Raw genomic sequence first — 57,671 nt, 5'->3', positions numbered from 1 at the left:
TGGATGGCTGCTTTTTCTGTTTGTTTGCTTCACTACCGTTATTTCCATTGGCGGATAACTGCTTATCCTGTTTGTCTGTCTTATTACCGTCATTCCCATCATTGGACTTTTTCTGTTTGTCTGTCTCATTCCCGTCATTGGGCTTTTGTTCATTCTGCTTCTGCTTATCTGCTTTATCATTGCCTTCGTCGCCGGATGGTTGCTTTTTCTGTTTGTCTGCTTCATCGTCTTTCTTATCATCTGACGGTTCCTCATTCTGTTCCTGCTCCGACTGTTCTTCTTCCTTTTGTTTCGTCTCGTGCTCTGGCTCAATCTCCTTAGGGTCAGGCTGTGTTCCCCGCACATACAGCTCTGAATTCATGGAAACAACACTGCTCGGTTTTTCAAAGTCAGCCACATTGGGATCCGATACATCCGTCATGAGCTTTCGGAAAACCTGTTTGGCAATAGCCTCTTCGCTGTCACCTTGAATATATTGTATACCGTCATCATCTTTTTTGAATGATGGATAGCCGGTCCAGACACCAAGGGAGTACTGGGGCGTATAGCCGACAAACCACGAATCATTAATACCATCTGCTATGCCATATTTCTGTCGTTTAGCCTTGGGAATGTTGGTTGAGCCCGTTTTTCCGGCGAGCGGCAATCCCGCAATATTTGCTTTTGTGCCGGTTCCGCTCGAGACAACCGTTTTAAGCATATCTGTTACCATATAAGCCGTATAATCCTTCATCGCTTTATGAGACTCTGATTCCGGCTTCCATTCCTTTCCGTTCGGGAATTCGACGCGTCTGACGGCAGTTGGCTGGTTATAGGTACCGCCATTGCCAAACGCGGCATAAGCTTCTGCCATTTGCAGCGGCGTGGCACCCTCGTCAAAACTGCCAATCGACGCCGACTCATAAATTGGATCAATCTTAATGCCCAGCCCTTTAGCAAACGTCTGGGCTTTATCTTTGCCCGCAGCTTGAAATGCCTTCAGGGCAGGAATATTCCGTGACCATGCTAAAGCACGCCGCATGGGAATATTGCCCCAGTATCTGTTATCCCACTCCCCGATTGGTTTGCCATTACTGTACTCGTATTTCTCGTCTTTCAGTGTATGTGACGTAGACCACTGCAAATCATCAATAACAGGACCGTAATCCAAAATAGGCTTAATCGTAGAGCCTGGCGAGTTGCCAATAGCTGATCCATAATTATGATAGCCGACCGCTTTAAAGTGACGTCCACCGCCAACGGCTTTGACCTCTCCTGTTTGTGTATCAACCAAGGAGATTCCCGTTTCAAAATTGTCATCCGGATAAGGAATCTTATCCGAGCGGAGAATGTTATAAACAGAACGCTGAGCCTTTGAATCAAGGGTTGTATAGATCTTCAGACCGCCCTGATAGAATTCTTTTTCAGAGACTTCCTTCTTCTGATTGACCAGTTGATCATACACCGTATCGACAAAAGCTTTATAAGGCTGATCATTCGGCTCTTCTTGCTCGTCATCCCGCAGGATATCTGAGATGGATTGGTCCTTCGCCTTTTGAGCCTGTTTCTGGGAGATGGCCTGATTACTGACCATGGCTGACAGGACCTGATCACGGCGTTCTTTAGCCTGTTCCGGATGTTTAAGAGGATTATACGCACTTGGCGCATTCGGCATTCCCGCCAATAAAGCGACTTGCGATACATTCAATTTGGACAAATCATCTTCACCAAAATAGGATTTTGCGGCTGTCTTGATACCATAGGCTCCATCACCAAAATAGGCATTATTCAAGTACATTTCGAGAATGCTATCTTTGGAGTACTTTCGTTCCAATTTCAATGCAAGCCATGCTTCCTGTACTTTTCGCCTTAAGGTTTTTTTCGAGCTTAAAACAGTCCGCTTAACGAGCTGCTGGGTAATGGTCGAACCGCCCTCTGCTCCCCAGCCCTCTTGGATATTAGCCTTCACGGCACCAAGTATGCGCCGAAAATCAAGCCCATTATGGTCATAAAACCGTCTATCTTCTATTGAGACCACAGCATCCTTTGCCATATCCGGAACGTTGTCAATGTCCACTTTAATGCGATTATGCTCATCAAACAATGTGCTGACAAGCTTGTCATTCTGGTCATAGATCCGGGTTGATTGCGGCGTCTGCAAATCACTCGCCTTCAGTGTCGGTGCATTATGAACCATGATAATGACCATAATGCTAAAGGCAAGAGCCATTAGCAAAACCACAGTCCCTATGCCAAGCAGACCTTTTTTCCATAACCCTCCTCGCTTATGTGACTTTGCCTTTTTGTTCTGATGCCGCCGTTCCATTCGTGATGTATTTTCTTTTGACATGTTTTATCCTACCTCATCTCATCATCTATGTGGATTCCTATACCCGTTATCCAGTGTATTTAAAATTCTACCGCTATGTCTTTTTTGTATAAAGCATTTAACACATTAATATATGAAATTTTTTTGACCGTCGTTCCTGTACGGGCAAGTTCTGTGCCATCATGCAGATCGCACACCCCCTGTTCCAAATATGACCTATTGTAACGCAATCGTTTCTTATAGTACGATAGTTTTATATAATTGGTTAGATATCGGGATCAGATGCCTGCTGCCGTCTGGCATACTGGCTACAAGGAGAGGATCGTGTGTCATTTCAATATGGATCGGATGCACCAGAGATCAGAAATCCGTTTAGACAGGAGGGGCTTCTCTACTTAATCAGCGGCGTTATCATTGCCATCATCGGAGTGATTTCCCTGCTGACCCTAAAGGGACAGATTGAAGATAATGGGCTGGCCACAGGCTGGTTCGGGCTTGCAGTGACCCTGATTTTACTGGCGGGCGGAGTTCACTTCGTCACAAAAGGGATCTTTAAAATGTCCCGGTTCTATGTCGGACGGGATGTGCCCGCGAGCCTGGCGGAAAACAGGACAGAAGGTGCGGAGGCAACGACCAAAGCGAGCGTTTATTACAATGCCCAGGAAATCGCGCAGATGATCAAAGGGCGCAAGAATCTGACATTCCGCGAACCTGTGACGCTGTTTGATCGTGTACTGCACAATATTTTTCCCAATTTCATCTTTCTCCCGATTGCCATGCGGAATTATTTGCATATCCTGGTTCGCAATACAGCCTATTCGCTGATCACACTGGGCGTCTACTTATTAGCCCTTCTTTCCGGTTCACTTGGCCTGACGCTTCTCACAACGTCATCTATGTCGAAATGGCTGGGGATCCTGCTTGCGGTGTTCCTGTTTGTCTTATGGGTCGTCACACCAATATCGGCTAAGAAAATTAATGCAAATATCTTATATGATGGCCAGAGATCACAGCTTATCTGGGTAGTTGTGCTGACGATTCTTATCCCGGCTGCAGCGGAACTCCTGTTAAGACAGGGCATCACCATCCCGGAAGCGCCGTTCAATCCCGCTTTTGCGCTTGTCGTCAGTTACGCGCTCATTCTGCTTGTCGCAACAGCCGGCATGACGCTTGCCAAGTTACGCTCAGAGCTGACAAAGCCCTTAACAGAAGTGTCGGAGTCGATTGATCACTGGCAGGAAAATGTTCATCCGAAAGATTTCTTCCGGGCGCTCGATCTGAAAATGACGGATTTACGGTACAAAGAAATGCCTAACCGCGTTTACCGCGAGCTGAATCCGAATCTGCATATGGAAGGCAACATGGATAAAGGCAGTTTTGACGGGGACACGATTCAGGAAACGCAGCCTGTCTACCAGGACATCAGCTACCCGGAACCTTTGAAAAAAATTCGCTTCGGTGTGGCTGTCGGCGGCCATATTTTGCTGATTATCGCTGCTTTTCTGCTGTTTATTCTGAATCAGAGCCGAGGCGGATCTTTTCCTATCAGCAGCCTGTTTACAGGAATCTTCTTCCCAGGCATCTGTTTCGCAACCGGGCTTGCCCTGCTGACCATGGCTCATGTCTATTGGGGCGAAATGCAGTTTAAAAGCTATCTTGTCCAGTTTCAGGGAGAAGGCACGTATTCGGAGTCGAAGCTGTCCGTCGGCATGTCGGTAAACGACTCAACCCAAAGTGAAAATACCGTTATCAGATCATCCTTCAGCACGTGGTTTTTAGCATCAGAACTCGTCACGAGCACCCAGGCGCGTTCAGGAAGGCATGCGCTCGATGGCCCCCGCTACATCCTGGGCATGCATAAATCGGATGAACTGCTGAATCAGCTGGTCAGCCACGTTAATGATTACCTGGAAGAAAAAGAATTGATCGCCGTTTCCTCCTCGGAAAAAGACGGCGAAGCGATGCAGGCTCTCTACAGTGCTAATAAAGCTGCACCGGGCCTTAACGACAGGCAAAAGCCTACCCAGGCGGAACTGGCCAAAGGGGCTAAACAGCAAACAGCAGACGATGAGCCGGATGAGAACAGCTAAACCTTGCACATAAGCTGGTCCCGTGGCTGAAAGACGTTCAGAACATCCAGCCACGGGACCTCTTCAATCTCATGTCTGACGTTTTTTTAGTTCAATTCTTCCTGTTCCATATCATTAAGGTTTTTGCCGTTATGCTTCCATCGTCTTCTCCCATTTTCTGCCCCTCCAGCTATAGCTGGCCGCATAACTCGGACTATTAAATATATAATCATCCGTAAATTCATAGAGATTTTTGCTGCTATGTTCTTTCAGTACGTCTCCTGTAATCAATTAGAAATAGCCGTATTAAACTTCCTGACAAACGAATTCCTCCAACTGGATGTATATCCTTCTGTATGTCGACACCCTTTATCAGGCATTATCCTTAGCGCTGACTTCATGAAACGCAGCTATATCAAAGTTTGCGTGTATAGCGTTCCTTGATTGAATTTGTTCGATTAATTGGTCGCATATGCTAAATAACTTATCAATTTGATTGACAATTCTTTTTTGTTCACTTACAGGAGGTAAAGGGAATTTATATTTTTTCACATCATTAGCAGATAAATTGGGTTGAGCAGACCCATTATCGTGAAAAGATATCATATTCTTTCCAAGATTACTTATTAAATAATAATACAAATAACTGCTGTATAAACCCACATATGGTCTTATAATAACTAGCGAGGAAGCTATAGCTCCTTTCTCAAGGTCATTTACTATGCTTGTTTTTCCAAGAGTACCTCTCAAACAATATAATAAATCACCGTTGTTTACCTTTCCGCTTCCTAATAATTCAAATCTTTCTTCAGTTATAAAACTTAATCTTGATTTATCAATACTTCCCTTGTATAAACTACCTGCATTAATAAATGGTATTCCTGATGAAACTAGTTTGTCTTTGGAAGGATAGTTTTTACCTCTGTCTCCATTAATAAAATGTGCAACAGCATTTAATCTCACCCATTCCCATCCTTCAGGCAGCTCATAAGGTTTCTCGTCTTCCTTAATATCTGGCAGCTTTTTCGGTTTCCGGATTTTCTTTTCCTTCACTAACTGCTCTTTCTCTTCTTCAATTTGCTTAAGCAGCACTGAAGCTGGTTCATCATTCGGATCCTGTTTTACTAATTTTCCTTGAACAGTCAGATTCAACAGACTTTGCTTCAACAATTGAACATCATCTTCTGTTTCGCAAAGACTATCCATATGCTCAACAGCAAAATTCAAATCCTCGTATTGAGACGGATTATTGGCATCCTGAATCCTGTTGAACACACCCTTATTCAAACTTGAATTAGAAGTATTCTTTTTTTGAATTTGTTCTTCTAACTGATCACATATACTAAATAGCTTATCAATTTGAATTACAATTCTTTTTTGTTCTTCAATTGGGGGAAATGGAATAAGTATAGGGTATATTTTTCTTCCGGATATAACTGGTTGAGCAGTTGCACTAGCATTTATTTTCAAATTGACTGTTTTAAGTATATTATACAGCCAATGAATATCAATATTGTCTTTTGAAAAGCTAACAATAAATGCATTATCAGTGACCCATGATTTTTGCGGTAAGATATGTACACTTCCACAGTAATATCCAACTCTGCCAATAGCTAATGTTGAATAATTACAATTGTAATTGCTATGATAGCCATTAATACCATTTCCACCATATACAGGGATGTTTCCACCATGATCCATTTCTTTTTTAGTTAAATTTGTACCTGAAGAAACAGAAATTAACTGTCCTAGTCTCACCCATTCCCATCCTTCAGGCAGCTCATAAGGTTTCTCGTAATCCGTAATCTCCGGCAGTTTTTTCGGTTTCCGGATTTTTTTCTCTTTCACTAATCGCTCTTTCTCTTCTTCGATTTTCTCAAGCAATACGGAAGCTGGTTCATCATTGGGATCCTGCTCGACCAATTCTCCTCGCATAGCCTTCTGTAAAATGAAATCTTTTAATTTCTTCACATCATCTTCTGTTTTTACAATATCCTGAAAGTGCTGTAATACGTTCATTCAGACACCTCATTCAAAATCGCGGACAGTTCGTCTGCTAGTTTTTTCTTCGTTTGTTCAGCATTAGCTGCTGCTTCTTCATATTGTTTCAAAGCTTCTTCAGGATCAAGCTGGTCTTCTTCGGCTACATAGGGATTTTTAATATCTAGATTGTAATTACGCTTTTTGATTTCCTCGGCTGAAACTTTCCAGGCATACCGATTTTCTTCACGATTATGCCACCAGGCCTTTTCAGGCTCAAATTCTTCAATACGGATCGGTTTCGTCTTACTGTAGCTTTTCTGACCTTCTGGATAAGGATGTTCATAATACCAAATCTCTTCCGTTGGCTGACCTTTTTGAAAGAATAATATGTTAGTACGAATGCCTGTATACGGTGAAAAAACATTATGCGGCAGTCGAACAATCGTATGCAGGTTGAACTCATTCAGCAACTTTTCCTTAATGCGTGCTTTGATGCCCTCATCTCCGAATAGAAAACCGTCTGGCAGGACAATGGCACCTCGTCCATTGTTTTTCAGCAATTCCATAATCAGCACCATGAAAAGATCTGCCGTTTCCTTCGTCTGAAAACCGGAGGGAAAGTTGGTTTCAATCCCGTCTTCCTCCGTGCCCCCGAATGGCGGATTCGTCACAATGACATCAACCCGGTCCTTATTCGTATAGTTGCGAAGGGGCTGTGCCAGGGAGTTATCATGCCGGATCCGGGGAATCTCAATACGATGCAAAATCAGGTTGGTCATTGCCAGCGTATGAGGCAATGGCTTTTTCTCCACGCCCAGGATTTTTTCCTGAAGCTCTTGATTTTCTTCAACGCTTGTCGCTTGTTTGCGCAGCCGCTCAATAGCACTGGTTAAAAAGCCGCCCGTGCCACATGCCGGATCCAGGATCTCCTCGCCCAGCTGCGGATCAATCATATCAACAGCAAATTGCGTCACCGCTCTAGGAGTGTAATATTCACCACTATTACCAGCAGATTGCAGGTCTTTCAAAAATGATTCATAGAAGTCATTAAACAGATGACGATCTTCGGAGCTGTTAAAATCAATTTCATTTATTTTGTTAATTACTTGCCGGATAAGCGTACCTGATTTCATATAATTAAAATTGTCCGCAAACACGGCTTGTACCATATTGGCGCGAGAATAAAAGTCAGTGGCTTCAAGTTCTTTCAACCCGGGGAAAAGTTCGTCATTGATAAAATGAAGCAGCTTGTCTCCTGTCATGCCTTCATCGTCCGCTGCCCAATTCCGCCAGCGCAGGTTTTCAGGAATGGGCGATTGATAATCGTCTTCCATAACCTCCAGTTCCTCTTCTTTATCATCGAAAATTTTCAAGAAAATCATCCATACCAACTGCGCAATCCGCTGAGCGTCACCATCGACACCCGTATCCTGCCTCATAATATCCTGAACATTTTTAATTAAAGTCGTTATGCTCATGTTGCTCCATCTCCTGCTCTATTGATCTTAATTTATTATACTTCGGCATAGATAGCCTGTTCCAATTCCTGCACAGCTACCTGGTACTGTGATTTACCGCCGAATTGTTTAATAATCTCCATGACAGAACCATGCTCGCTGAAATCATCTAACTTTAGCACATCCATACTTTCGATATTTTCTATACCTTCATCAGCATATTTATCCAGAAGCTTTTCCAAAACAGCTCTGGCCTGTTCTCCATACTGAGTAAAATAATCCTGTTTTTTGACGTTTCGGACCCTTTCTTGACGGGTTAAAGGTTTCTGGTCGAAAGCCACATGCATAATCAGATCAAAGGGATCATAGTCACGTCCAACAGTCCGCTCCAGTTCATCCAGCAGCACACCCTGATCCAGAAGCTCTTCGATAATCGCTTCTTTTTGTTCGGATGCCTGCCATTGGTTAAGAAATTCATCCATTGTACGATAGTTGTCCTGAACAGTATTTTTAGTATAATCTTTCAGTGATTCAGTTACCAGTTTTCCTTCTTCATTGTAATACTGGACTTTTTCGGAAAGAACGTTCACTTGTACATTATCAACGTAATAGGTTTTCACGTCGTAGTCATCGTTGCCATTAATACTTATATCAGGGGGAGTGTCATCAGGTATATCATAATCTCCCAGGCTTTCACCTATTTGTTCAGAAGGTATATCAGTGTCATCAGGCGGAACGGGCGACTCCCCATCATTTGGCTGATAAACCTGCACAGGTTCTCCATCGAAATCCGGATCCGCAAACAAATCGGTTACCCCGCGAAAGTCCATAATAGTAAACGAATGCTTGCCATATTCTTCGTTGATACGTGTGCCACGCCCTATAATTTGCTTAAATTCCGTTATGCTATTGATGTTCGAATCCAGTACAATCAATTTACAGGTTTGGGCATCCACACCGGTTGTCATCAGTTTCGATGTTGTCGCGATAACCGGATAAGTCTCTTCTGGGTGTATGAAATTATCAAGCTCCATTTTGCCTTCGTCTTTGTCACCTGTAATGCACATCACATATTTTGAATTCTCGTTAACCAGATCCTGATTTTCATTCATCAGAGCCTGCTGCATCCGTTCAGCATGATCAATATTCACACAAAAGATAATGGCCTTCTGATAACGATCAGTATGTTTCATATAATCTGAGACTTGTTTAGCAACCTGTTTAGTCCTTTCAGTCAGCACTAAGCCTTTATCAAAATCTTTTCGGTTGTACATCCGGTCCTCAATCACTTCGCCGTTCCTGTCTTTTTCGCCTTTATGAGGCCGCCATCCTTCCACATCCCGATCAAATAGATAGCGCACGACACGATAAGGAGCCAAAAAACCGTCATCGATCCCTTGTTTCAAACTATACGTATAAATAGGCTTGCCAAAGTAATCCATATTGGAGACATCTTCCGTCTCTTTTGGTGTTGCGGTCATTCCAATATGGGTTGCTTGATCAAAATAATTCAGAATCTCCCGCCATGCTGAATCATCACGAGCAGATCCCCGGTGGCATTCGTCAATCACAATCAAATCAAAAAACGTCGGCGAAAATTCCTTATAAATGTTTTTCCAGTCTTCGGCACCGGATACACCTTGGTACAGAGCCAGGTAAATCTCATAGGACTTATTAACTTCGTGGTTTTGGATCTTTGTCATTTTGTCCCCAAAATCTCTGAAATCATTATTCTTTGCCTGGTCAACCAGAATATTGCGGTCCGCTAAAAACAAAATACGCTTTTTTGCACCTGATTTCCATAATCGGTGAATAATGTGGAACGCAATCATGGTTTTGCCCGTTCCTGTTGCCGAAACCAGCAAAATACGGTCTTGCCCTTTTGCAACAGCCTCAACAGTACGATTTATTGCGATACGCTGATAATAACGGGGCGGCTTTTTATCCGGTCCGGTAAGATAGCCTTGTGTCACGATTTGTTCTTCCTCATCCGTAAATCCCTGACCAGTTCGATAGCGCTGCCATAATGTTTCAGGCGAGGGAAACTGATCAAGCGTGAGTTCGCGCGTTACCAGCTCGCCCGTTCCTGTACGATCGTGTTCCAAAAAACCTCTGCCATTCGAACTATAAACGAAGGGAATATCAAGAATTTCCGCATAGTCCAATGCCTGCTGCATGCCTGATCCAACAGAATGTGCAGCATCTTTTGCTTCAATAAGGGCTAACGGAATATTCGGCTTGTAATAGAGAATATAATCAGCACGCTTGCCTTTTTTCCGTGTGTATGATTTTCCCTTGGGAATGATCCTGCCATCAGTGAAACTGACTTCTTCGCGCATCTGTCTATGCCGATTCCACCCTGCTTGCTCAACAGCCGGTGTTATGTATTTCGTACAAATATCACGTTCCGATAGTGATATATCCATTTGATCCTCTCCTTCAGCCCAGCCGAAAGTCAATAAAACGTATTGATTTCATCTGCCGAATAGCAGTTTATATCAGTCAACACGATGAATGTTCACTTATGAATTTTGATTTTCTCTTATCCGTTTTTAAACAAGTGTCGTCATAGACTAAATTTTATCATATAGTCATATACTACATTAATACGGATTTTTCTCTAGAACTCTCTTTAAATCTTCCATAATCTGCTATAATATGAAATTATAGAGGATTAAGCCTATTTTTTGAAGTCATATCATTTTTGCGAAAGGAGCTCACAGATGAATTTCTGTACAGAATGCGGTCATCCATTAGGAGATCAGCATCAGTTCTGCACAAATTGCGGTGCGAAGCAGGAATCGGCTGACAGCAGCACCTCTGGGCAGGCCTCTGATCAGCCGCTCCACGATCAGACAGAGCACAGGCCACCGCCCCAGCAGCCATCCCGTTCAGCATCTAAATCAACCATAAACAAGCCACCAAACAAGCCCATGAAAAAGCGTACAAAAATTCTCTTGATTTCCGCCGCAGCCGTCGTGGTGGTTCTTTTTGGAACGCACATGGGATTGCAGGCATATTTTGACCCGATGGACGATCTGCAGGCAATGGATCAGGCGGCAGCCGAGGATGATGCTGCGACATTCACCAGTTACATAGACTTTACTGATGATCGTTTACTGGATAAGCAGGCTTATTTGGCATACATTCAGACCAACGAATGGGATTCAGCAAAAAAGCAGTATCGGCAGCTCATTGAAGAAGGGAATGACCTGACGCGCGATATTACCGATCGTAACGGCAGCACTCTGTTCACGGTCCAGCCGGACGATCATTTATTGGGCCTGTACACGACTTATTCGCTCAAGGCACAGCCGACTGAGCTGACCATGACAACGCCTCTGGAAGATACGGAGATGACGATTGATGAGGAAACCACAACAGGCAGCCCGGATGATCCGGGACGATTTAAGGCTTACCCGGGAACTTATGACCTCAATGCAAAAGCCAGCAATGCATATGGTGATTTCGCCATCGACCATTCGCTGGAGATTGAGTCACAGCAGGCTTATGAGTTAAACCTGGATTTCACTGGCGACACCTATGACTTCAGAACTAATCACAAAGATGCGATTTTATTCATTAATGGTGAGGAAACCGGCCAGAAACTGGGTGAGCTAGACGAACTCGGACCCATCCCAGACGACAGTGATATCAAGATGCATGCGGAATGGACGACGCCTGATGGAGACGTTATCAAGTCCAATACCGTCACACCTGATGACAACAAGATGTTTGGCGTCATTCCTTTTTCCTTTGCTGAGAACGAAGACACGAACAAGCATGCACGAAACACTATCCTCGACTTCCGATCGGACTATGAAAAAGCGCTGAACAGCAAGGATTACAGCCAGATTGCGTCGTATATTCAAAGCGGCAGTGAAGCCGAATCTGAACTCAAGGAATACATCGGAGACCTGGAAGATAAGGGATACAATTACAACTTCACAGCAAATAGCGTGCAAGACGTTGAGACGATTGATGAAGAGACACTGGAAGTTACGTCACGCGAACAATTTATCTTTACCAATCACCGCGGTAAAACAACCGATTACGACCGTATTAAAACATATACCGTAACAACGACTAACGATGCATATGAAATCAGTTCAATCGATTACGATGAAACCAATCGTGACGAAAATTAATCTTAGGAGGTCTATTGCGTTATGTTAATTTGTCCAAATTGCCAGCACCAGCAGACATCGGGAAACTTTTGTGGTGTATGCGGAAGTACTCTGGAAGCTGAGGCCGGTACAAATACAGCCAATCAGGATAATCATGAACAGACAGCCGCTGCGGCAGAGCCGGTTATGAACGAGCAGCCAGCCGATAATACCGGGGAAAAAATTAAAGATGGACTGAGCCATTACGGGCATTATTTTCTGAACCTGCTGAAAAACCCGTCGTTTGCTTTACAAACGCATGAAAACGAATGGCTTCAGGCACTGATCACCCTTGTTATAACCGCCCTGGCATCATCGCTGAGCATTTACTTCCTAATGGACTCTATGATCAATTCAGTGATGGGAACAATGATGGGAACGAATCTTCCTTTCTTTTCCACGATGCTGTCCGTGCTCACCGTATCTCTAATTATAATAGCCCTGGCTTTTGTCAGCACGCTCATCATGGCCAAAGCTGGCAGAACACCGGATTCTGCCAAAACGATTTTTACACAATTCGGAAGCATGACCGTTCCTTTTGCCACAGTTAACGCAGTCGCAATTTTGACCGCTCTGGCCGGCTCGTTTGTTTTTACTCTGTTGCTATTGGCAGCCTCGAACGGCTTATTGCTGTATGTGATTCCAGCGCTGATGGTGTACGACAAAACCAATTCAGTCAGCCGCACAGGTCCCAAAGTCTATCTCAGTCTCGCAGCTGTCTTAATTATGCTGCTGTTCATGTATGTCATCTCGCAACTATTTTTCTCGGAAATGATCAGCCAAATCACCAGTATGCTGAATACGCCAATGGGCTTTTAACGTGACATCGACATCATAATAAAGGGGCTGCTGAATGATCAGCGCCCCTCTTGTCATAGCTTATGCATTTAATCCAGCTTGATGTCTTCAACGTTACGCTCAACGATCCGTGCTTGTTTGATAGCAACGACATCACCACCCGATGATGTGAAAGCATTCTGTGCGATGATTTCCTCCATGGCAGCCTTAATGGCTTGCGGATCAGCCGGTTCGACCGGTTTTTCCAAGGAATAGGTTACAGTTCGGTCATCTTCGTTATAAAATTTCAATTCCAGCTTTTTCATTATGTCACCTCCCTCTCGTTACGTTAATGCTGTTTGCCACGTGACAGCAGGTGCTTAGACCCCTTCGTTCTCCATGATTTCAGAACTGTCCGTGCGTTCCACATCCAGCAGTGAACGCTCCTGCAATGGTGTTACAGCAGTGGCGATCGTATACAGCTGATCAGCTGTAGCGCCGGTCTTCACATTATTGAAGCCTTTCGTTTTGTAATGCTGCTTCCCGGTTTCCTCATCAACGCCATCATCCAAAACAAGGCGCATGCGGGAATCAACAAGCTGTTGCTTGGCCATATCCTCACCTCCTTTCACCCTTACAATCGGTAAGGGCAGCCAAACAGGGGCATGACGCTGCAATCATTTAGGCATGCAGCTTATACGTGCATGGTGCATAAATCAGATTCTGGTGCATATACTCACCTTTTAAGAGAAGATCATCCCACGGCGATTTCAGACTCATACCGAATCGGCGTATGAAGACAATAATCGACATGTTATCCCACATTTACACAATTGTAATCAAATACACATTTACTTCTAAAGCATTTCATAGTAAAATATGATTGATGATAGTTTATAAGGTTATAACTATATTATGAGATTGTAAAAACGCGAACCATAAAAATAATTGATCTAATGATCGTAGTGAAGACAAACGTTGAAGGCACTGCCCGATCATTTCCATGCACTCTCAAATGATTTTGCATGAGATAAGGCTTGATCTCTTTTTGTATCTCCTGATCGCCTTCGCTTGTGCCAGTGCTTTCGATAAATCCAGAGAGGAATTTTTTATGTCTGACGAAACGCGTAGAGGACTGTATAAACGGCGAAAACGAAAACTTCGAAAACGAGTCATTTTTATATTAATCCCAGTCATCCTATTACTTGCAGTTGCTGTTTACGCAACCTATATATATGTTAAAGCTGACTCGACCTTTTCCGAATCACATGTAGATGACGGCAAGGAAAAATCTGATCTGCGTGAACAGGCCGTGGATCCGACCGAAGATAATGTCTCGATTCTGATCGCAGGTGTCGACAATAACGACCTCCGCTACCACAATAGCAACCCACTAACGGATACGCTGATGCTGGCGACACTGAATAAAGATAAACAGAGTGTTAAGATGCTGAGTATTCCGCGCGATTCGCTTGTCTATATACCGGAGGCCGGCCAGAAAAGAAAAATCAACAGCGCCCACGCTATTGGCGGTATGGAAGCTACGCGAGATACGGTCGAGAATCTTTTGGACATTCCGGTTGATTATTATGTCAAACTCAATTTCAAAGCCTTTATTGACGTCGTTAATGCTGTTAATGGTATAACCGTTGATGTGCCTTATGAATTCAAGGAACAGGACTCTGAGGGTAATGCGAACGCTGTCCATCTCTATCCCGGTGAACAGAAGCTGAACGGGGAAGAGGCTCTTGCCTTCGCCCGGACACGTAAAAAAGATAATGATATTGAACGCGGCAAGCGTCAGCAGGAAGTTATTAAGGCTGTTGTTGATAAATCCGTATCGATCAAATCCATACTGAAGATCGACAATATTATTGACGCAGTCGGCAGCAATATGACAACAAACATGAAATTCGGTGAAATGAAAAGCTTTATTTCTTATGGCATGGCCGGCAAGGACCTTGACTTTGACACGTATACATTGCAGGGCAGCGATTATTGGCCAGGGGATGCGTATTACTGGAAAGTTGATCAGACCGAACTTGAGAAAACCAAACGTATGCTGAAACAGCATCTTGAACTGGAAACAGACATGTCATCACCAGGTAACAACAGCTCAACATCTTCCTCCAGCAATGGCGAACAGGCACCCAATTCCACCGGGAACTCGAATGGTGGGGAACAGTCGCCTGCCTCTGGGGGCGCAGCCAATTCATCCGGCTCTGCCTATTAGATACTAAACCAGCCTTAACCGGGCTGGTTTTTTAGATGCCTGTCTCCTTCTAAAACGGTGCAGGCGCCTTTTTCCTTTTAAATCTCCCTCAACGCGCCAGCCACACAAAAAAAGCCAGTGCATTGGCGCACTAGCTTTTAGTATTGTGATAAGCATGTCACAGTCGGGCCACTTCACGTTTTTCGAAAGACAACCCGCAGCAGAAATTCAAACACTTTTAAGATTCGTTTAAAACGAAGCGGCTGCTTCAGCAAGCGGTACAGCCATTCCAAATTCAGCTTAATCCATATATCAGGGGCACGTTTGGCTGTACCGGCCAGCACGTCAAAACTGCCGCCGACACCCATGAAGACACCCTTAGTGAATTTATCCCTGTGTTCTGCGATCCATAACTCCTGCCGCGGCAGACCCAGCGCAACAAAGATGAGATCAGCCTGAGCCGCAGCGGCGTTCTCGGCGACTTCTGGATCATCAAGCTGGAAAAAGCCGTGCTGCCGGCCGGCAATGGCGACATTTGGAAAACGCCGTTTCACTTCGGCGACAGCTCGTTCATTGACCGCTTCTTCCGCTCCCAAAAAATAGCAACTTAAGCCATGCTGGTCCGCAAAGGCAAGCAAGTCCAGCATCACATCAAAACCTGCCACCCGCTCCTCTAGTGGCTGCTTCATGATTTTGGCCGCCAGCAGGATGCCCGCACCATCCGGCACAATCACATCCGCCTGCTGGACACTCTGCTTATAGCGGGAATCCGAGCGCGTCTTCATCACTATTTCCGGATTGGCTGTGACTATATAGTAAGGCTGCTCCGCCAGCAGGCGCGGCTCAACATAGTCATTCACGAATGCTTGCTGGGTTGTGTTTCGAAACGTTATATCCATGATCGTAACACTATCATGCATGGCCTGACACCTTTCCATATGATCTAGGGGCGCTGCCGCAGCCCTTTCAAAAAATTAGTAAGCGGTTTGTAATCACTGTTAATCAGTTCCAGATTTTCAATTAGGACTTGCATTGTGAGTAACGTCACCGAAAAAATTAAGATCGACCCCCATACGGTGGTCATCGAAAAGAAAATCGCAGAGGTGCAAAACAGCGCATTAAGCGCATAGATGAACAGCACGGTTTGCCTGTGGGTGAACCCCGCTCGGATCAGCCGATGATGCAGATGGGCACTGTCCGGACTGCCAATTGGCTGCCGGTTGATAAACCGCCGTACGATCGCAATGAGCGTGTCCGAAATCGGAACGCCGACAATAAAAATCGGAATGATAAACGAAATAACAGTGACATTTTTAAAGCCAAGCAAAGCGAGTACGGCAATCATATAGCCTAAAAACAAGGCACCGGTGTCACCCATAAAAATTTTGGCCGGGTAAAAGTTGTAGGGTAAAAAGCCCGCGGTGCTGAAAAAGAGAATAAAGGCTATCGCTGCGACGTAGACATGTCCCATAATCACCGCCATCACGCCCAGTGTTAAAAGGGCAATAGCCGAGACACCGGCAGCCAGACCGTCCAGACCGTCAATCAGATTAATCGCATTGGTAATCCCGACAATCCATAAGACGGTCACGATGGAACTGAAAAAGCCAAATTCAATCTCACCGCCAAATGGCAGATTAATAAATTCCATCTGCAGCCCGCCCCAAAACACGACAAAAGATGCAACCGCAAGCTGGACAGCCAATTTAACTTTCGGCGGCAATTCGAAGACGTCATCAAAAAAGCCAAGCGCAATGATCACAAATGCGCCGGTCAAAATCGCCGTATGATAGTCCCCTACCGGCTGCAGCAGCAAAAGACCAATCAGAAAACTGACGAAAATGGCTATTCCGCCCAAAGTCGGTATTGGATTCGAGTGGACTTTCCGCTCGTTCGGTTTATCGGTTGCATTCAGCCGTTTGGCGAATGTCACTAAAAAAGGTGTTATAATTAACGATACAAGTATAGTTACCGAAGCTAATAGCACAATTCTGATCACTTGGCGCACCTCTTTTTACCTGAAACAGACATTTATATGCTAAACGTTCGCTTAATCGTTGCTCACACAATTCTATTCAACTATCTATTATATACCCTTTTAATAAAAGTAGCCATAGAGAATTTTCCAGATTGGCGCTGACCAGATTCGGACTGACGGACCCAGCAGACAATCCATTGGCTTCAGTGCCCGCTGATGGCCTATACTGAAATAAGCTCCGTGCTGTGCGTGGAAATCGTCCAACGGCACACCGGATTAACGTATTGGAGGAATTGTTATGCCTTTAAATTTTGCCCATCGCGGCTCTTTAACCGAAGCACCGGAGAATACACTGCCGGCCTTTCAAAAAGCCCTTGACCGGGGCGTGCGAGCGATAGAACTGGATGTGCAGCTGACAAAGGATAACCATTTAGTCGTCTCACACGATCACCACTTCACCCGCTTTAACCCAGCCATTCAGGGGACGATCAAGGATTATACCCTTGAAGCCGTCCGGCGCATTGATGTCGGGTCCGCCTTCAGCCAGGATTTCGCCGGTGTCAGTCTGCCCACGCTTGACGAAGTGCTGGCCATCTGTCCGGAAACGGTCCTGCTCAATATTGAGATCAAAAATATTCCTGTATTATATGAGGGAATTGAACGGCGTTTGCTGGAGACGCTGGAGGCGCATAATCGGGGGAATGTCATGATTTCCTCGTTTGACCATGTTGCCTTGAAACGGATTCAGACGCTTAATCCGGCCATCGACCTGGGCATGCTTTTCTATTACCGGCTGCTGCGCCCGTGGGACTATGCTGTCTCGAGTGGCCTCCGTATCCGCAGTCTGCATCCGAATCAAGTCTATGTTGATCAAACGTTTGTTCAAGCCTGCAGGCAGCTTGGTTATGAGGTTTATCCGTTTACAGTTAATGATCCAGCGCGCTATCAGGAGCTGGTTGACGCTGGTGTGGATGGGGTGTTTTCAAATAATCCAGCTATATTCGGGGCCTAAATACAAAAACACCCTGCTTTTGCCAGGGCGTTTTTGTATAGAGCTTATAAATAATCAATAAAGTGTCGGCGGAATTTCATATGCAAAGCCGAACCGATGATAAACAGCACCGCCACCAGCACCCAGAAATAGAGCGTATACTCCCACTGGGTCACAGCGTACCATTCTGTCCCAAACAACGAATGCCGGTAACCCTGAACAAGATAAAAAAGCGGATTCAATTTCATCAGATTCATCAGCCATTCCATATTACCCAGAATCGAGATCGGCCATAAAACACCAGAAAGATACAACAGCATGCGGAGCGTTGAGTTTAGAAACATGTGCACGTCTCTGATAATGGTTGATAAGGTGGATGTAATCAGCGACAGCGCAAAAATAAATACAAAAGCCGCAACAATAAAATAAAGCAGCTGGACATAATGACTATTGATATAATACCCGTTAAACTGCAATATAATAATCACAATCCCCATCATGGCCAAATGGATATAGAACTTGGACGAGATGACAAAAGCTGGTATCACACTCATCGGAAAGTTCATTTTGGACAGGATCCCTAACCGGCTATAGATTGATTTTGATCCCTGAACAGTACCCTGATAGAAAAATAACCAAAGGAAAAAGGCCGTCAGCAGCCAGAAGAAAAAGGGTATATCCATGTCGCCCACAGCGACATCATCCCGGGTGCGGAGCGTACCAAACACGAACCAGTAAATTAAAATTTGGATAGCCGGGTTCAGAACTTCCCAGGCCATCCCCAGGTAATTATTCCGGTTCTGACTTTTCATCTCATATAGTGAAAGCCTTCGGATAAGATGAAAATAATTCACCTGTTCCTTGATGACATTAATGGCAGATTTCATAGACATTTCCTTTCGAGCCACAGAACATCATACGTTAATAAATTCATGGTAGATTATACAGGGGAATAAGGCAAAAGACAATCAGAAATTACGCTGACAATATGTGCTCACAGCCTTATAAACGTGTGCAGCACACGAAACCTCCTTATTAAGAGAACAGTTCTGCCCTTATAACAAGAGCAGAACTGTTCGGTTTAACTATTTAACAAACGATTCATGCATCCAGACGGTCTGGCCGTCGAGCTGGCCGCGATACCACGTGTTGTGACCGACTTTTTCCGTCAGATAGACATGGAAGGTCTCCCCTGCATAGTCCGACAAATCATACACCAGGTTTTTGTCACCGCCCCACGCTGTATCATAGCCATGGCCGGTGCCTTTGACCGTGAATGTTTTCGATTTCTTATCGACACCGACATGTTTATGGGTCGACATATCAGCTGTTTTGACCCAGCCGATCGTACCTTTCGTGCTGCTTGCCTTCGTGCTGATCAAATAGTACGTATCACCAGCGAATAACGCTTGTTCTTTAATATAGTAGACGCGATTCAAATAATCTTGAGCACTGAAGGCTGACGACGGGTCGCCAACCGAATTATAAATGGTGGCTCCTGATCTTAAATGGCCCAGCCGGCTGATAGGTGATGTGTCAACTTTGGTTACGAAACTTTCATGCACAAAGATTCGTTCACCTTTGAAGTCGCCGCGATACCACGTGTTATGGCCGACGGTTTCCGTTTTATGAGCATGGAATTCCGCGCCTTTGTAATCGGACAGATCATACACATGATCTTTGGAGCCGCCCCACGCTTTCGTGAAGGCATCACCGTCTCCATTAAACACAAACGTTTTTGACTTGCGGTCAGCGCCTTTGTGGGCATGGGTCGACATGCTGTCCGCTTTGACCCAGCCGATCGTGCCTCTCGTGCTGCTCGCCTTCGTGCTGATCAGGTAATAAGTCTGATTACCAAAGGAAGCCTTCTCTTTAATATAGTATACAGCATTCAGATAATCATCTGAACTGAAGGCTGTCGACTCATCCCCGATCGTTTCATAAATCAATGCACCGCTATGCAGATGACCCAGTTTACTGGTTGGGCTGGTTTGTTTCGTCGTGACTTTGCTTTCATGCAGCCAGACTGTTTTCCCGTCCAAATCACCGCGGTACCAGATATTGCTGCCGACCTTTTCCGTCAGATTCACGTTAAATTCATCATTCTGACGGTTCGCTAAATCATAAACGTGATCCTCAGAGTCGCCCCACGCTTTCGTGTAAGCACTGCCGGTTCCGTCAATATAAAAGGTCTTATCCTGCTTATCAACCCCCGTATGGGAATGGGTCAGCATATCTGACGCCTGAATCCAGCCAATCGTGCCTTTCGTGCTGCTTGGCTTTTCACTGATTAAATAATAGGTGTTCCGTCTTACATCAGCCTGCTTTTTAATGTAGTACACTTTATTTTCGTATCGACTGGCTTCTTCACCCGGAGCATCAGCCCGCAACGTGTCATAAATCGTGGCATCATGCCGCAGATGGCCGAGTTTGCTGGTCTTCTCATTCTTAACAAGATAGCTTTCATGGATCCATACTTCCTGGCCGTCCAGGTTGCCGCGATACCACGTATTATGGCCGACAGCTTCCGTCAGATTCACGTTAAAGGTTTCGCCGGTATGGTTGCTTAAATTGTAGACGTGATCATCCGAGCCACCCCAGATTTCGGCATACGCATTGCCGCTGCCATAGACTTTAAATGTCTTCTGCTTTTTATCCACGCTGGTGTGTTCATGCGTCTTCACATCGCTGGCCTGAACCCAGCCGACTGTCCCGTCTTGGGCACTTGGCTTCCGGCTGATTAAATAATATTGTTTGCCGCTTAGTTTGGCTTCAGCTTTAATATGGAATACCTCATCAGTCCGCTTGGAGCCTGCCTTCTGATAGGTGTCCAGCTTTGTCGGATCATCATAAATCCGCGCGCTGCTGGCATTAATATGGCCCAGTTTGCTGGTGTTTTTGCTATGGTGACGAACCTTCTCCTCAAACTTGGTTCCCACAAGGGCGACGAACTCGTTCCAGTCATAGCCCCATTTGTCAAAATAAGCATGCGGGTCAGTGTGAGTCGTGCCACCAAGGTAATCACTCACTGCCCGATGGGACCATAATGAGCCTTCACCATCACTAACGGCACTGTCGACGCCTGTATTATATTTATACAGAATAGAAGCAATGTAATCGGAATAATTATTGATCGATTTAGCAAACGCGTCAAATGTATCGGCGCGCACCAGTTCTACATGGACGAAACGCTCGTTGGCAAAGCGCCCGGCACCCCATGCAGCCCGGTCTGTCGGGTGTATTTCAATGGTTTGTTGATCGTTGACAAATGCATGAACAAAGGCGCTGTTATAATTCCGGCTCATATAGTCGATTTCATTGCGAATCGTCGTATTGTCATTAGCCGTCTCGTGTGCTACAACGCCCTCAACAGCACCCTTGCCATGACGATAGTTGAAGCGCGGAAAATCAAGATTATGTTCATATTTCACCGAAGCAGGATCCATATCTCTAATATAATCATTGACATCCGGGTAGGTCGAAAAGGCCGATACATTTCCCGATTTGGACTCCGGTTTTTCGCCTTCCTGCGCGTTCTTGTCGGCGTCTTCTTCAGAATGGCCATCCCGCCAGGCTTTTGGTATGTACTTAAGTTCATCATCTGTTAAGTCACTAATATCTTCCCCATTCACGATTGTTCCGTTGTCAATGTCTTCTGCATTTGTGTCTTCAGCGGCAAAACTATTAACGGGCCATAATGATGCCATTAGTGCCAGAGACACAGCCAGCAAGCTTGTTTTTTTCATGTAGATCCTCCTGATATGTATGTTTATAAGCGTCCTCTTAATCCCGGAAACTCTCAACCGCTAAAAGATTGCCAGACTCACTAACAAAGCACCTTGATCCAGGCTGTTCTCCCCTGAATCAAGGCACTTCATAAAACTGGATTTCATTTACTTATACTGCGGCACATTGTACATCAGACGATAATTATCAAGCAGATTATAGATTCTGCTCATGTAGCGCGTCTGTTTATAAGCCCAGCCGATATCCGTAGCATACTGGTGGAATGATGGATGGTCATGATTGTCCGCATAAGCCGGATTCCAGCGCATTTGGTACAGGGTGCTCTGTCCGCTGTCGATGTAGCCGTGATCGATATAGTCAGCACCGCCCATAATGGCTTTATCAATCGAGAACCATCCTTGCTTATAAGCATATTTCGCTCCGGATTCTACCGCGCTGTCATCGTGTGCTTTGACGCCGAATAAGTTGTGAACTGTTTTAATGGCTGTCAGATCATCCTTGTTGTCGGATGTTACAAGCTGCGGATCGTCATCCTCATCCAAGCCGACTTCAATGCCCGTTGCGAGATCAGACGCACCATTCCCCGTCTCAAGAATCGCATGTGACATTAAATAGACTTCATTAACATCATGCTCACTGCCAGCCTTCACAAACTGCTGCGCTTGGCCGGCCAGCACACCTTTATTTTTCAGAATGCTGTCATTCACTTCTGAAACATCAATTTTGGCACTTTGAGTCAGTTCGACAAATTGCAGGGAGCCCCGGAAATTGCCTTCAAAGTTATCCGGATCCATATAGTAAGCTACGTCATCATGGCTTGCGGATTCGAAGCCGGACGATGTCCCCTCATCGGTTTTATTCGTTTTTTCCATTTGTTTATCGACCATATCATTCAGGGTCATATCGTACTGGCTCTTATTTTCATGGGCCACGTAGGCTTCATGTATCCAGATCCGCTCACCTTTGAAATCACCGCGGTACCACGTGTTTTGACCAACTGTTTCGGTCTTGTGAACTTGGAAAATGTCACCTTTGTAATTAGACAAATCATAAACTTTGTCTCTCGGGCCGCCCCAAGCTTTCGCATAGGCATTTCCAGGCTTGGTGATAAAAAAGGATTTACGTTTACGGTCTTTCGCCTTGTGGACATGTGTTGACATGTCACTGGCTTTAACCCAGCCGATGACACCACGCGTGCTGCTCGGCTTCTCACTGATTAAATAGTAAGTCCGGCTGCCGGCTTGAGCCTGTCGTTTAATGTAATAAACCGCATTATCGTAATCGTCCCCGCTGAACGAGGCTTCAGATCCATAAATCATAGAACCGCTGCGCAAATGCCCTAATCGGCTGGTCGGGCTTTCATTCAGCTTGGTGACATAATTCTCGTGCACCCAGATGCGTTCGCCATTAAAGTCGCCGCGATACCACGTGTTATGGCCGACCGTCTCGGTTTTATGGACATGGAAAACGTGACCTTTGAAATTGGAAAGGTCATAAATGTGGTCTTTCGAACCGCCCCAGGCTTTCGCATAAGCATTGCCGGAGCCTGTGAACGCGACCGTTTTCGGCTTGCGGTCTTTCGCCTCATGGACATGTGTCGACATGTCACTTGCCTTGACCCAGCCAATAACGCCACGCGTGCTGCTGGCCTGCTCACTGATCAGGTAGTAACGTTTGTCACCGGATTTGGATTTGGCCTGTTTTTTAATATAGTAAACAGCATCCTTATAATCTTCTCCGCTGAACGAGGCTTCAGATCCATAAATCATAGAGCCGTTGCGCAGATGCCCCAATTTGCTGGTCGGGCTTTCGTTCAGCTTGGTGACATAATTCTCATGCACCCAGATTCGTTCACCTTTGAAGTCGCCGCGATACCACGTGTTATGGCCGACTGTCTCGGTTTTATGGACACGGAACACATGGCCTTTGAAATTGGAAAGATCATAAATGTGGTCTTCCGAACCGCCCCAGGCTTTTGCATAGGCATTGCCGGAACCTGTGAACGCGACCGTTTTCGACTTGCGGTCTTTCGCTTTATGGACATGTGTCGATATGTCACTTGCCTTGACCCAGCCAATAACACCACGTGTGCTGCTGGCCTGCTCACTGATCAGGTAATAAAGCTCATTGCCTGCTTCAGCCTGTTCTTTAATGTAGTAAACAGCATCGAGGTAGTCATCCGAACTGAAGGCTGTACTCGCTTTGCCAGCCTGTTCATAGATAGACGCTCCTGCGTGCAGATGACCGAGTTTGCTCGCAGGGGAGGTCGTCACATTCGTCACAGACTGCGCGCTGATTGACGCCTGTTCCGGATCAGATGGTTTTGGAGACGGCTGCTCGGCAGTCACATCTGTGTCATCATCTGTTTCCGGCTGCTGAGCTTCTTCATCATCTGCAGACTGCCCCTCGTCAGTCTTTTGCTGCTCTGCTTCCGGGTCGGTCATTTCGTGATCTGACGACGATGTCTGATTTGAAGACGGGCTGTCTTCGGTGTCAGCTTCCCTCGCCTGATCATCATCCGCTTGGTCGTTTGAATCAGTGTCAGCTGACGGCTGCTTGTCCGATTTATCAGCATCTGCAGCGGATTCATCCTGTTCAGCTGTCTGTTCATCACTTGAAACCGGCTGATTGTTTTCGGCTGCAGCGGCTGCTTCGGGCTGATCGGATTCAGCCTGTGCATCAGTGTTGGCTGCGAACACACTAGAAGGCGCAACCGTACTGCACAGCAGGCATACAGCTAACACGATTGATAACTTTCTCATTTTATACCCCCATGCGACAATCGTGTGTTGTCTTGTATTTGCTAGATTAATAGTCAGACTGGACCTTCCTGTATTGTCAGAATATTAATCTACTCCGTGGCTATTATACTAGGAAAAAAATGAAATGGAAACCTTAATATGACAACTTTCATCAAATACTGCCATACGTATTCGCACGAACTGCGGCGTGTATTAACATAAAATACATGTTTATATTAGTTGACTTTCATAGTATAATAGCAATTAGTCTTCTAGGTATATAATGATTGGAAATAGAAGCAGCACACAAAGACTGAATAACGATCATACAAATAAATGAGGTCATAAACGGGAGGTTCTGTGACATGAAGAAAGTGATCACATACGGTACATTTGACTTGCTGCATGTCGGTCATATTAATATTTTACGGCGTGCCAAGGCATATGGTGATTATTTAATCGTAGCTATTTCGTCTGATGAATTCAACGCCCTTAAGCATAAACAGGCCTACTACACGTTTGAACAGCGCAAAGTGATTCTGGAAGCCATCCGCTATGTCGATGAAGTCATACCCGAGCATAACTGGGAGCAAAAGGCGGAAGACATTAATAAACATGATGTTGATGTGTTTGTTATGGGTGATGACTGGAGAGGTGAATTTGACTTCCTGAAAGACTCCTGTGAGGTTGTCTATTTGCCGCGGACAGTGGGAATATCAACAACTAAAATCAAATCTGATTTAAATATGACCAATGATGTTTAGAGAACTGGCCATTACGCTGTATCTGTTTGCTTTTCGCGTTATGTTTATGATCTTTAAACGGTTTCCCCAGAAGAAGAAAACAACATTTGTTGCTTCATTTGGGGAAAATATTTTGTACAGCGCAAGGGCACTTGAAAAGCAGACAGATGATCAGGTTGTTATTCTCAAAACTTCCCATTGCAGCACAGACTTCCGCACACCAACGAGAATTATAAGAACATTTGAGGTCAGCCGCATGCTGGACTGGCTGCGTTCTGTCTATCATTTGGCCACATCCCATGCGATTATTGTCGATAACTACTACGGGTTTCTGGCCGCCGCAGACTTCAAGCCAAATGTCCGCTGCATCCAGGTTTGGCATGCTGCCGGAGCCATTAAGAAATTCGGATTGGAAGACCCATCGAATCACTATCGTTCAAAAAGCGCGAATAAACGTTTCCGGAAAGTATATAGCCAGTTTGATTCGGTCGTCACTGGCTCAGACAATATGGCATCCATTTTCAAGCGGAGTTTCAACGTATCTGAAGAGCGTATTTTACGGACAGGCATACCAAGGACCGATTTCTTTTTCGATGAAGCGGCAAAACAGGAATCACGCGATGCATTAATTGCGGAATACCCGGTGCTGTATGACAAAAAAGTGCTGTTATATGCGCCGACTTACCGCGATGACACCATCGATATCAAGGATATACAACTGGATATCGATAAAATGCACCATGCTCTTAAACATGACTGCGTACTGCTCCTGCGCTTGCATCCGGCGGTCGAAAATGCGTTTCAGAATAAGTACCCTGGCTTTGTATTTAATGTATCCGGCCAGCATTCACTTAATCATCTTCTATTGGTAACGGATATTTTAATTACGGATTATTCATCTATTCCATTTGAGTTTTCACTTTTAAACAGGCCAATGGTGTTCTTCGCTTATGATCAGGAACAATACACGGAAGAACGCGGCTTTTGGGGATCCTATGAAGAACTTGTCCCTGGTCCTGTTGTCACGCATACTAATGAACTGATCAGCGTCATTGAACAGAATACGTTTGATTTCGAACGCATTAAGTCATTTGCGGATGAATGGAATCAATACTCACAAGGGACTGCAAGCGACAGTCTGATTAAAGCCGTCTATCAAACAGAAGACAGAACTTATGACGTTGTCCGTGAAGCCTAACCCGGAGGCAGTGATTGCCTCCGGGTTTTTAAAAAGCATACGTTTTCTCCATGAATTGAAAGATATGGCCTGGCATAATGATACTAGCGCAAGATCATAATTGGAGGTGGTGCACATGTCACTCAAACGATTGGCCGCCTATACAGGACTTGCTGGCATCTTTTGGCTGCTGGGACGCCGGCGGGTACAGGCACCGGGCAAGACGACAGTGATCACCGGGGTTCCCGCCTACAAACAATACCCCGAGCTGCCGACTGGATGTGAAGCTGCATCGCTCGCGATGCTGTTAAGCTGGGGACACGGCGAACCAGTGACAACATACACTGCAGCGGACAGCTTGAAGCAAGGTGACAAGGTCCATATGGCAGATGGCCAGCTCAAAGGTGCTCATCCTAATCAAGCGTTTGTCGGTGATCCGTATACCGATTCGGAAGACGGCAGCTACGGTGTGTTCGAAGGCCCGGTTCTGGAAGCACTGGAAACATTTATGCCCGGCCGCGGTGCTGATCTCTCAGGCAAACCATTCACAGCACTTATTGACATCATCCGCTCAGGCAGGCCCGTGCTCGCCTGGACCACACTGGCGCAGCGTGACACCTATTACGGACTGTCCTGGACCGCTCCGGATGGTCAGGTTATCGACTGGTATGAAAACGAACATGCTGTGGTGCTTATCGGAATCGATGCTGAGCACGTTATCTGCCATGACCCGCATACCGGAGAAGCCGAATTTTATGACCGGCAGCGCTTTGTCCGGAACTGGCAGTCTATGGGCAGACGAGCCATAACACTGACAGACAAAGCCGGCCATTAGAGCTAGCTGTCCACCGCATTATCTATTTCACGAATCTAGCGTCTATGGTAGAATAAGTGCAACGCCAAACAATGCCAGACAATAAGGAGCGGAAACATGAAAAAAATTTTAACCATCTCTGCCGTCGTTGTTGTTGCAAGCCTTGCATTTGTTTTTTTCTTTCTAAATAATGATACAAATCAGGAAGCGGACAACCATTCAAAAGATAGCGAGGCAGCAGAAAAACAGAAAGAAAAGCCTTACCCATACCCACCGAAAAAGGCTTCTAAACGCCTGGATAAACAAGAGAAGCTGGAAGCCACTATGGCGGATGAGAGTGAGGGCAGCACATTAAGTAATCCTTATGTCAAGCTGGATCCTTATGACCGAAGCCCGCTTGCAGCCTTGGTTGTTTTTGATACAGAGCAAGCAGCCAAAGTATCCTTTACCGTCAAGGGCAAGGACGCATCATCCACTATTTCCAATACAATTGATGATTATAGAACCCATCATGAGCTGGCTGTGTTAGGGCTTTATCCTGATCAGGACAATAAAGTGACCATTACAGCTGAAACAGAAGACGGCGACACATCCGAAAAAACGATCACGATTACAACTGAGAAATTACCGGATTACATTCCAACGGTTAACATTAAAACCGCTAAAAAAGACAAAATGGATATCCAGCCAAATGAGCTGACATTTGCTATACCGAGCACCAAATATAATTACGGCTTTGACACAAATGGTGATATCCGCTGGTATGGATCGGGCTATAACAGCCACATTTTCCACGAACTGGACAATGGTCACTTATTGTATCTGGGCAAGGATGACAATAGCGGAGGCGCTTATAATCGCCTGTTTGAAACCAATTATTTAGGCAAGTTATACAATGCCTTCAAGATCAGTGAAGAGGTTGCTGAAGCCGAATCTGACGGAATGGAGTCAACCCTGATACACCATGACGCTGCTGAATTGCCATCAGGAAATCTTCTTCTTACTGTCAATGATGATGAAGGCACGTATAAGGAAGATACGATGATCGAAATCAACCGTAAGACCGGCGATGTCGTCAACCAAATTGACTTAAAAGATCTGTTTCCAGCTGATGCGTATGAAGAATATGGCGGCAACGATTTTAAACCTGGCGATGATCCAGTAGATTGGTTCCATCAGAATGCCGTCGTTTATGATGATGATGATAACAGCATTATCATTTCTGGACGGAACAGTGACACCGTCATGAAAATTGATTATGAAACGGAAGAAATCCAATGGATCCTTGCTTATCCGGAAGACTGGGATAAGCAAATGGAACAATATTTAGTTGAGGGACAGGGCGACGACTTTAAATACCCGGCAGGCCAGCACGATGTCCGCATCCTGCCTGATTTTGACGATAATCCGGACACCATCGATTTGCTGCTGTATGACAATAATACCGTTGTGACGCGTGGTAATGAGGACTTATCCAAGGAATTCAGCGCTGCATCGCACTACCGGGTTAATGAAAAAACCAAGGAAGCCAAATTGATCTGGACATATGGTGAAGAACGCGGTGAGGACTTTTTCACTAATATTATTGGCAGTGCCCGCTACCAGCCAAATACCGGCAACGTGCTGATAGGATTTGGTCATGTGGACGAAGGCAACCAGAGCAATATTGTCGAAGTGACGCATGATGACGATGCCAATGTCGTCTTTGAGGCAGAAATGGACGACTTTCCTTCAGGTGCCTGGGTATATCGCGGTGTCCGTCACCAATTATATACCGACACCTGGGAAAATACCGCTTCCTTTCTTGAATAGAACGATTTAAAAGGCAGCGGCAATAACAATTATAAATAACAAGCAAAAAGGTGGCTGGGACAAAACCCTCGCTGAATGAAAATGATAAGCATAGTACGAAGCTGGGACAAAAAGTACGAACCACTTGCGTGACTGAACCGCTCCGGAGAAAGACGTCGCTTTCCGCGGGCGGCTGGTGAGCCTTCTCGCGCTGGCGCGCTCCGGGGTCTCACCTATCCTTTGCTCCCGCAGGAGTCTCCGTCTTTTCCTCCGCTAAATCGGAGCATGTTCGACGCTTGAGGTATTCATTTTCGTTATGTCCCAGCCCCCTTTCAATGTTGTATGCTGCTATGCAATGCACCAGTCGTGTCCAGTTTGCTGGATCCATGCCATGTTAAAACGTCAGGAAATCTTTGTAGATCAATAATTAAGTATGACTCTTGTTTTTCTTAAAATTTATAGAAATATAAATATGACTGGTAATATTAAAGCTATCCCTAGACAAATAATAGCAGCTGCTTTTGATTGCTTAGTAATTCTCTCATCTTTTTTATGCAGGCTCTCAATAAAGGATAGAGTGAAATAAAAGCTGGAAATAGTTAGTAATACCGAAATAATTGCTATCCAACCCACCACAGACATAATACCTCCTCTAATAGTTATGAACTCTCACCAATCTGGCCCGATTCAGGCACAGTGTTTATTCAGCAACGGCACTTGCTTGTTCAATTACTTTCTCTAGGGGCAGGTAAGAATTTTGTGAAATAAGCGGCTAAGATTATTAGAAAAAAGCTTATAGTCCAGGATAATAACCCCATAAAATTAAACCAATAAGCTGAGATATTTATCAAAGCTACAAGCAAAAAGCAGATTGACGTTAACGCACTTTTTACACCTGAGGCACCTACTTTTTTTCTTTTTTAATTATAAATGGTATGACAACTATAAAAGCGACTATTGAGATTATATATAACACATTTAAGATCATTTTTTTAGCTCCTTATCAAACAATCTGGCCTGTTTATGGCACGGTACTTAACAATTATTTTAACATAAAAGGTCTCGTACCTTTGAAACAATTAGAGAAAAAAGTAAGTGTATTTAAAAAATTCATTAAAATATACAGAGGAGTGTAAACCTTATTAAAAACAGGGATGCTCAATCATATATAATTGGCACCCCTGTTTCATATACTGTTTTTTTGTTTTCTTCCCTGCTGAACCCGTTACGGTAACTCAGATTTAATCCTGATGTTTCATTTTGATTTCTTTTGAGCCCAGGATCAGATAGTTAAGCTCGTCCGTCGGGATTTGCTGCAATTCTTTGCGATGCGTCAGATAAAAGATAGCTCCGAGCACAATCCAAACGATGAGTGCGATGAACGATTCTTTGCCTAGTGCAGCTGGTGAACCTGGAATGAGCAGGAGTGCCAGAAAGGCAATGCTCGCTGCCATACCGAGGGCTGCAAATACTTTCTTTACCGGTGCGACACTATATTTATCCGTGTTGAAATCACGGTTTCCGGACCACAAGAATAGCCTGAACGCCGTAAAACAAGTATAAAAGTAAGCAATCGTTACACCAACCGAAGACATATCCACGACCCATGTCAGAGCCTCACGCCCAAACCATGGTGCCACCATCGCCACACCAACCGTGAAGATGATGCTGACATGCGGCGTTTCATACTTGGGATGCAACTTGGAGAATATCGATGGAAGAACCCGGGCGCGTGACATCGCGAATAGCAAACGGCTGGCTGACATAATAAAACCGTTCAGTCCGGTGAAAATGCCCATCGTCAAGCCTGCAACCAGAATAACAAGGCCGGCATTGCCGAGCAGTCCCTGAATGGCTGCACCCGTTCCCCACGTTTGATCTTGGGCAACGAGACTCTGCCACGGCGCAATCATAGACGTGGCAAACACCATCAGGCCGTAGAGCAGCGCTGCAAAGAAAATGGCCAAAATGATTAAACTAAAAGCTTTTCGCGAGGAAAAATGAAATTCCTCGGCCGCCTGCGGAACATTATCAAAACCAACATAAGCCCACGGCGCAATGGCCACAATCGAAATGATCGCCGCAAATGCGGTTTTATCGGTTGTGAATAATGGCTGCACATTGGAAAGACCTGATCCAGGCTGGACACCTACCATGACCGTAATCGCAATCACACTAAGTACCATAATGGTGCAAAACACAAACTGCATCCGGCCGGAAAGACTGGATCCCCGAATATTAAAGTAACCGAAAATTCCCAGCAGCACCGAGGCAATCAGCACTTCCGTGAAGTGAACATTCCAGCCGGCAATCGTATACATATGCATCGTGTTAAGGATCGACGGAAACACAAATTTGATCATCAGAGCAAATGCCGAAGCATTTAGCGCGACAATACACAAATAGCCCAGCGTCAGAAACCAGCCGCTGATAAACGCATGTGTGCGTCCCAGACTGATATACGAGTAAGCGAATTCGCCGCCTGATACCGGAAAACTTTTAACCATAAAACCGTAGCTTACAGCAATCAGCATCATGAGCAGTGCACCGATGGACAGCCCGATAATGACGCCCATTGGGCCAGCTGTATCCATCCAATTGGTGGGCTGCACAAACACGCCCCAGCCGATTGATGAGCCCAGGGCTATCGCCCAGACCCAATGCGGCTTTAACGATTGCTTTAAGGTTGTACGCTTTTCCATGATTTATCTCCTTTTTGCATTTGATTGAGACTATCCTGTTGGCTATACCAGACTTTACTGCCGTTTGCAAAATCAGATGGCAACAATGATTCAGACAGGCTTGCAATGCTTACGGGGTCAGCTGCTATGTTAAAAATCAGCTGATATCAGCTGATTTTTACTAACTGGGCGCTACTGATCATGCCGCTAATAATTCTTTTCTTAACAGCCATTAAAACGAACCGGAAATGACGTTCCCTTGAAACATCGTTACTAAACGTTCGCGCCGTCTGGCTACTACTTCTGCCGAGCAGGTGGCATCGGCAAATGTAAAGCTCGCCTCATCGCCAATGTGCGGCCAAACCTGTTCGCCGGCTTCATTCAGAGGTGTCTTGCCGCCCGTGATAAATGACAGCGTCTGACTGAGGGATCGTTCATCCACCCACTGGGAAACTTCGGCCAAACGATTGGCCCGTTCTAATACATCGCCATTGCCGAATGGTGACCATACATCAAAAATATTATCACAGCCAAGCGCGACGTTGACACCACGTCCGGCAAGCAGAGGAAGCGGCGGGAACCGGCCGTCAATCGGCACATTGGAAATAATCGCAATTCCTGCCTCCTGCAATTGCTCGGCCATTTCTGCCGCCTGTGACACCGGAATATCTCCGAGTCCAAAAGCGTGACTGACCGATACATTTCCCTGCAGTCCGGCTTCCTTCGTTAATTGTGCTAAACGCTGCATTGTAAAAATGCCTAAATGACCAGCATCGTGTAAATGCAAATCAATGCCGGCATTTTCCGTTGCCGCAAGCTCAACCGTAGTTTGCAGCGACGTTTCAATATCACCGTCCACCATTGCAGGATCAACACCGCCCACATAGTCTGCACCATTTCGAAGCGCGTCTCTAACCAGATCTTGTGCCCCGGAGCGCAGTAAACCATGCTGCGGGAATGCTACCAGCTCAGACGATAACTGACCTTCATAGGTCTCCAGCGCTTTTTGCACTTCCTCCAGGTTCGTTAGCCCTGCTTCCGGGTAAATGTCGACATGACTGCGCACATGCGTCACACCAGATGATGCGTAACAATTAAGCAGCTTCTCAGCACGCGTCTGCGTCGTTGTCTCCAATGATGACAAGACATTTTTCTCAATGTCAAAACGCTCGAAAATACTGTCAACAAGTGTGACCGAACGCCACTGATCACCCAGCAGTGTCTTGTCCAGATGACAGTGTTTTTCAATAAACGAAGGGATCAGCAGCAGGCCACCGGCATCTGTTTGAGGTAAATCATCCGTCAATGAATCGGCAGCCGGGACAACCTGGCTCACCTTCCCATCCTCGATCAGTAGATTAAACAAGTCTGTTGCCGTTCCCGTTATTCTGCCTTGAAACGTTTGATAGCCTGTCTCCAATAATGCATTTGTAAGCCAAAACGCCGTCGTCATGATAATCGGTCCTTTCCATTGTCAGCCTCATGGTGATCCGTTCTAATTCAACCGTTGACGCATGTCATTCTACAGCAAATGGTCGCTATTTTCTATAAATAAGGCTGACCCTGTATCATCACCGAACCGACACCGAACGTGCAAAAATCTCACACAGGATCTTATATAAAAAATCACCCACCAGCAGTCCGGCGGATGATTGATCTGCATCAATACCTTTCAATGCCCCTTACCCCGCCTCCGGAACAGACGTTTCAAGCCTTCCAGCACTGGACGTCTGCCATCCGTTACCAGGCCGCCTGCTTCTGCAAAGATTTGCAGCAGAAACAGGACGAGAATCGTAATACCGATGCCGACCAGCACGTTAGCGGAGGAGAAGAGAATAGCCATCGTTCCAAATAAAGCACTGAACCCATAAAGCACCAGAACGGTCTGCCGGTGACTCAAGCCTGCAGCCAGCAGCCGGTAATGGATATGTTTATTATCAGGCATCATGATCGGATCCTGATGATAGGCGCGGCGAACCATGGTAAACAAGGTATCAAAAATAGGCACAGCAAGCACAATCACGGGTATGATGAAACCGAAAAGCGTGAGATTTTTAAACAGGCCAACAATCGACACAACCGCAATCATGAAGCCGAGAAAATTCGAACCGGCATCCCCCATATAAATATGAGCTGGATGGAAATTATGGTATAGAAACCCAAGATTCGCCCCAATTAGAATAATGCACAGAGCAGCCGGAAGCGCTTGTCCGTCAATGATCGCCATCACGAACATACTCGAAAGCGCAATCGTCGAAACACCAGTGGCCAGCCCATCGAGCCCGTCTAATAGATTAATGGCATTGGTTATGCCGACAATCCAGACGGCTGTTATCAGAACACTCAAGAAGCCAAGATCAATTCTCCCGATTGCAGGAAGGGTGATTTGTTCAATCACCAGATCAGAGGAAATCAAAAAAGACGCCGCCATCAGCTGACCCGCTAATTTAACCACCGGACGAAGGGAGAAGCGGTCATCCAATGCCCCTGTGATCAGAATAACGACTGCCCCGAGCACAATCGCCAGCAAATGGTCATGCTGTGGCTGTATATAAAGCCCGCCAAGCAGCGTCCCGAGAAATATAGCCAGACCGCCCAGTCTTGGTGTTGAGTTTGTATGTATTTTACGCTCATTCGGCATATCGACCACTTTGATTTTAATGGCCAGCTTTTTAACAGGATAGGTTAATAGAAATGTCGATACAAGGGCAATTAAACATGCAATCGCCCAATCACTGTAATTGAACATAATGGATCCCCTTGATCGCTTCCGTATGTTAAACGTGCCAGATATGTCTAAATTATAGCTGACTGTTGGCGGTGAGACAAATTTAAATCAGCAGTCTGTCATGCTTGCTGATTAACCGCTCGTTTTCGCCCGTTTTAACGTTCCGGTGTCGCAGCGTCGATGATTAAGATAATGGCGGTTATGATATGCATGAGCATGCCAAGTATCGGGATGACACCGACAAATGATGTGACCATGCCGAGCACACTTCCCGCAATACTTCTATTCCCTCTGTTTGCCAGAAGCAATGTTATAAGGTGCAGGATGAACATGACTAACAGGATGCCCCATGTTGTACTAAAAACAAGGGAACCGCCGATTATCGGAATTCCGAGAAACGCTTCACAGCCACCGGTTACCCATTTCATCATTCGTGACCATGCCATTATGCTACCTCCTTCATATATCATTTATCATAGCAAACTTTTTAAAACCATGCCAGCTTGTGTCCTTTTATAAAGGCTCCCTGCCGCGGCAGGGAGCCTTTACTATTATTTAGCTTTCTTTCCGCGGCGTGTGAATTTTGCCGTCAGGTCATCAAACAGTGTATAGACCACGGGTATGAACAACAGGGTGAAGATGCTGGAAACCGTCAAACCAAATATAATCGTAATGGCTAGTGGCTGCTGCATTTCCGCACCCTCGCCAAGCGCCAGTCCGAGCGGCACCATCGCGAGAATCGTCGTCAATGTCGTCATCAGTATCGGCCGCAGACGGCTGGCACCTGCTTCGATAATTGCGGTATATCGATCGCTGCCATAGCCTTCACCGCGCAGTATATTAATATAATCAACCAGCACGATCGAGTTATTAACAACAATACCGGCCAGCATAATAATCCCGATAAACGCCGGAATACTCAGCGGCAGCCCCGTTATAAAGAAGCCGAACAATACACCTATAATCGTTGTCGGCAGTGAAAACATAATAACAAACGGGAATAAGAAGTTTTCAAACTGCACCGCCATCACGGCATAAACAAGGAAAATCGAGAACACCAGCGCGACAGACAAGTCCTTGAACGAGCTAGCCATATCCTCAGCCTGGCCGCCGATGTTATAGTCGTAGCCTTCTGGAAAGTTCATACTGTCCAATCGGTCCTGGATATCATTTGTAACGCTTCCCAGATCACGGCCCGCTATTTCTGACGTCACATTCAGCTGCGGCTGCTGATCTTCACGCTGCAATGTCGCTGGGCCTTGTGTTTCTTCCAGCGTAACCACTGATTTCAGTGGAACAGATGCACCGCTTTTCGACTGAATGGACACATCCTCCAGGTCACTGATCGTGCTGCGCTCATCTTCCGGATACTTGAGCGTCACATCCATTTCACTTCCGTCTTCACGGTACTTGGCAGCTGTCTGGCCAGTGAACTGGAGCTGAAGCTGACCTGTTATCTGCTGTGCCGTCAGTCCGTACATCGCTGCTTTTTCAGAATCGATGTCAATGTGCATCTGCGGTGTGCCCTTCTCAGCAGATGATGCAGGATTACTCACACCGTCTACTTGGGAAATCTCGTCAGTTACTTCAGCAGCCAGATCATTCAGAACGTCATGTTCCGGTCCGCTCAAACTGATTTGCACCGGATCCCCCAGACCGGACGCACTATTGGTTGACTGGACGGTTATATCCGCGCCAGGTACCGACTTGAGATCCTCAGTCATCGATTGTACCACTTCTTCGGTTGATTGTGAGCGCTCAGATGAAGACGTCAGTTCCATCATATAGGATGCTTGATTGGACGCATCACCGCCAACATTGAGATAAGTAGTCTCAAGCACATCGTCATAGTCACCTAAACGGGTGTTAACCTTCTCGGTCACGTCTTCTGTGTGCTCCTTAGTACTTCCTGTGTCTGTTTTCACAGTCACTTGCAGCTGTCCCTGGTCCGATGATGGAATAAACGATGCACCTATCGCCGGAATGAGCAGCAGACTGCCAACAATCAGGGCCAGCGTCCCGAAAACAGTTGTTTTCCGGTGACCCAGCACCCATTTCAGTGCCGATTGATAGCCGTTTGTCACGCGATCAAGGACCCGGCTGAACCAATAACGCTTGCCGCTGTTTTCAGTGGCTTTAACGAGCAATTTCGATGACAGCATTGGTACGAGCGTTATCGCTACAACCAAAGATGCAATCAGGGCGAAGGAAATCGTTATAGCCAGCGGTGCAAACAGATTGGCTGCAATTCCGTCAACAAAGATCATCGGCAAAAAGACAACCAATGTCGTCGTTGTTGATGCAATCACAGCTGGCGTCAGTTCCGATGCCCCTTTAATGGCTGCATCCTTCAGTGAATAGCCCCGCTGTCGGTACGTATATATGTGCTCCAGTATTACGATAGAGCTGTCGACCATCATGCCAAGGCCAAGCGCCAGCCCTCCCAGAGTCAGCACATTCAGCGTCTCACCTGTGAAATACATCAGCGAGAATGTCGATATAATGGCAATCGGGATCGATACACCAATAACGAGCGTCGCCCGGAAACTTTTCAAGAACAGCAGTAAAATCAGGAAGGAGATGATACCGCCGATCAGAATATTCTGGATCACCGATCTAATGGACATTTTAATCGAATCAGACGTATCAATGACAACATCAGCACTTACCCCTGACGGGAGATCCTCCTGAACATTACTCATGCTGTTATGAATGGTATCAGCAACCGATACTGTGTTGGCATCGGTTTTTTTCATGATCGATAACACAACAGCCTGATCACCGTTTACCATTGTTTCCCCTGATGATCCTTTATACGTATCGTTAACGTCGGCCACATCATCGACATGAACCGTTTCATCTGACTCAGTAGGCACAAGCGTATTTCGGATCTCATCAAGTGAGTCAAATTCACCAATCACTCTCAGCTGCAGATCCTTGTTGCCCTTTTTAACAGTACCGGCAGAGGACGACTGGTTCGAGTTCTTCAGAGCCTGACTGATCGAATTAGCCGTTACCCCATATTCCTGGAGTTTGGCTTGATCGAGTTCGAGTTGAATCTCCCGGTCTTTGGCTCCTTCAACATTGACGGATGCGACCCCGTTCTGCCGTTCAAGAAACGGCACAATCTGGTCATCCGCAACTTGCGTCAATTTTGTTGCATCATCACCTGTGAGGCTCACCTGCATAACCGGCATTTGATCCGGGTCGAATCGCAAAACACTCGGATCTCCGGCACTTTCGGGCAAAGAACCTTTCACTTTATCGATGTTTTCCCGCACATCGAGCATCGCCTGGTCAAGATCTGTCCCGCTGTTGAACATCATCATAACCAGCGAGCTGCCAGACTGAGACTGCGATTGCACGGTGTCAATGCCTTCTATCGAACTGACAGAAGACTCAACCGGACGGCTGATTAAATCCTCTACTTCTTCAGGTGCCGCTTCCGGGTACGATGTCGCCACAACCGCGATCGGCAAATCAATATCGGGAAGCAGATCAACATTCAAGTTACGAACTGAGACCGTTCCGAGCGCAATAATCGCCAGAACGATCATAATGACGCCTACAGGCCGTTTGACTGATGATTTAACAAGCTTCACGAATTACCCCCCTCTTGGACAACGTCAACATCTGCACCGTCCGATAGGGTTAGAAGACCGTTCACGACCACTTGATCGCCTTCCTTAACATCGCCTTTAACAGCTGATTTTTTCGATTGGCTTTCTTTCACAGTCACATCCTTCTTCACGGCCTTATCATCCTCAACGACATAAACGAAGGTTTCACCGCTTTCGGTAACGACAGCTTCTGTCGGCACAATCAGCGAATCGCTAACCTTTTTCTTCGGCACAATCAGCTTAGAAATCATGCCGGCTAAAATATTGCCATCCGCATTATCAACCGATGCCTTAACTGGGTAAAGACCTGTATCATCAGGCATTGAGCCGACAGACGTGATAGCAGCGTCATATTCTGTTCCATCGATAACCGCCGTATACGTATCATCTGTCCCTAAGTCTTGCTGCTCATCAGCCGTCACCGTATACGAAAGGGTCATGGGATCGAAGTCAGCAATCACCATAAGCGGCTTTTCCTGTGACGCCATGTCATTCTCCTGAACATTCAAATTAGTGATTTCGCCGTCTGTCCGTGCATTAATTGTCTGTTCGCCGGCCTGGCTCTTAATCGTTGCCAGATGATCATCTTCCTCAACCATATCACCATCGGCCACGTTCAGTTCGGTTACCTCACCGGGACTCTGTACCATGACAGGCGTTGTTTTATCCGGCTTGGTGCGCCCGTACAGCGATTGATTAATCACGAGATCATCGGCTGTCACTTTCGCCGTTTCAACGGAAGTTACCTGATCCTCCTGGTCCTTGTCATCGTCTTCTGCGTCCTGACTGCATGCAGCGAGTATCCCTATAAGTAAAACCACTGCAATGCTCACACTTATTTTTCGCATGGCTGAATCTCCTCTTCTCCAGTTTTTTAGTCCAATAAATCGATATGTAACTGACGTGCTATTTCATGACAATCCGGTACAAAAGCCGGTATGCGCTGAAAGTGAACAAGCAGCCCCTGAATCAGCGGTGCTTGCGATTCATCCTTTTCAATCGCCTCAAAAAGCATATTAAGCGCATCATGCAGCTGCTCAGCTTTTTCTGAAGTCAGATTTAATGTATCGATTTTGGCTTGCATGGCCGTCAAAACTGACGTGACATCCGAGACTCCCCGAGACCACTCTTCAACGTGATTCATTGTCACGAGCGGTGCTTCCCCGCGTTCGAGCATTCCTTTCACCATATCATCAATCCGTCGTACAAGATATGTGCCTAAGTAATGGCGGTCAATAGCGATGCCATCAATAATAATCCATTTAAAATAGCCGTTCATCAGACCTTCAAGCTGAATAACAAGATCCGGGTAAAAGCCCGCCATTTCCGTACCGTAAATCTGCTGGATATTTTGCTGCAGCCAGTTAAAATGCGCCAGTTTCATCTGCTGAATCAGTGTATCCGTTTGAGTTCCCATAACACTGTTCTCGCGAAGATACATTGTCAGCACTTCTTTATATTTGTAAATAAACTGGGTAACAACATCGATCTGCTTGGCCAGGCTGTCACTTGGTGTAAGGTTTTCTTCCTGCACGTGCTGTATCCGGTTGCTGATTTCCTGGTAATAGAGGTGTAGAGCGGTCATAACAAAATCTTTTTTCGAGTGGAAATGCAGATAAAATGCCCCTTTAGACATACCTGCTTCAGTTGCAATCGTTTCAATCGATGTCGCATGATACCCTTTCTCAGAAAACAGCATCATGCCGGACTCGATCAATTTCAGCTTCTTCGGATTCATAACAACACCTGATTTTCTTTTTTGAGTTCATGGTTTAAAGACGGGTATGGCTTCTGATGCCCATAAGTATGGTGAGAGTGTTCGATTCGGCACATCGTCATATAAAACTAACCGGTCAGTCATCTTAATATTCTACATGCCAAATACGGTAAAAGCAACCAAAAAAACGCCCCCGGAAATGTCATGACCTCAGGGAGAAGCGCTGTATGCGCTTTTTCGTCTGAGACGCCATAAACAGGGGCGGGCGGGCTTGGCCAGATCTGATGCTTTGTTTACTGGTTCGTGTCATTTTCCATCCGATCATCGCTCTGGTCTTTATTATTTGAGGGGTTATTACGGCCGTCATAGCTTTTCTTATCCGTGTCAATCTGATCCTCTTTCGGTTCACCGCTATCATTTAAATGCGGATCATCCTCATCAGGCCCGTTCATATCGGGGGATTTATTTTCTTCATTGGCCGGGGCGTTATTCGGCTTATCATCTTTATCATTTTCGTCAGTGTCCCCGCAGGCTGTAAGCACCGACAGAGCCATTAGCAGCACACCAAGTTTCCGGTAGAAGCTAAATTTGCGCACGTTGCGTTCCTCCTTTAATGTCACCGCGTTTGGCTTAGTATAACCTGTTCAGCCAAAGTGATACAGATGCTCACTTATCTGTTGGAGGAACGCCATGCTGCCGGTGCTTAGTCAGCGAAACGAACGAATCATCTATTGAATCGCAAATGTAATCTCAGCCTCACAGGCCGTTTCCCCGTCAACGGTGGCGATACCCTTTCCTTTGCCAATTGACCCTTTCAGACGGGTGATTTCCACTTCTAATTGCAGCTGATCGCCTGGCTTCACCTGGCGTTTAAAGCGGCATTTGTCCAGGCCTGCCAAAAAGCCGATTTTCCCTTCATTCTCCTCACTGCCGAGGACACCAATCGCCCCTGCCTGAGCTAAGGCTTCTACGATCAGAACACCAGGCATAACGGGGTAGTCGGGAAAATGGCCCTGGAAGAATGGCTCATTAGCCGAAACATTCTTAATACCAACAACCCGCTGGCCTTCTTCTATGTCCGTCACTTTATCAACCAGCAGGAACGGATAGCGGTGCGGAATCCGTTCTTTAATATGTTCGTTATCCATGTCAATCGCTCCTTCAGGTGGGATGATATAGTTTCAGGCTGCCAGCCGTTCAGCCTGTGACGACCTTGAAAAACAGCACGTTCTAAGTTCCTTTTGCAACGAGATCAATGATGTGCTGCCATGTTTCCCATTTCAGGGCGTTCATTGGGCTGCCGTCTCCAATAACGCCATAGCCAATCATTAACCCGGCGCCAAGTGCTAGAGCTGAAAGAATCAGAACGATAAGCAGCCGCAGCCATATCGGAAACACCCGCCGGCGCGGCTTTTTTTGCCTGCTCTGTTTGGCTTGTTTTTTCTTTTGTGCCGGTTCCTGCTGCGCTTCATGATCTTTTGCTGAAACATGCCGTTCGGCTTCCCCAACACTTGCCGCCTGCTCGTCATGTGGTTCACCGGCTACTGGCTCCTGTTCTGTTTTCTCATCAGCCGTCAGCTGATTGTTTTCATCAGTTGCGGCTTGCTTGCTTTGATCTGTTGACATGACTTTTCTCCTCACATCCATTTGCTGCCTCAGCCCTCAGCTGGATTACCGGATACATGACTCAGGATGTCCCGGTCAGCGGTTACCGCAGCTGATTGATAAGCCCCATCATCTGATCACCCATTGAAAGCGTCCGGGCGTTAAATTGATAAGACCGCTGTGCTGTCATCATGTCCGTGAATTGTTCGCCAAGGTCAACATTAGCCTGCTCCAGTGCCCCGTGACGCAATACATTACCTTCATCATCTGCTGGCTGCATAATCTCTTCGGCGTTATAGCCTGCTTCAGCCAAGTCCGGCATACGGAAGCTGCTCTCACCAGCAGGCTCCAGCAGCTGGGGCCGAATGGCATCATTAATAGCCAGTTTTCCGGCATTCTCCGTTGTGTCGCCACGTTCGACAGAAATCTGGCCGTTTGTCTCAATCGTTACGTCATCAAAGCCTTCTTCAAAGACGATTTCGCCGTTTTCGCCCATGACCGGATCGCCATTTTCTGTTGTGAGCATGACATCCTCTCCGTCATTCACAGGGCTCAGGTAGAAAGCACCATCACGCGTATACCGAGTCTCCGGTGTCTGAATCTCAAACAAGTGATTTTTATCCAGCAAAGCGGTATCAAGCTTCCGCCCGGTGTCCTTTACAGCTCCATGTGACAGGTCAAGATCAACCGCTCCGAGCCTTGCTCCTGAACCGACACGAATGCCATCTGGAGTTGAACGTCCCTCTGCATTCGCTGGATCGTTCATGTTATCGATCTGCTGAGATAATAAAGAAGAAAAGTCAGCTTTCCGTGCTTTATAGCCGGTCGTCTGACTGTTAGCCAGATTACCGCCGATCATATCCAGTTTATTCTGCAGCTGATTCATGGTAACAGCTGCTTGCATCATCGATCGTGACATCAAATCACTCCTAACGTAAACGGGCGATCTCACTGACGGCTTTGCCCATGCTTTGATCGTAAGCTTTGAGCACCCGCTGATTCGTTTCAAATAAACGATAGCCTTCCATCATTTGCGTCATCGACTGGGCCGGGTCCGTATTTGACTGCTCCAGGCTTCCCTGTTTGACAGTATATCCTGCCCCGGCAGGAGCAGCTTCCGTGTCCCCGGCAAACACATCATTGCCCTCTTTAACCATTGCGGCAACGTCATCTGTATACGCGATGCCAAGCGGTGTGGTCTCGTCATCTGTCTGCAAGTTACCGGCGCCGTCCACCGTGAAATCCTTGTTATCCGTTTGTACCGGATTCCCGGCTTCATCAAGAACACGGTAGCCCTGTGATGTAGCCAGAAACCCGTCATTATCAACGGTGAAGCTGCCGTTCCGGGTGTAGCGTTCCTCCCCTTCTGCATTTTGCACCGTAAAAAACACGCCGCCTGTATCATCGGGCAGTTCCCCATTCACCAGTGCTAAATCAGTGGAGGTACCGGTGTTGCGAAGGTCTCCCTGGCTTTGATCCGGGATGGTTTCCTGCGTATAGACGCCTGTATGCATGCTTCCAATTGGCTTTTGTTCGGAGAGGTTCAGACCTTCTTCTGTCGGAACTTGCTTGTTGCCCATCTGCTGCATCAGCATTTCCGGGAAGGCCCGCATAGCAGGCTGATCTGCTTTATAGCCCGGTGTCTGCGCATTTGTTATGTTATTTGACAATGCTTCCTGCTGCCGCTGCTGGGCAATCATGCCGCTCGCCGCTGTGTAAAATCCTCTCAGCACGTCTCTCCCTCCTCTGCCGTTGATATCCCTTTAAAAATAAGAAACCTGCTGCCGGCTAAACGATGCTTTTCCGTTCAATTTTATCAATATTTTCCAGCATAACGCCAGTCCCTTTAGCCACACAGTCCATCGGTTCTTCCGACATAAGAACAGGAACTTTCAATTCTTCGGCAAGCAATTGATCAATCCCGTGAATCATGGCGCCGCCGCCCGTCAAAATTACGCCGCGGTCAATAATGTCAGCTGACAATTCAGGCGGTGTCTTTTCCAGAACTTGTTTCGCAGCATGAACGATGAGAGCGGCCGGCTCGCGCAAAGCCTGTTCAATCTCATCCGAATAAATCGTAATCGTTCGCGGCAGACCGCTCACCATATCACGGCCACGGATATCCATTTGCTCGTGACGCGAATCTTTCCATACAGTCGCCACGTTAATTTTGATCTCTTCAGCCGTCCGTTCGCCCACCAGCATTTTGTATTCCTTTTTAATATATTGCAAGATTTCCATATCAAAATTATCACCGGCCAATTTAACCGACTCGGCTGTTACAATGTTGCCCATGGAAAGAACCGCAACATCCGTTGTGCCGCCGCCGATATCCACGAGCATATTCCCGCTCGGCTGATATATCTCCATACCGGCTCCGACAGCGGCCACTTTTGGCTCTTCTTCCAGATAGATCTTTTTGCCGCCGGATTTCTCAGCCGCTTCCTTAATGGCCTTCTGCTCGACTTTCGTAATGTTAGCCGGGCAGCAAATGAGCATTTTCGGCTTGGAAAGAAATCCTTTAACATTAATTTTATCAATAAAATGCCGCAGCATTGCTTCTGTCACATCAAAATCAGCAATCACGCCCTCTTTTAATGGGCGGGTTGCTTCAATATTGCCAGGCGTCCGTCCAACCATGCGGCGTGCTTCCTCACCGACTTCCAGGACACGGCCAGAGCTCTGCTCCATCGCCACGACAGATGGCTCATTCAAAACGATGCCTTTCCCCTTCACATGAATGAGCACATTAGCCGTCCCAAGGTCAATTCCGATATCTCTCGAAAACATTCATCAAATCCTCCCTGCTTTCAAAAACTTTCTCGTATTAATATTTATAGGTAAGCACACTTCTACTAATAGTTCATTTTACCATAAAACATAACATATAACTGCCGTTTTCAAAAAAAATTATGAAAAAGCATTGGGAAGGTGGTTTTACTTAATGACGGCATGAAGCGGCTGGAGCGTTCCTGTGCCGACATGAAATGGGGCTCTGCCATGTTTATCCTGAAAGGGCAGCACCATCTTAAAAACCCGGCCTACTCGGACCGGGCTTTTGGAAAATGTGTTAAAGCGTTTTCAAACGACTGTGACCTCACCTCCCGCATATCGCTTACAGGAAAACTCTTATCCGACCGGTTTGGCGCTATGGTCGTCTTCTTCCGGGCTGTCACTGTCACTTTCGTCGTCTCTGTATTTATTGCGCGTCGCTTCACCACCGCGGAGATGGCGAATTGACTTGTTGTAATCGAGGACGTGTTTGACCCTGTTATAAAGTTCCGGACTGACTTCCGGCAAGCGCTCCGTCAAGTCTTTATGGACTGTGCTTTTTGAGACACCAAATTCTTTTGCAATCAACCGGACGGTTTTCCTCGTCTCCACGACATATTGACCTATCCTGATTGTCCTTTCTTTGATGTAATCGTGCACACCGTTCGCCTCCCTAAGTTGGATATTTCCGAGGTGTGGCTGAGACAAGGTGGTACGAGAAATTAAATGAGTTACTTATTCGCTTTAAGAAATTCTTCTGTGCAGCTCTGGATGTATAAATCTTCAAACATGATACGCGAAAGTCTCGCGTACTTAGTGAATGCGTATGTATCAGCTTAAGAAACTCTGATGACTGGCAGAAAAGCTGCACAATCTCTCACCTCAGACTATTCTGAATGCTTGGATAGTACAGTTTATTACTGACCAGAGAGGAATATGATGAAATTGACACCTTTTTCACAAATACCCTGACCTTTGTCTCGTTTCAGCCTCTTAATGCCAAAAAAGACCCCGGCTAAGCCAGCCAGGGCCTTTCGATGACTCATGGGGGATGTGTAACGTTCAGGCGCTCTTTTCATTTGCGGTGTCATTATCTTTCGTTGCATCGTCATCTTTGTCCTTATCCGCGTTATCATCTTTGTCCTTATCCGCGTTATCATCTTTGGACTTATCCGTATCGTCATCAGACGTTGAGTCGTCCTCTTCCGGATTATTATCAAGCGGCGGACCGACTTCCGTTTCATCAGAATCCGATTCCTCGTCATCCGCGCCGTCTGATGCGTCGCTGTCATCGTCAGTCTCATCTTCCTCAGTCAGCACGTCATCCAGAGCGCTCACCGGCTGATTAAAAAAGGATTCCGGATTGACGTCTTGTCCATCTTTTCTGATTTCAAAATGCAGATGGGTGCCGTTCTCTTTTCCGAAAAGACTCTCTCCGGCATTGCCAATAACCTCACCTTGTTCGATTTTGTCGTCAGCTGAAACGTCGACGTCCTCAAGACTTGCGTAATGAGAAGTTACACCATTATCATGTTTCATCTTGACGACGTTGCCCAGAAGCGGGTCTTTTTTCACGTCATCAACCGTTCCGTCCAGTGACGCAACCACGTCGAACGTTTCGCCATCATCGGCCGCTACATCGATCCCAGTGCTTTGATAATAACGGTCGTTCATCACGACAATGGCATTTTCCTGATCGTCCTGGTCAGCATCGTAGTCATAGTATTTCGTGATGATCTCAGCCTCATCCATGCTTTCAACAGGCGGCTGAATGATTTCTTGCTGATCCATGACACGTTCTGCCTCTTCATCATGCTCAACAGGTGTATAATCGTCTGCGGAATCGTCCTGAGCTTCATCAGGTCCGAGATTCTGATACCATACCACCGCTGATAGAAGAAGAGCAGCTATTGCTAAATACAAGGCCGGAAAAAACCACTTCTTGCGAAAAATGCGACTCCACTTATTTTTTGGAGCTCCATTGTTTTCCTCATTCATGTTATCACCTCAACAACCATTCTGAGCATGAAATTGGAAAACTATACATATCACTCAAAAAAAATCCTGTTTTTTTGCATTTTTTTCGCAGAAGTGGGACAACATAAGCCATTAACCTGATGACAGAGGGGCTGGGACAGAAGGTAAGAGCCATAAGTCCGCTCCGGAAAAAGACGGCGCTTTCCGCGAGCGGCTGGTGAGCCTCCTCGTGCTTCGCACTGCGGGGTCTCACCTATGCCTATGCTCCCGCAGGAGTCGCCGTCTTTTCCTCCGCTGAGCCGCAACTTTGTTCATCTCGGGAGCTGGTCGCTTAAATTCTATCCCACCTCATAATGCCGCTCCAGCAGATGACTCTACTCTTTGGATGCCAGTGCTGGTGCCGTATTCGACACGCTGCTGACTTCGACACCCTGATAATAATGTTTGACAATATCTTTATAATTTTTGCCTTCTTCAGCCATACCATTGGCTCCATATTGACTCATGCCAATCCCGTGGCCATAACCTTTTGTTGTGACGATTAAATGGTCCTTTTTCTTTTCGATGGAAAAGTCACTCGACGCCAATCCCAATGCCTCCCGGACTTCACGGCCAGAATAGGCTTCATCCCCCAGCTTGAGCTGATCGACGCGATGGCCTTCCGTCTGACTTATAGCCACCGACAGATTATCAATAGACGGCAGATCGGTACCAAGCTGTTTTTCAACATCAGCAACGGACAATACCTGCTGGTCCATAAATTTCTCGGTATTCTTATCCCACGGGCTTGCAACACTGCGCAAGTAGGGAACCTCTTCATCCCAGTAATCCTCCGAGTTTTCCGTATAACCGTTACTGGTTGAAAAATAAGCAGCTGTGATCGGAGCATCTTCGTAGGTTAGAATTTCGTCTTTTGTATCCGCAACGGCTTGTTTAATTTTGCCCATCTCCTGCTCATAACCGCTCCCCATTGTCTTTCTCAGTTCCTGTTCATTGTGGTAGACTTGATCACCCGTTGTATCCGTAACATCCGCCTTGCCGGCATCCTCCTGATAAAGCAGCCGATTCACGATAAACGTCCGGGCCGCCAGCGCCTGCGCTTTTAAAGCTTCCGTTTCAAATTCAGCGGGCGTTTCAGAAGCTACTACTCTGGCAACATAGGTCTCCAGAGGGACCGACTCCACTTGATCCGAACTGGCCCGCATGACATCCACCGCAAACGGCGATTCCGTGGCCATGGCTGTCTCAGCCTCAGGGGCATCTCCTCCGCTGGCACTGGCATTTGGGTTGGGGGCCGCTGCTTGCTCCTCGCCGCCGGACGCAGATGGTACGACGACAATCAGTGTCGGAATAACGAGAATAACCATGATTAAACTGCTTAGAAAGAGCGTCGTTGATCCCTTCCAGGAAGACGGCACACCGTTAAGGCGTACGCGCTTGTTGTTCTTTTCCAAGAGCTGCAGTGATTGACGTTTTCGCGATTTGGTTTTTTTACGAAGTTCCGAAATAATGTTGTTTTTCCGCATGAATAGCCTCCTTCACATTAAAATAGGACATTGTTATGACTGGTGCATTGTCTAGCTAGCCTACTATTAAATTTATACAGCAGCCGCGAACAATAGAACCAGGAAAACAAATCATTTTTATGCGGGAGGCACCCAGCGGCACACATCAACATCGTTACAATTGTCAGGACTGGCGGGGGATCTGCTGGGCGGCCGCTTCTGGTGACGACTGTTCCGGCACGTCATTATATAAATGGCACGCAACATAATGATCCTGGGTAACTTCACGCCATTCAGGTACTTTACTGGAGCAAATAGCCATGGCAAACGGACATCTTGTGCGGAAAACACAGCCGCTCGGTGGATTAATTGGACTGGGCAGATCCCCCTTCAGTATAATCCGCTCCCGCGTATCCTCAATAGCCGGATCGGGAATTGGGATCGCTGACATCAGAGCCTGTGTATACGGATGGAGCGGCTGTTGATAAAGAGACTCGCTGGATGTCAGCTCAACCATATTGCCAAGATACATGACGCCGATCCGGTCGGAAATTTGTTTAACCATCGATAAGTCGTGGGCAATGAACAAAAAGGTTAACCCTTTTTCCTGCTGCAGACGCTGCAATAGATTAATCACCTGCGCCTGAACAGACACGTCCAGTGCTGAAATAGGTTCATCAGCAACAATGAAATCGGGATCCAGAGCCAGAGCACGCGCAATGCCAATCCGCTGCCGCTGTCCGCCGCTGAACTCATGCGGATACCGGTTGGCATGATCACGATTCAATCCCACCTCTTCCAGCAGCGCCAGCACCCTGTCCAGCTGCGCTTGTTTTGCCGTATACAGACCGTGCACCTCCATCGGCTCAGCAATGACATCTTTGACCGTTGAGCGCGGATTGAGAGAGGCGTAGGGATCCTGAAAAATCATCTGCATGTTCCGGTAAAAGGCAAACGTTGCCTGTTTATCCAGCTCGTGCACATTTTGCCCATCATAAAACACATCACCCGCCGTTTTATCATACAGCCCCATAATGGTCCGTCCGACGGTTGTTTTGCCGCAGCCGGATTCGCCCACAAGCCCGAACGTTTCACCCTTTTCAATATGAAAGCTCACGTCTCTAACAGCTTGAAGCGTTTGCCCTTTGGCCGCGTTAAAATATTTATCTAAATGATCAACTTGTAAAACAGGTTTTGTCATGATATCCGCTCCTCCTCAGACCGCCAGTAGCGTCTGGCAGCACACAGCCTGTCTTCATATGACGTTCCCGCCAGTTTAATGCGTTCGATCCCGCGGCCGGATTGCGGTGAATGCAGCATTTGCCCGTCACAATCATAAAGACCGACGTGGCTGATAGGCCCACTCCCTGTATCAGCGGCAAAAAAAAGCAGATCACCCGGCTGAAGAGCATTATAGGAAATGGGTTTCCCCTTTTGTGCCTGGTCACGTGCATCACGCGGTATTTGATAACCACTTGCCTGATGCAGCGCATACGTGAGGCCGGAACAGTCATAGCCGAATGAACTCATGCCGCCCCAGAAATACCCCAATCCCAAAAAGCGCCTGCCATCTGTCAGCAGCTGCTGCCCTGTCTGCTGGCTGAGACCTTCATCCGATGAAAAGACCCGCACCGTCTCTCTGGGCAAAAAACGGCGTCCGTGCGGGGTCAGCACCTGCACACGGCTCTTCTCCTCTTCCGCAACTGGCAGGATCGTCATAAAACTTAGTTCGAGCGTCTGCTCACCATTGTCATTTTCCAGCCAGACACGATCAGCGATAACGGCTGCTGACTTGCTGCGGTGCCAGTCACGCTTTGCTACATTGGTCAGCTGTCTCAACGGGATCCAGCCCGGATACCCGCGTTCATCCTTCACAGAAGGCTGCGCGGGCACCACGACATGTGCCCAGTCAGCGTGCGTTTCCGTAACCATCACGGCTTCCCCGTACAGCGTCTGGGTCTGGATACGATTGTCGTCAGACAGCGCGACGGCTTCCTGATGTGTCAGCTGCCTCAGCCAGTTGTCAATGTCTGCCGGATTGCTGATGCCTGGCTGATCGATTGCCCTGGGCGATGATGGCGATGTCCAGACAGTTGCCGCCTGCACCGCCGTCACCCATAATCCTTCCGGGTATTGATCAAACGTTTGATCAGTCATCTCCTGCTCCTCCTTTGTTTGTGACATGCCTGCCTGATGCAGCCTTCATGACGCCCGGCAAACCAATCCACCCGGGCGCCACAAAGCTGAATCGTATTCACATGAGCAACGTCTAGTTACGGAGCGATTTGTGGCATGAGCATGTTAATCCCAGCCGCATCTTTCGGTTGTTTAATTCTTCTCCGCCCATTTCAGCTCCAGATAACCGACTGGATGCCGCACAATATTGTCAACACCCTCTTTATGGATAAATACGTGATTGTAGTAGTGAATTGGGAAGATTGGCATGGCCTCCGCCAGCATTTCCTCAGCATCATACATTAACTCCCAGCGTTTCTCCTCATCCGATTCCTGTTTCGCCTGCGCGATCAATTCGTCATATTCCTCATTTGACCAGTCAGTGCGGTTCATTGTTGAATCCGTGATAAAGCTTTCCAGGAAGTTAATCGGATCACCGTAGTCAAAGAGGAACGAACTCCGGGAAAATTGCAAATTCAATTCCTTCTGGTCTTCAAGGAAAACGTTCCACTCCGTATTAGCCAGTTCCACATCGATGCCAAGATTCTCGCTGAACATATTCTGCATTGTTTCCGCAATGGCTTTGTGCTGCTCATCTGTGTTATAGGTCAGGGTCACTGGCGGCAGCTCATCATAGCCTTCCTCTTCCATCCCTTCCTCAAGCAGCTGTTTAGCTTTTTCCGGGTCGAAGTTTACCAGATCACCGTTCACATCCCGGAAATCATCACCGGACGGGCTCGTGAAACCTGGTGACACAAATGCATTGGCCGCTTTTTCCTTGTTTTTGGTGACGTAATTCACAATGTCATCCTGATTCACAGACAAGGCGAATGCTTTGCGGATCTTTTGATTTTGGAAGGGTTCTTCCCCGAGATTGAAACGATAAAAATAAACGCCTGCCTGATCATCAATCACCACATCATCCCCGTCAATTCGCTGTTCGGCCATCTCAGAAGGGATTTCGGTTACATCCAGTTCACCGCTTTCATACATCTGGTATTCCGTGTTAACATCATCCACCATCACCCAGTTCACTTCGTCAAGTTTGACGGTATCACTGTCCCAGTATTCCGTATTGCGAGTCAAAATCATCTCTTTATCGTGTGTCCATGATTCCAGTTCGAACGGGCCATTCGCCACAAACGAGTCAGCCTCGGTATGCCATTCCGGATTATTCTCGGCAACTTCCTGATTGACCGGGAAGAACGCCGGATTGCTGACGATATGCAGGAAGAAGCCAGTTGGCGATTTCAGTGTGACTTCAAAGGTCTTTTCATCAACAGCCTTAACCGCGACATCTTCTGCGGAACCATCCCCGGCATTATAAGCCTCACCGCCCTCGATGAAGTAGCCGAGAAAAGCCGCTGACGAACCTGTTTCCGGATCAAGCAGCTTGCGCCAGGCATAAGCAAAATCACCAGCTGTCACGGGATCACCATTCGACCAGTTGGCATCATCGCGGAGATGGAAGGTATATGTCTTGCCGTCATCCGAAACATCCCAATCCTCAGCCATCCCCGGCTGTGGTGTGTCATCCTGTCCGAGACGTGTCAAACCTTCCATCAGATTATTCAGCACTTCCCATGAAACCGAGTCAAAACCGATCGGCGGATCCAGAGACGTCGGTTCCTCCCCATTATTCATATACAGCACATCGTCCTCACTGTCACCGCCCTCGTCCTCCGCCGCTTCCCCGGTGTCGGTCTCCGCCTCGTCAGTGTCTTCCTTTTCCTCACTTCCTGATGACGTCGTACACGCTGCCAGAAACAGCAACAGAGCCGGCAAGAGCAGCCACAAACCATATTTTTTCATACGTTTTGCCTCCCCAAATTATGTTTTATCAGCCGTTTGCGCCATCAGACGTTCAGCCCGTTCATCCTGCAGCCAGCAATCCACACTGTGCGTATCACTCAGGTGCGATGAAGGCGGGTAAACGTTATCACAAACGACCATTGCCATCGGACATCGTGCTGTGAAAGGGCATCCCTTGGGTGGGGCGAATAAATCCGGCGGTGTCCCATCAATCGGGATCAGCTGCGTCTGATTGTCCAGTCTGGGCACCGATTTCAGTAAACCTTTCGTATATGGATGCTCTGACTCATAAAAGATTTCGTCCCGTGTGCCTTCTTCAACCATTTTCCCGGCATACATCACAATAATGCGATCAGCAATTTTCGCAACGACCCCGAGATCATGTGTGATTAAAATAATCGCCACGCCGGTAGACGCCTGAATACGTTCAAATAATTCGAGAATCTGCGCCTGAATCGTTACATCCAGTGCCGTTGTCGGCTCATCAGCAATCAGCAGTTCCGGCTCACAAATCAGTGCAATCGCAATCACCATTCGCTGCCGCATGCCGCCACTGAACTGGTGCGGATACTGCCTGAACCGTTCCTCAGGATTCGGGATACCGACAAGCTGCATCATTTCCAGCGCTTTCGTCTTCGCTTCAGCCGTTGACGTCTGATAATGCTCCTTCAAACCTTCTGTCAGCTGGCTGCCAATCGTCAGCGTCGGATTCAGCGCGGTCATCGGGTCCTGAAAGATCATTGAAATATCAACACCACGAATCGACCGCATGTCTTTCTCACGCACCGCTGTCAGTTCCCGCCCATTAAACGTGATCGTTCCCCCGGCGATTTTCCCAGGCGGATCTGGAATCAGCTGCATGATCGCGTTTGCTGTCACACTTTTACCGCAGCCGGATTCCCCAACAATCGCCAATGTCTCGCCTTCGTGCAAGTCAAAACCAATCCCCCTGACAGCTTTAACCGTTCCGCCATAAGTCGAAAAATTTACATGCAAATCGTTTACCTCAAGCATTTTTGCCACGCAAATCACCTACTTTTTCAGCTTCGGATCAAGGGCATCCTGCAGCCCGTCGCCTAACACGTTAAATGCAAACATCGTAAAGGAAATAAAGAAAGCCGGGAAAAACAGTGTCCACCAGTGGCCGGATAAGATCGCTCCCAAGGCGTCATTGGCCATGACTCCCCAGCTGGCATACGGCGATTGAATGCCGAGACCAAGAAAGCTTAGAAACGCTTCCGCGAAAATGGCATCCGGCACCCTGAGTGTTATTTGCACAATAATAGGCCCCATGGTGTTCGGCAGCAGATTCTTCCGGATGATGCGCGGTGTTTTCGTCCCAAATGACTGCGAAGCGAGCACAAACTCTTCATTTTTGAGCTGCAGCACCTGACCTCTGACAATCCGAGCCATTCCCACCCAGCCGGTAACCGACAGGGCAATCAAAATGGTCAGAAGACTCTGGCCCATGACGACAAGCAGCAGAATCACAACCAACAAATAGGGTAAGCCGTACAGAACCTCAATCACACGCATCATCGAACTATCCGTGCGACCGCCTTTATAACCGGAGATCCCGCCATAAATAACCCCGACAAAAAAGTCAATCAGCGCGGCCATCAGCCCTACAAATAACGAGATGCGCGCCCCGTACCATGTCCGGGCGAACACATCACGCCCGAGTGAATCCGTGCCAAACCAATGATCAGCTGAGGGCGGTAAAAACTGATCCGGCCGGTTTTGCTCCACGACAGAATACGGTGTCAGCAATGGTCCAATAGCCGCCATAATGCCTAAAAGCACAAGAAATACCAGGCCAGTCATCGCCAGTTTATTTTGCTTGAGGCGGCGCCATACATCCTGCCAGTAAGAAAGGGACGGGCGGGAAACATTTTCAGCTGCCTTCAGGTCTTTTTCCTGCCACTCGAACCACTCATCGGGGACGCTGGCGGATGTGTAAGGTGATTGACTGTTAGTATGTTGACGCATCTTATTCCCCTTCCTTTTTATGCAATTTAATGCGCGGGTCAAGGAAACCATACGCGACATCGACCAAGAACAAAGCAACAATCAAAAAGGCGCTGTAAAAGACAGTTGTGCCCATGATGACCGGATAGTCCCGTTGGTTAATACTTTCCACAAAGTACTTACCCATACCCGGAATGCCAAAAATCTGCTCGATCACAAACGTTCCCGTTAAAATACCTGCCAGCAATGTTCCCATAATCGTTACAACCGGCATCAGGGCATTTTTTAGCGCATGTTTAATAATCACTTTCCACGGCTTCAAGCCTTTGGCACGCGCCATTTTAATGTAGTCCTGTGTCAGCACCTCCAGCATGGTGGATCGTGTCAGACGCGCAATAATCGCCATAGGACCGGTAGCGAGGGCAATGGTCGGCATAATCATATGCCAGACACTTGACCAGGTGGCCGCCGGCAGGATCCCAAGATTAACGGCGAGCATCTGAATCAGCAGCGTCGCCAAAACAAAATTAGGGATAGAAATACCCAGTACAGCGATTGTCATAGCCGTATAATCCATCAAACCGTTATGTTTCAAAGCGGCAAACACACCAAGAATAATACCGGAAATAACAGCTGTCATAATCGTGATGACCCCTAATTCAAAGGAAATCGGAAAGCCACGCCCCAAAAGATCATTGACCGATTGTGTCGGCTGCTTAATTGACGGTCCAAAATCTAATGTGACAATGGATTTAATGTAAAGCAGATACTGAATAGCATAGGGTTCATCCAGATTATAATGTTCCTCCAGATTCGCCTGTACCGTCTCATTCGTTGTGCGTTCTTCATTCAGCGGTGACCCCGGCAATGTCACCATAAGCACAAACGTCAGTGTGACAATGATCCACAGTGTTACCAGCATAATCCCGAACCGTTTCACCATATAACGCAGCATGCTGTTACACCCCTGTAGCGATGCCTTTTGTAGAGACCGCTTTCATAATTGCTTGAATACAGCCGGCAACCCGGCCAGTTTGATACACTCCTGTCAAGGTCTGGCGGCTTCCTGGCAGATTGAAGAAGCGATTTACTATGATAATTCTATTCGAATGTCAGCCCTTTTATGTTCAATTACATAATAGATATTAGGCGAATGAAAGAAAAGGCGGGAAAGTTTAAGGGGGAAAGTGGCACCGAATAAGCTGCAAACTCAGTCCAAAACACACGGATTAAAAACGGGGCTGAGACAAAACGTATGCGTTCAGTTCAAAATGCGAACAATGTTGAAGAGACATGACTGCTGCGGGAAAATGCTGCGCTTTCCGGGGGCGGCTGGCAAGCCTCCTCGGCCTGTCGGCCTGCGGGGTCTTTCCTATGCCTTTGCTCCCCCAGGAGTCTTCGCATTTTCCCTTCGCTCCATTTAGCGACTAAAATAAAACCGAACATATTCACTTTGATGCGTGATATTTGTTCGGGTTTGTGTTGTTGAGCGTCCTTTTTTCCAGCCCCGTTTTTTATGTAATAACTTGTTGTGTTATGAAACAAACGCGCTGATTGAGGAAACATTAATTTATTCTTTTTAAACGAGCTTGATTTACCAAATCACCAGTGATCTCAAAAGAGTATTCTTTGTTTGCTGCTAAATCAAGTGTTATTTCTTTCAATGGTACCCTTTGTTTCTTGTCACCTATCAATAACACAAATTTAAAGGTTGCCTCACCTTCTAAGTCTTCTAAATTATTATAACGCTTTCTAAGTGTATCCCCTTTTTTAATTTTAGAGCCATCAGCATAACTTATACCGCCGCCTGAGGATTTATCAGTACTGATCTCTATCGCATTAAAACCAAAATTAGCCTGGTTTTCTATGTTAAAAACCAGGCTATTCCTATCTGGTTTTGTTGAATTATCACTATTATTTGTGCAAGCAGATAAAAAGGCAACTACTAAAACAAACATTGATAACAAGGCTGCTTTTTTCTTCATAGGCCCATTCCTTCCCTTCATAACAATCTAAATAAATGCTGCAAAGCTTACGCACAGCTCCCAACTCTTCTGATGAAGTTAACTGTATTAACCTGTTAATACAGTATAGGTAAAAAAACGTGTATTAAGCACTTAATACATGATATACTGTATTATAGAATTAATACACCAATGAGTCAACAGGAATTTGTATATTCCTGTTAAAAGCCTTTAATCATTTTTCCAGAATACCGCATAAAGCGAAGGATGTAAGCGAATAGATTAATAACATCCAGATTGAGCGAAAAGACCTACAGAATTTCTAATATGTACTTTTCAAAGAATTAAAAGTACAATTCCAATCATCATTTTTCATGAACGGCGGTATAACCTTTCTTAAAATCCCAATTAACATATTCCTTATTTAAAAAATTGGTTTTGGCGTTCCAATCTTCCGTTTTCAATTCTTTAATTGGTTTAATTTGTGGAATTTCATTAATAATTTCATAACCCCATTCAAAACCAATCACATAATAAACGTCTTTTGTCATCATAATGTTTCCTGCCATTACTAAAAAAGCGTTAGCTGTCCAGTCCATATTGCTTACATTTTTAATGCACGGAGCATCAAACAGTGTTGGAAGGTTTCCGAAACTAAAGAAAGGCATATCTGATTCTTTAAAAAGGGCGCCAACATCAACAAATGCACTTTGCTGATCAACATCTTTAATGTCCATATAAATAGTTTGAATCCAGCCAAAAACCGAATGGTAACCTTTTCCGTCATAAACGACATTTGCTTCACACAACGGAAACCCCTTGGCTGTCTCTATATTAATAGGCATTTCCAGCTCTGAAAGCCCCCAAGTAGTTGGATCGTTATTAACACCATATTTAATATCAACTTTTCCTGAATGATTTCTTGCGAAGAATGGTAACTCTTTACTTTCTCTTAAATTATCCATAATTTTTTATTCCCCCAATCATGCATACACTCTTCAACTAAATGGCCCGATCGTATTAAAATCATTTCTTATCTTTCACAAAGGAAACAATTCCAATTATGAATATTAAAATACCTAACACCATTGACGAATATATAAAGCCATTTAGAATTGGCACATATTCGCCCGTCAAAGGGAAACAATCTGAAAGACAACAAATATTATAATTACATCAGCAATCTGATATAATGAAATCAAGGTGGTGATCCTTATGTTAAAACAACAAAACAATGAATCCGGACGCAAATACGGCTGGGTTGACCAATGGGCCAAGATGACCGGTGAGCGAGCCAAAATTGATGCTAAAGTTAATAACACATATATTATATATGACAAAAATGGTGTGCTCGTAAAGGAATACCCCAACGGTGAAATTATCCCCTTCCATAACGCAGGTGAATCTTGATGCACAAGCATCGACCAATATTCTTTGTGTTTGCAGGCAATAACGGCAGTGGAAAAAGTACTATTCGCAATTTGATTATCGACAAAATTGGTGTTGATATCAACATAGATGCCAATGCTATTGCAAGAAGATTGAATTTAGAAGATCCAGCTACAAAAAGAATCACTGCGGGAAAAGAAATCATTAAATCAGTTAATCAATATTTAAATGAAGGCAAAGATTTTTCAATTGAAACAACCCTAGCTGGAAACAATGCGCTTAAACAAATAGCGAAAGCCAAAGAATATGGTTATGAAGTGACTATGTTCTACGTTGCACTAAATAACGTTAGAAAAAATATTGAAAGGGTTGCAATGAGAGTTGAAAATGGCGGTCATCATATCTCAACTGAAGATATTCTCAGGAGGGACGAAACGTCATTTAAACATCTTTATGAATATGCACCTATTATCGATAACATTGTTCTGATTGATAATAGTAAAGACGGTGGAGAAATTATACTAGAAATAAATGACGGGAAAATAACTTTTGAAGTTACTCCACTCCCTCAATGGGTGTTGCCTTTATATCAGCAATTTCAGAAAAACCCACCAACAGAACCATAACCGAACCAATTTTACGTGAAAAATTGGTTCGGTTATAAAATTTTGGGATCATCAACGTTACTTATTCCAGATAAGTCAGCAATAGGTAAGCGTTTGAAGTTATCTCCGGCTTTTCCCCTGCTCCACACGGAACGTGCAAGTTTCCCCGCATTCCGCGTTCCATCTAACGTAATTTACT

Annotated in this window: 47 protein-coding genes (1 of these 47 running past the window's edge); 11 read left to right on the top strand and 36 right to left on the bottom strand. The window is 46.2% G+C overall.

Features of this window, described 5'->3' with window-relative positions; all coding sequences use genetic code 11:
• On the bottom strand, window positions 1–2,329 hold the 5' portion of the coding sequence (locus tag ACFQU8_RS10440) for a transglycosylase domain-containing protein (protein ID WP_382359642.1). 95 nt of this gene lie to the left of the window's left edge; 2,329 of the gene's 2,424 nt are visible here — the first part of the coding sequence; it begins with the start codon at window positions 2,327–2,329; its stop codon lies beyond the left edge, outside the window.
• A 305-nt stretch (window positions 2,330–2,634) separates the two neighbouring features.
• On the opposite strand from ACFQU8_RS10440, the gene ACFQU8_RS10435 reads away from it, so the two are divergent.
• Window positions 2,635–4,398, top strand: coding sequence for a hypothetical protein (locus ACFQU8_RS10435; RefSeq protein WP_382359639.1), 1,764 nt, complete (start codon window positions 2,635–2,637; stop codon window positions 4,396–4,398).
• Window positions 4,399–4,749: 351 nt separating this feature from the next.
• Here ACFQU8_RS10435 and ACFQU8_RS10430 read toward each other — a convergent pair whose 3' ends face one another.
• From ACFQU8_RS10430 to hsdR, 3 genes are read right to left on the bottom strand one after another with little or no spacing between them, the layout of a single operon-like run.
• Complete coding sequence (locus tag ACFQU8_RS10430; protein ID WP_382359636.1) at window positions 4,750–6,396, bottom strand: restriction endonuclease subunit S; 1,647 nt, start codon at window positions 6,394–6,396, stop codon at window positions 4,750–4,752.
• Entirely contained in the window at window positions 6,393–7,838 is a 1,446-nt protein-coding gene (locus ACFQU8_RS10425; RefSeq protein WP_382359633.1) for a type I restriction-modification system subunit M, read from the bottom strand. Before ACFQU8_RS10425 ends, ACFQU8_RS10430 begins: the two co-directional genes overlap by 4 nt.
• 35 nt (window positions 7,839–7,873) lie before the next feature.
• On the bottom strand, window positions 7,874–10,243 hold the full coding sequence (hsdR, locus tag ACFQU8_RS10420; RefSeq protein WP_382359630.1) for an EcoAI/FtnUII family type I restriction enzme subunit R: 2,370 nt from the start codon (window positions 10,241–10,243) through the stop codon (window positions 7,874–7,876).
• Between the two features lie 297 nt (window positions 10,244–10,540).
• On the opposite strand from hsdR, the gene ACFQU8_RS10415 reads away from it, so the two are divergent.
• Entirely contained in the window at window positions 10,541–11,965 is a 1,425-nt protein-coding gene (locus ACFQU8_RS10415; RefSeq protein WP_382359627.1) for a TcaA NTF2-like domain-containing protein, read from the top strand.
• 21 nt (window positions 11,966–11,986) lie between these two features.
• Window positions 11,987–12,802, top strand: coding sequence for a hypothetical protein (locus ACFQU8_RS10410; protein ID WP_382359624.1), 816 nt, complete (start codon window positions 11,987–11,989; stop codon window positions 12,800–12,802).
• 68 nt (window positions 12,803–12,870) lie between these two features.
• Here the strand turns inward: ACFQU8_RS10410 and ACFQU8_RS10405 are convergent, their stop codons facing one another.
• From ACFQU8_RS10405 to ACFQU8_RS10395, 3 genes are all read right to left on the bottom strand, one after another.
• The gene (locus ACFQU8_RS10405) at window positions 12,871–13,086 is read right to left on the bottom strand and encodes a DUF2922 domain-containing protein (protein ID WP_382359621.1); all 216 of its coding nucleotides are present in this window, start codon (window positions 13,084–13,086) and stop codon (window positions 12,871–12,873) included.
• 54 nt (window positions 13,087–13,140) lie between these two features.
• Window positions 13,141–13,374, bottom strand: a complete 234-nt coding sequence (locus tag ACFQU8_RS10400; protein ID WP_382359618.1) for a DUF1659 domain-containing protein — start codon at window positions 13,372–13,374, stop codon at window positions 13,141–13,143.
• A 67-nt stretch (window positions 13,375–13,441) separates the two neighbouring features.
• The gene (locus ACFQU8_RS10395; RefSeq protein ID WP_382359615.1) at window positions 13,442–13,585 is read right to left on the bottom strand and encodes a hypothetical protein; all 144 of its coding nucleotides are present in this window, start codon (window positions 13,583–13,585) and stop codon (window positions 13,442–13,444) included.
• A 286-nt stretch (window positions 13,586–13,871) separates the two neighbouring features.
• Here ACFQU8_RS10395 and ACFQU8_RS10390 point away from each other — a divergent pair, with 286 nt between their 5' ends.
• On the top strand, window positions 13,872–14,993 hold the full coding sequence (locus tag ACFQU8_RS10390) for an LCP family protein (RefSeq protein WP_382359612.1): 1,122 nt from the start codon (window positions 13,872–13,874) through the stop codon (window positions 14,991–14,993).
• A gap of 173 nt (window positions 14,994–15,166) precedes the next feature.
• Here the strand turns inward: ACFQU8_RS10390 and ACFQU8_RS10385 are convergent, their stop codons facing one another.
• The gene (locus ACFQU8_RS10385; RefSeq protein ID WP_382359609.1) at window positions 15,167–15,892 is read right to left on the bottom strand and encodes a WecB/TagA/CpsF family glycosyltransferase; all 726 of its coding nucleotides are present in this window, start codon (window positions 15,890–15,892) and stop codon (window positions 15,167–15,169) included.
• Between the two features lie 23 nt (window positions 15,893–15,915).
• Window positions 15,916–16,971: a glycosyltransferase family 4 protein gene (locus ACFQU8_RS10380; protein ID WP_382359606.1), complete on the bottom strand. Its 1,056-nt coding sequence runs from the start codon at window positions 16,969–16,971 to the stop codon at window positions 15,916–15,918.
• Between the two features lie 277 nt (window positions 16,972–17,248).
• Here ACFQU8_RS10380 and ACFQU8_RS10375 point away from each other — a divergent pair, with 277 nt between their 5' ends.
• Complete coding sequence (locus ACFQU8_RS10375; protein ID WP_382359603.1) at window positions 17,249–17,962, top strand: glycerophosphodiester phosphodiesterase; 714 nt, start codon at window positions 17,249–17,251, stop codon at window positions 17,960–17,962.
• Window positions 17,963–18,006: 44 nt separating this feature from the next.
• Here ACFQU8_RS10375 and ACFQU8_RS10370 read toward each other — a convergent pair whose 3' ends face one another.
• The 3 genes from ACFQU8_RS10370 to ACFQU8_RS10360 all read right to left on the bottom strand — a co-directional run bounded on the left by ACFQU8_RS10370 (window position 18,007) and on the right by ACFQU8_RS10360 (window position 24,450).
• Entirely contained in the window at window positions 18,007–18,828 is an 822-nt protein-coding gene (locus ACFQU8_RS10370) for an ABC transporter permease (protein ID WP_382359600.1), read from the bottom strand.
• A 198-nt stretch (window positions 18,829–19,026) separates the two neighbouring features.
• Window positions 19,027–21,687, bottom strand: a complete 2,661-nt coding sequence (locus ACFQU8_RS10365) for a peptidoglycan recognition protein family protein (RefSeq protein ID WP_382359597.1) — start codon at window positions 21,685–21,687, stop codon at window positions 19,027–19,029.
• A gap of 147 nt (window positions 21,688–21,834) precedes the next feature.
• Window positions 21,835–24,450, bottom strand: a complete 2,616-nt coding sequence (locus tag ACFQU8_RS10360) for an N-acetylglucosaminidase (RefSeq protein ID WP_382359594.1) — start codon at window positions 24,448–24,450, stop codon at window positions 21,835–21,837.
• Between the two features lie 344 nt (window positions 24,451–24,794).
• Here ACFQU8_RS10360 and tagD point away from each other — a divergent pair, with 344 nt between their 5' ends.
• The 4 genes from tagD to ACFQU8_RS10340 all read left to right on the top strand — a co-directional run bounded on the left by tagD (window position 24,795) and on the right by ACFQU8_RS10340 (window position 28,975).
• A complete protein-coding gene (gene tagD / locus ACFQU8_RS10355) occupies window positions 24,795–25,193 on the top strand; it encodes a glycerol-3-phosphate cytidylyltransferase (protein ID WP_382359591.1) in 399 nt (132 codons plus the stop codon).
• Window positions 25,183–26,370: a CDP-glycerol glycerophosphotransferase family protein gene (locus tag ACFQU8_RS10350; protein WP_382359588.1), complete on the top strand. Its 1,188-nt coding sequence runs from the start codon at window positions 25,183–25,185 to the stop codon at window positions 26,368–26,370. The genes tagD and ACFQU8_RS10350 overlap by 11 nt, the downstream gene beginning before the upstream one ends.
• 115 nt (window positions 26,371–26,485) lie before the next feature.
• Window positions 26,486–27,184 (top strand): C39 family peptidase, encoded by a 699-nt coding sequence (locus ACFQU8_RS10345; RefSeq protein ID WP_382359585.1) that lies wholly within the window; start codon window positions 26,486–26,488, stop codon window positions 27,182–27,184.
• A 96-nt stretch (window positions 27,185–27,280) separates the two neighbouring features.
• On the top strand, window positions 27,281–28,975 hold the full coding sequence (locus tag ACFQU8_RS10340) for an aryl-sulfate sulfotransferase (RefSeq protein WP_382359582.1): 1,695 nt from the start codon (window positions 27,281–27,283) through the stop codon (window positions 28,973–28,975).
• Between the two features lie 1,220 nt (window positions 28,976–30,195).
• Here ACFQU8_RS10340 and ACFQU8_RS10335 read toward each other — a convergent pair.
• The 24 genes from ACFQU8_RS10335 to ACFQU8_RS10220 form a co-directional block, all read right to left on the bottom strand.
• A complete protein-coding gene (locus tag ACFQU8_RS10335) occupies window positions 30,196–31,656 on the bottom strand; it encodes an APC family permease (RefSeq protein ID WP_382359579.1) in 1,461 nt (486 codons plus the stop codon).
• A gap of 211 nt (window positions 31,657–31,867) precedes the next feature.
• Window positions 31,868–33,088, bottom strand: coding sequence for an amidohydrolase (locus ACFQU8_RS10330; RefSeq protein WP_382359576.1), 1,221 nt, complete (start codon window positions 33,086–33,088; stop codon window positions 31,868–31,870).
• Between the two features lie 219 nt (window positions 33,089–33,307).
• Window positions 33,308–34,384, bottom strand: coding sequence for a glycosyltransferase family 4 protein (locus ACFQU8_RS10325; protein ID WP_382359573.1), 1,077 nt, complete (start codon window positions 34,382–34,384; stop codon window positions 33,308–33,310).
• Between the two features lie 134 nt (window positions 34,385–34,518).
• Window positions 34,519–34,809, bottom strand: a complete 291-nt coding sequence (locus ACFQU8_RS10320) for a hypothetical protein (RefSeq protein WP_382359570.1) — start codon at window positions 34,807–34,809, stop codon at window positions 34,519–34,521.
• Between the two features lie 105 nt (window positions 34,810–34,914).
• Window positions 34,915–37,965, bottom strand: a complete 3,051-nt coding sequence (locus ACFQU8_RS10315; RefSeq protein WP_382359567.1) for an efflux RND transporter permease subunit — start codon at window positions 37,963–37,965, stop codon at window positions 34,915–34,917.
• Window positions 37,962–38,831, bottom strand: a complete 870-nt coding sequence (locus ACFQU8_RS10310) for an efflux RND transporter periplasmic adaptor subunit (RefSeq protein ID WP_382359564.1) — start codon at window positions 38,829–38,831, stop codon at window positions 37,962–37,964. Before ACFQU8_RS10310 ends, ACFQU8_RS10315 begins: the two co-directional genes overlap by 4 nt.
• Window positions 38,832–38,857: 26 nt before the next feature.
• Window positions 38,858–39,721 carry a TetR/AcrR family transcriptional regulator gene (locus ACFQU8_RS10305; protein ID WP_382359561.1) on the bottom strand — a complete coding sequence of 288 codons (864 nt, stop codon included), beginning with the start codon at window positions 39,719–39,721 and terminating at the stop codon, window positions 38,858–38,860.
• A gap of 272 nt (window positions 39,722–39,993) precedes the next feature.
• Entirely contained in the window at window positions 39,994–40,296 is a 303-nt protein-coding gene (locus tag ACFQU8_RS10300; protein WP_382359558.1) for a hypothetical protein, read from the bottom strand.
• Window positions 40,297–40,428: 132 nt separating this feature from the next.
• Window positions 40,429–40,848: a 3-hydroxyacyl-ACP dehydratase FabZ gene (fabZ, locus tag ACFQU8_RS10295; RefSeq protein ID WP_382359555.1), complete on the bottom strand. Its 420-nt coding sequence runs from the start codon at window positions 40,846–40,848 to the stop codon at window positions 40,429–40,431.
• 82 nt (window positions 40,849–40,930) lie between these two features.
• Complete coding sequence (locus ACFQU8_RS10290) at window positions 40,931–41,326, bottom strand: DNA-directed RNA polymerase subunit beta (protein ID WP_382359552.1); 396 nt, start codon at window positions 41,324–41,326, stop codon at window positions 40,931–40,933.
• 82 nt (window positions 41,327–41,408) lie between these two features.
• Window positions 41,409–42,224: a flagellar hook-basal body protein gene (locus tag ACFQU8_RS10285; RefSeq protein ID WP_382359549.1), complete on the bottom strand. Its 816-nt coding sequence runs from the start codon at window positions 42,222–42,224 to the stop codon at window positions 41,409–41,411.
• Between the two features lie 10 nt (window positions 42,225–42,234).
• Window positions 42,235–43,038, bottom strand: coding sequence for a flagellar hook-basal body protein (locus tag ACFQU8_RS10280; protein ID WP_382359546.1), 804 nt, complete (start codon window positions 43,036–43,038; stop codon window positions 42,235–42,237).
• Window positions 43,039–43,093: 55 nt separating this feature from the next.
• Entirely contained in the window at window positions 43,094–44,095 is a 1,002-nt protein-coding gene (mreB, locus tag ACFQU8_RS10275; RefSeq protein WP_382359543.1) for a rod shape-determining protein, read from the bottom strand.
• Between the two features lie 339 nt (window positions 44,096–44,434).
• On the bottom strand, window positions 44,435–44,737 hold the full coding sequence (spoIIID, locus tag ACFQU8_RS10270; RefSeq protein WP_382359540.1) for a sporulation transcriptional regulator SpoIIID: 303 nt from the start codon (window positions 44,735–44,737) through the stop codon (window positions 44,435–44,437).
• Window positions 44,738–45,139: 402 nt separating this feature from the next.
• Window positions 45,140–46,075 (bottom strand): peptidoglycan DD-metalloendopeptidase family protein, encoded by a 936-nt coding sequence (locus ACFQU8_RS10265; protein WP_382359538.1) that lies wholly within the window; start codon window positions 46,073–46,075, stop codon window positions 45,140–45,142.
• Between the two features lie 353 nt (window positions 46,076–46,428).
• A complete protein-coding gene (spoIID, locus tag ACFQU8_RS10260; RefSeq protein ID WP_382359535.1) occupies window positions 46,429–47,580 on the bottom strand; it encodes a stage II sporulation protein D in 1,152 nt (383 codons plus the stop codon).
• A 163-nt stretch (window positions 47,581–47,743) separates the two neighbouring features.
• Window positions 47,744–48,760, bottom strand: coding sequence for an ABC transporter ATP-binding protein (locus ACFQU8_RS10255; RefSeq protein WP_382359532.1), 1,017 nt, complete (start codon window positions 48,758–48,760; stop codon window positions 47,744–47,746).
• Window positions 48,757–49,716: a C40 family peptidase gene (locus ACFQU8_RS10250; RefSeq protein ID WP_382359529.1), complete on the bottom strand. Its 960-nt coding sequence runs from the start codon at window positions 49,714–49,716 to the stop codon at window positions 48,757–48,759. The genes ACFQU8_RS10255 and ACFQU8_RS10250 overlap by 4 nt, the downstream gene beginning before the upstream one ends.
• A 171-nt stretch (window positions 49,717–49,887) precedes the next feature.
• Window positions 49,888–51,546, bottom strand: a complete 1,659-nt coding sequence (locus tag ACFQU8_RS10245) for a peptide ABC transporter substrate-binding protein (RefSeq protein WP_382359526.1) — start codon at window positions 51,544–51,546, stop codon at window positions 49,888–49,890.
• Between the two features lie 18 nt (window positions 51,547–51,564).
• The gene (locus tag ACFQU8_RS10240; protein WP_382359523.1) at window positions 51,565–52,569 is read right to left on the bottom strand and encodes an ABC transporter ATP-binding protein; all 1,005 of its coding nucleotides are present in this window, start codon (window positions 52,567–52,569) and stop codon (window positions 51,565–51,567) included.
• A gap of 9 nt (window positions 52,570–52,578) precedes the next feature.
• Window positions 52,579–53,535: an ABC transporter permease gene (locus tag ACFQU8_RS10235; RefSeq protein ID WP_382359520.1), complete on the bottom strand. Its 957-nt coding sequence runs from the start codon at window positions 53,533–53,535 to the stop codon at window positions 52,579–52,581.
• A 1-nt stretch (window position 53,536) separates the two neighbouring features.
• Window positions 53,537–54,469, bottom strand: coding sequence for an ABC transporter permease (locus ACFQU8_RS10230; protein ID WP_382359517.1), 933 nt, complete (start codon window positions 54,467–54,469; stop codon window positions 53,537–53,539).
• Between the two features lie 610 nt (window positions 54,470–55,079).
• Window positions 55,080–55,499 (bottom strand): hypothetical protein, encoded by a 420-nt coding sequence (locus ACFQU8_RS10225; protein ID WP_382359514.1) that lies wholly within the window; start codon window positions 55,497–55,499, stop codon window positions 55,080–55,082.
• A 344-nt stretch (window positions 55,500–55,843) separates the two neighbouring features.
• On the bottom strand, window positions 55,844–56,443 hold the full coding sequence (locus tag ACFQU8_RS10220) for a hypothetical protein (protein ID WP_382359511.1): 600 nt from the start codon (window positions 56,441–56,443) through the stop codon (window positions 55,844–55,846).
• Window positions 56,444–56,693: 250 nt separating this feature from the next.
• Here ACFQU8_RS10220 and ACFQU8_RS10215 point away from each other — a divergent pair, with 250 nt between their 5' ends.
• Window positions 56,694–56,888, top strand: coding sequence for a hypothetical protein (locus ACFQU8_RS10215; protein WP_382359508.1), 195 nt, complete (start codon window positions 56,694–56,696; stop codon window positions 56,886–56,888).
• Window positions 56,888–57,493 carry a zeta toxin family protein gene (locus tag ACFQU8_RS10210; RefSeq protein WP_382359505.1) on the top strand — a complete coding sequence of 202 codons (606 nt, stop codon included), beginning with the start codon at window positions 56,888–56,890 and terminating at the stop codon, window positions 57,491–57,493. Before ACFQU8_RS10215 ends, ACFQU8_RS10210 begins: the two co-directional genes overlap by 1 nt.
• Window positions 57,494–57,671: the final 178 nt, after the last annotated feature.

It is taken from the genome of Lentibacillus kimchii, from assembly GCF_042666895.1.
Lineage (GTDB): Bacteria > Bacillota > Bacilli > Bacillales > Amphibacillaceae > Lentibacillus > Lentibacillus kimchii.
Note: the sequence above shows the minus strand (reverse complement) of the source record. Positions and strands in the feature narration are given on the sequence as shown.

What these genes read in the sequence shown, in the direction of transcription:
- ACFQU8_RS10360 (WP_382359594.1), bottom strand. Translation starts at nt 24,450, where the DNA reads ATGAGAAAGTTATCAATCGTGTTAGCTGTATGCCTGCTGTGCAGTACG.
- ACFQU8_RS10350 (WP_382359588.1), top strand. Translation starts at nt 25,183, where the DNA reads ATGATGTTTAGAGAACTGGCCATTACGCTGTATCTGTTTGCTTTTCGC.
- fabZ (WP_382359555.1), bottom strand. Translation starts at nt 40,848, where the DNA reads ATGGATAACGAACATATTAAAGAACGGATTCCGCACCGCTATCCGTTC.
- ACFQU8_RS10250 (WP_382359529.1), bottom strand. Translation starts at nt 49,716, where the DNA reads ATGACTGATCAAACGTTTGATCAATACCCGGAAGGATTATGGGTGACG.
- ACFQU8_RS10390 (WP_382359612.1), top strand. Translation starts at nt 13,872, where the DNA reads ATGTCTGACGAAACGCGTAGAGGACTGTATAAACGGCGAAAACGAAAA.
- ACFQU8_RS10215 (WP_382359508.1), top strand. Translation starts at nt 56,694, where the DNA reads ATGTTAAAACAACAAAACAATGAATCCGGACGCAAATACGGCTGGGTT.
- ACFQU8_RS10235 (WP_382359520.1), bottom strand. Translation starts at nt 53,535, where the DNA reads ATGCGTCAACATACTAACAGTCAATCACCTTACACATCCGCCAGCGTC.
- ACFQU8_RS10430 (WP_382359636.1), bottom strand. Translation starts at nt 6,396, where the DNA reads ATGAACGTATTACAGCACTTTCAGGATATTGTAAAAACAGAAGATGAT.
- ACFQU8_RS10310 (WP_382359564.1), bottom strand. Translation starts at nt 38,831, where the DNA reads ATGCGAAAAATAAGTGTGAGCATTGCAGTGGTTTTACTTATAGGGATA.
- mreB (WP_382359543.1), bottom strand. Translation starts at nt 44,095, where the DNA reads ATGTTTTCGAGAGATATCGGAATTGACCTTGGGACGGCTAATGTGCTC.
- ACFQU8_RS10335 (WP_382359579.1), bottom strand. Translation starts at nt 31,656, where the DNA reads ATGGAAAAGCGTACAACCTTAAAGCAATCGTTAAAGCCGCATTGGGTC.
- ACFQU8_RS10265 (WP_382359538.1), bottom strand. Translation starts at nt 46,075, where the DNA reads ATGAATGAGGAAAACAATGGAGCTCCAAAAAATAAGTGGAGTCGCATT.
- spoIID (WP_382359535.1), bottom strand. Translation starts at nt 47,580, where the DNA reads ATGCGGAAAAACAACATTATTTCGGAACTTCGTAAAAAAACCAAATCG.
- ACFQU8_RS10375 (WP_382359603.1), top strand. Translation starts at nt 17,249, where the DNA reads ATGCCTTTAAATTTTGCCCATCGCGGCTCTTTAACCGAAGCACCGGAG.
- ACFQU8_RS10305 (WP_382359561.1), bottom strand. Translation starts at nt 39,721, where the DNA reads ATGAATCCGAAGAAGCTGAAATTGATCGAGTCCGGCATGATGCTGTTT.
- ACFQU8_RS10325 (WP_382359573.1), bottom strand. Translation starts at nt 34,384, where the DNA reads ATGTTCAATTACAGTGATTGGGCGATTGCATGTTTAATTGCCCTTGTA.
- ACFQU8_RS10285 (WP_382359549.1), bottom strand. Translation starts at nt 42,224, where the DNA reads ATGTCACGATCGATGATGCAAGCAGCTGTTACCATGAATCAGCTGCAG.
- ACFQU8_RS10245 (WP_382359526.1), bottom strand. Translation starts at nt 51,546, where the DNA reads ATGAAAAAATATGGTTTGTGGCTGCTCTTGCCGGCTCTGTTGCTGTTT.
- ACFQU8_RS10255 (WP_382359532.1), bottom strand. Translation starts at nt 48,760, where the DNA reads ATGACAAAACCTGTTTTACAAGTTGATCATTTAGATAAATATTTTAAC.
- ACFQU8_RS10400 (WP_382359618.1), bottom strand. Translation starts at nt 13,374, where the DNA reads ATGGCCAAGCAACAGCTTGTTGATTCCCGCATGCGCCTTGTTTTGGAT.
- ACFQU8_RS10290 (WP_382359552.1), bottom strand. Translation starts at nt 41,326, where the DNA reads ATGTCAACAGATCAAAGCAAGCAAGCCGCAACTGATGAAAACAATCAG.
- ACFQU8_RS10330 (WP_382359576.1), bottom strand. Translation starts at nt 33,088, where the DNA reads ATGACGACGGCGTTTTGGCTTACAAATGCATTATTGGAGACAGGCTAT.
- ACFQU8_RS10425 (WP_382359633.1), bottom strand. Translation starts at nt 7,838, where the DNA reads ATGAGCATAACGACTTTAATTAAAAATGTTCAGGATATTATGAGGCAG.
- ACFQU8_RS10415 (WP_382359627.1), top strand. Translation starts at nt 10,541, where the DNA reads ATGAATTTCTGTACAGAATGCGGTCATCCATTAGGAGATCAGCATCAG.
- ACFQU8_RS10230 (WP_382359517.1), bottom strand. Translation starts at nt 54,469, where the DNA reads ATGCTGCGTTATATGGTGAAACGGTTCGGGATTATGCTGGTAACACTG.
- ACFQU8_RS10410 (WP_382359624.1), top strand. Translation starts at nt 11,987, where the DNA reads ATGTTAATTTGTCCAAATTGCCAGCACCAGCAGACATCGGGAAACTTT.
- ACFQU8_RS10320 (WP_382359570.1), bottom strand. Translation starts at nt 34,809, where the DNA reads ATGGCATGGTCACGAATGATGAAATGGGTAACCGGTGGCTGTGAAGCG.
- ACFQU8_RS10365 (WP_382359597.1), bottom strand. Translation starts at nt 21,687, where the DNA reads ATGAAAAAAACAAGCTTGCTGGCTGTGTCTCTGGCACTAATGGCATCA.
- ACFQU8_RS10385 (WP_382359609.1), bottom strand. Translation starts at nt 15,892, where the DNA reads ATGCATGATAGTGTTACGATCATGGATATAACGTTTCGAAACACAACC.
- ACFQU8_RS10210 (WP_382359505.1), top strand. Translation starts at nt 56,888, where the DNA reads ATGCACAAGCATCGACCAATATTCTTTGTGTTTGCAGGCAATAACGGC.
- ACFQU8_RS10225 (WP_382359514.1), bottom strand. Translation starts at nt 55,499, where the DNA reads ATGAAGAAAAAAGCAGCCTTGTTATCAATGTTTGTTTTAGTAGTTGCC.
- ACFQU8_RS10340 (WP_382359582.1), top strand. Translation starts at nt 27,281, where the DNA reads ATGAAAAAAATTTTAACCATCTCTGCCGTCGTTGTTGTTGCAAGCCTT.
- hsdR (WP_382359630.1), bottom strand. Translation starts at nt 10,243, where the DNA reads ATGGATATATCACTATCGGAACGTGATATTTGTACGAAATACATAACA.
- ACFQU8_RS10370 (WP_382359600.1), bottom strand. Translation starts at nt 18,828, where the DNA reads ATGAAATCTGCCATTAATGTCATCAAGGAACAGGTGAATTATTTTCAT.
- ACFQU8_RS10395 (WP_382359615.1), bottom strand. Translation starts at nt 13,585, where the DNA reads ATGTGGGATAACATGTCGATTATTGTCTTCATACGCCGATTCGGTATG.
- ACFQU8_RS10405 (WP_382359621.1), bottom strand. Translation starts at nt 13,086, where the DNA reads ATGAAAAAGCTGGAATTGAAATTTTATAACGAAGATGACCGAACTGTA.
- ACFQU8_RS10345 (WP_382359585.1), top strand. Translation starts at nt 26,486, where the DNA reads ATGTCACTCAAACGATTGGCCGCCTATACAGGACTTGCTGGCATCTTT.
- ACFQU8_RS10220 (WP_382359511.1), bottom strand. Translation starts at nt 56,443, where the DNA reads ATGGATAATTTAAGAGAAAGTAAAGAGTTACCATTCTTCGCAAGAAAT.
- tagD (WP_382359591.1), top strand. Translation starts at nt 24,795, where the DNA reads ATGAAGAAAGTGATCACATACGGTACATTTGACTTGCTGCATGTCGGT.